This window comes from Halomonas cerina (assembly GCF_014192215.1).
GTDB classification, from domain to species: Bacteria; Pseudomonadota; Gammaproteobacteria; order Pseudomonadales; family Halomonadaceae; genus Halomonas; species Halomonas cerina.
The window spans coordinates 1-57,671 of the sequence record NZ_JACHXP010000002.1; the positions used below are offsets into that span (position 1 = coordinate 1).

The 57,671-nt window shown below is 61.6% G+C and carries 39 protein-coding genes and 4 pseudogenes (1 of these 43 running past the window's edge); 22 read left to right on the top strand and 21 right to left on the bottom strand.

Going from position 1 to position 57,671, the window contains the following annotated elements:
* Positions 1-91 precede the first annotated feature (91 nt).
* The 3 genes and pseudogenes from tnpC to FHR94_RS02085 form a co-directional block, all read right to left on the bottom strand.
* Positions 92-1,468, bottom strand: a pseudogene (tnpC, locus tag FHR94_RS02075) (IS66 family transposase); the annotation flags it as partial.
* A 44-nt stretch (positions 1,469-1,512) separates the two neighbouring features.
* Entirely contained in the window at positions 1,513-1,869 is a 357-nt protein-coding gene (tnpB, locus tag FHR94_RS02080) for an IS66 family insertion sequence element accessory protein TnpB (protein ID WP_183323964.1), read from the bottom strand.
* Positions 1,866-2,081 carry a hypothetical protein gene (locus FHR94_RS02085; RefSeq protein WP_183323965.1) on the bottom strand — a complete coding sequence of 72 codons (216 nt, stop codon included), beginning with the start codon at positions 2,079-2,081 and terminating at the stop codon, positions 1,866-1,868. The genes tnpB and FHR94_RS02085 overlap by 4 nt, the downstream gene beginning before the upstream one ends.
* Positions 2,082-2,301: 220 nt before the next feature.
* On the opposite strand from FHR94_RS02085, the pseudogene FHR94_RS02090 reads away from it, so the two are divergent.
* The 3 genes and pseudogenes from FHR94_RS02090 to FHR94_RS02100 all read left to right on the top strand — a co-directional run.
* Positions 2,302-2,979: pseudogene (locus tag FHR94_RS02090) on the top strand (IS3 family transposase); the annotation flags it as partial.
* A gap of 51 nt (positions 2,980-3,030) precedes the next feature.
* Complete coding sequence (locus FHR94_RS02095; RefSeq protein ID WP_183323967.1) at positions 3,031-7,605, top strand: ankyrin repeat domain-containing protein; 4,575 nt, start codon at positions 3,031-3,033, stop codon at positions 7,603-7,605.
* Positions 7,606-7,942: 337 nt separating this feature from the next.
* Positions 7,943-9,856: a hypothetical protein gene (locus tag FHR94_RS02100; RefSeq protein WP_183323968.1), complete on the top strand. Its 1,914-nt coding sequence runs from the start codon at positions 7,943-7,945 to the stop codon at positions 9,854-9,856.
* A 276-nt stretch (positions 9,857-10,132) separates the two neighbouring features.
* On the opposite strand, the gene radC is transcribed toward FHR94_RS02100, so the two are convergent.
* The 6 genes from radC to FHR94_RS02130 form a co-directional block, all read right to left on the bottom strand.
* Complete coding sequence (gene radC / locus FHR94_RS02105) at positions 10,133-10,630, bottom strand: RadC family protein (RefSeq protein ID WP_183323969.1); 498 nt, start codon at positions 10,628-10,630, stop codon at positions 10,133-10,135.
* Between the two features lie 11 nt (positions 10,631-10,641).
* Entirely contained in the window at positions 10,642-11,253 is a 612-nt protein-coding gene (locus tag FHR94_RS02110; RefSeq protein WP_183323970.1) for a lambda exonuclease family protein, read from the bottom strand.
* Positions 11,254-11,313: 60 nt separating this feature from the next.
* Positions 11,314-12,051 (bottom strand): ERF family protein, encoded by a 738-nt coding sequence (locus tag FHR94_RS02115; RefSeq protein WP_183323971.1) that lies wholly within the window; start codon positions 12,049-12,051, stop codon positions 11,314-11,316.
* A gap of 10 nt (positions 12,052-12,061) precedes the next feature.
* Positions 12,062-12,247: a hypothetical protein gene (locus FHR94_RS02120; protein WP_183323972.1), complete on the bottom strand. Its 186-nt coding sequence runs from the start codon at positions 12,245-12,247 to the stop codon at positions 12,062-12,064.
* A gap of 118 nt (positions 12,248-12,365) precedes the next feature.
* A complete protein-coding gene (locus FHR94_RS02125) occupies positions 12,366-13,334 on the bottom strand; it encodes a DUF932 domain-containing protein (RefSeq protein WP_183323973.1) in 969 nt (322 codons plus the stop codon).
* A gap of 109 nt (positions 13,335-13,443) precedes the next feature.
* Positions 13,444-13,776: a hypothetical protein gene (locus tag FHR94_RS02130; RefSeq protein WP_183323974.1), complete on the bottom strand. Its 333-nt coding sequence runs from the start codon at positions 13,774-13,776 to the stop codon at positions 13,444-13,446.
* Positions 13,777-14,423: 647 nt separating this feature from the next.
* Between FHR94_RS02130 and FHR94_RS02135 the strand changes: the two genes are divergently transcribed.
* Both FHR94_RS02135 and FHR94_RS02140 read left to right on the top strand, forming a co-directional pair.
* Entirely contained in the window at positions 14,424-15,116 is a 693-nt protein-coding gene (locus tag FHR94_RS02135) for a YagK/YfjJ domain-containing protein (RefSeq protein ID WP_183323975.1), read from the top strand.
* Between the two features lie 165 nt (positions 15,117-15,281).
* Positions 15,282-15,626 carry a helix-turn-helix transcriptional regulator gene (locus tag FHR94_RS02140; protein WP_183323976.1) on the top strand — a complete coding sequence of 115 codons (345 nt, stop codon included), beginning with the start codon at positions 15,282-15,284 and terminating at the stop codon, positions 15,624-15,626.
* Positions 15,627-16,116: 490 nt separating this feature from the next.
* Here FHR94_RS02140 and FHR94_RS02145 read toward each other — a convergent pair whose 3' ends face one another.
* From FHR94_RS02145 to FHR94_RS02175, 6 genes and pseudogenes are all read right to left on the bottom strand, one after another.
* On the bottom strand, positions 16,117-20,628 hold the full coding sequence (locus tag FHR94_RS02145) for a LamG domain-containing protein (protein WP_183323977.1): 4,512 nt from the start codon (positions 20,626-20,628) through the stop codon (positions 16,117-16,119).
* A gap of 2,696 nt (positions 20,629-23,324) precedes the next feature.
* Positions 23,325-24,944 carry a phospholipase D family protein gene (locus FHR94_RS02150; protein ID WP_183323978.1) on the bottom strand — a complete coding sequence of 540 codons (1,620 nt, stop codon included), beginning with the start codon at positions 24,942-24,944 and terminating at the stop codon, positions 23,325-23,327.
* Positions 24,945-24,953: 9 nt separating this feature from the next.
* Entirely contained in the window at positions 24,954-29,747 is a 4,794-nt protein-coding gene (locus tag FHR94_RS02155; protein WP_183323979.1) for a fibronectin type III domain-containing protein, read from the bottom strand.
* 272 nt (positions 29,748-30,019) lie between these two features.
* Positions 30,020-31,070, bottom strand: a pseudogene (locus tag FHR94_RS20025) (IS630 family transposase).
* Between the two features lie 136 nt (positions 31,071-31,206).
* Positions 31,207-32,484 (bottom strand): Y-family DNA polymerase, encoded by a 1,278-nt coding sequence (locus FHR94_RS02170; protein ID WP_183323981.1) that lies wholly within the window; start codon positions 32,482-32,484, stop codon positions 31,207-31,209.
* Positions 32,481-32,921, bottom strand: a complete 441-nt coding sequence (locus FHR94_RS02175; protein WP_183323982.1) for a LexA family protein — start codon at positions 32,919-32,921, stop codon at positions 32,481-32,483. Before FHR94_RS02175 ends, FHR94_RS02170 begins: the two co-directional genes overlap by 4 nt.
* 152 nt (positions 32,922-33,073) lie before the next feature.
* On the opposite strand from FHR94_RS02175, the gene FHR94_RS02180 reads away from it, so the two are divergent.
* Genes FHR94_RS02180 through FHR94_RS19825 form a run of 4 tightly spaced genes read left to right on the top strand, consistent with a single transcriptional unit; the run spans position 33,074 to position 34,111 of the window.
* Positions 33,074-33,427, top strand: coding sequence for a LexA family protein (locus FHR94_RS02180; RefSeq protein ID WP_183323983.1), 354 nt, complete (start codon positions 33,074-33,076; stop codon positions 33,425-33,427).
* A gap of 26 nt (positions 33,428-33,453) precedes the next feature.
* On the top strand, positions 33,454-33,750 hold the full coding sequence (locus FHR94_RS02185; RefSeq protein ID WP_183323984.1) for a hypothetical protein: 297 nt from the start codon (positions 33,454-33,456) through the stop codon (positions 33,748-33,750).
* Entirely contained in the window at positions 33,743-33,979 is a 237-nt protein-coding gene (locus FHR94_RS02190; protein ID WP_183323985.1) for a hypothetical protein, read from the top strand. The genes FHR94_RS02185 and FHR94_RS02190 overlap by 8 nt, the downstream gene beginning before the upstream one ends.
* A 9-nt stretch (positions 33,980-33,988) precedes the next feature.
* Positions 33,989-34,111, top strand: a complete 123-nt coding sequence (locus FHR94_RS19825) for a hypothetical protein (protein WP_281375900.1) — start codon at positions 33,989-33,991, stop codon at positions 34,109-34,111.
* Positions 34,112-34,184: 73 nt separating this feature from the next.
* Here the strand turns inward: FHR94_RS19825 and FHR94_RS02195 are convergent, their stop codons facing one another.
* Both FHR94_RS02195 and FHR94_RS02200 read right to left on the bottom strand, forming a co-directional pair.
* Positions 34,185-35,195, bottom strand: a complete 1,011-nt coding sequence (locus FHR94_RS02195) for a phage late control D family protein (RefSeq protein WP_183323986.1) — start codon at positions 35,193-35,195, stop codon at positions 34,185-34,187.
* On the bottom strand, positions 35,192-35,635 hold the full coding sequence (locus FHR94_RS02200; protein ID WP_183323987.1) for a phage tail protein: 444 nt from the start codon (positions 35,633-35,635) through the stop codon (positions 35,192-35,194). Before FHR94_RS02200 ends, FHR94_RS02195 begins: the two co-directional genes overlap by 4 nt.
* Before the next feature lie 572 nt (positions 35,636-36,207).
* Here FHR94_RS02200 and FHR94_RS02205 point away from each other — a divergent pair.
* The 7 genes from FHR94_RS02205 (at position 36,208) to FHR94_RS02235 (ending at position 43,316) form a co-directional block, all read left to right on the top strand.
* Complete coding sequence (locus FHR94_RS02205) at positions 36,208-37,203, top strand: nuclease-related domain-containing protein (protein ID WP_183323988.1); 996 nt, start codon at positions 36,208-36,210, stop codon at positions 37,201-37,203.
* 84 nt (positions 37,204-37,287) lie between these two features.
* Positions 37,288-37,911: a hypothetical protein gene (locus tag FHR94_RS02210; protein WP_183323989.1), complete on the top strand. Its 624-nt coding sequence runs from the start codon at positions 37,288-37,290 to the stop codon at positions 37,909-37,911.
* Positions 37,912-38,181: 270 nt separating this feature from the next.
* Positions 38,182-38,787 carry a class I SAM-dependent methyltransferase gene (locus tag FHR94_RS02215; protein WP_183323990.1) on the top strand — a complete coding sequence of 202 codons (606 nt, stop codon included), beginning with the start codon at positions 38,182-38,184 and terminating at the stop codon, positions 38,785-38,787.
* A gap of 559 nt (positions 38,788-39,346) precedes the next feature.
* The gene (locus FHR94_RS02220; protein ID WP_183323991.1) at positions 39,347-40,891 is read left to right on the top strand and encodes an SNIPE associated domain-containing protein; all 1,545 of its coding nucleotides are present in this window, start codon (positions 39,347-39,349) and stop codon (positions 40,889-40,891) included.
* A 74-nt stretch (positions 40,892-40,965) separates the two neighbouring features.
* Positions 40,966-41,088: a DUF4113 domain-containing protein gene (locus FHR94_RS20030; RefSeq protein ID WP_425485347.1), complete on the top strand. Its 123-nt coding sequence runs from the start codon at positions 40,966-40,968 to the stop codon at positions 41,086-41,088.
* Between the two features lie 205 nt (positions 41,089-41,293).
* Positions 41,294-42,346, top strand: coding sequence for a pentapeptide repeat-containing protein (locus tag FHR94_RS02230; protein ID WP_183323993.1), 1,053 nt, complete (start codon positions 41,294-41,296; stop codon positions 42,344-42,346).
* Positions 42,285-43,316 carry a DUF2235 domain-containing protein gene (locus FHR94_RS02235; protein ID WP_183323994.1) on the top strand — a complete coding sequence of 344 codons (1,032 nt, stop codon included), beginning with the start codon at positions 42,285-42,287 and terminating at the stop codon, positions 43,314-43,316. The genes FHR94_RS02230 and FHR94_RS02235 overlap by 62 nt, the downstream gene beginning before the upstream one ends.
* On the opposite strand, the gene FHR94_RS02240 is transcribed toward FHR94_RS02235, so the two are convergent.
* Positions 43,280-45,361, bottom strand: coding sequence for a hypothetical protein (locus FHR94_RS02240; RefSeq protein WP_183323995.1), 2,082 nt, complete (start codon positions 45,359-45,361; stop codon positions 43,280-43,282). The two genes, FHR94_RS02235 and FHR94_RS02240, sit on opposite strands and share 37 nt — an antisense overlap.
* Positions 45,362-45,996: 635 nt before the next feature.
* Here FHR94_RS02240 and FHR94_RS20035 point away from each other — a divergent pair.
* Positions 45,997-46,170 (top strand): annotated as a pseudogene (locus FHR94_RS20035) (IS1595 family transposase); the annotation flags it as partial.
* A 141-nt stretch (positions 46,171-46,311) separates the two neighbouring features.
* On the opposite strand, the gene FHR94_RS02245 reads toward FHR94_RS20035, so the two are convergent.
* A complete protein-coding gene (locus FHR94_RS02245) occupies positions 46,312-47,739 on the bottom strand; it encodes a sigma-54 interaction domain-containing protein (protein WP_183323996.1) in 1,428 nt (475 codons plus the stop codon).
* A gap of 199 nt (positions 47,740-47,938) precedes the next feature.
* Here FHR94_RS02245 and speB point away from each other — a divergent pair, with 199 nt between their 5' ends.
* From speB to FHR94_RS02265, 4 genes are read left to right on the top strand one after another with little or no spacing between them, the layout of a single operon-like run.
* Positions 47,939-48,889, top strand: a complete 951-nt coding sequence (speB, locus tag FHR94_RS02250; RefSeq protein WP_183323997.1) for an agmatinase — start codon at positions 47,939-47,941, stop codon at positions 48,887-48,889.
* Between the two features lie 51 nt (positions 48,890-48,940).
* Positions 48,941-50,326: a YjiH family protein gene (locus FHR94_RS02255; protein ID WP_183323998.1), complete on the top strand. Its 1,386-nt coding sequence runs from the start codon at positions 48,941-48,943 to the stop codon at positions 50,324-50,326.
* A gap of 11 nt (positions 50,327-50,337) precedes the next feature.
* Positions 50,338-51,957, top strand: a complete 1,620-nt coding sequence (locus FHR94_RS02260; RefSeq protein ID WP_183323999.1) for a 5-guanidino-2-oxopentanoate decarboxylase — start codon at positions 50,338-50,340, stop codon at positions 51,955-51,957.
* Between the two features lie 40 nt (positions 51,958-51,997).
* Complete coding sequence (locus FHR94_RS02265) at positions 51,998-53,458, top strand: aldehyde dehydrogenase family protein (RefSeq protein WP_183324000.1); 1,461 nt, start codon at positions 51,998-52,000, stop codon at positions 53,456-53,458.
* A gap of 363 nt (positions 53,459-53,821) precedes the next feature.
* Here FHR94_RS02265 and FHR94_RS02270 read toward each other — a convergent pair whose 3' ends face one another.
* Positions 53,822-54,562 (bottom strand): PRC-barrel domain-containing protein, encoded by a 741-nt coding sequence (locus FHR94_RS02270; protein ID WP_246389790.1) that lies wholly within the window; start codon positions 54,560-54,562, stop codon positions 53,822-53,824.
* 248 nt (positions 54,563-54,810) lie between these two features.
* Between FHR94_RS02270 and FHR94_RS02275 the strand changes: the two genes are divergently transcribed.
* A complete protein-coding gene (locus FHR94_RS02275; RefSeq protein WP_183324001.1) occupies positions 54,811-57,522 on the top strand; it encodes an EAL domain-containing protein in 2,712 nt (903 codons plus the stop codon).
* On the opposite strand, the gene FHR94_RS19945 is transcribed toward FHR94_RS02275, so the two are convergent.
* Positions 57,512-57,671, bottom strand: the 3' end of a protein-coding gene (locus FHR94_RS19945; protein WP_343064623.1) for an EAL domain-containing protein. Its footprint extends 3,335 nt past the window's final position; the window shows 160 of its 3,495 coding nt (coding positions 3,336-3,495); its start codon lies off the right edge, out of view; it ends in the stop codon at positions 57,512-57,514. The two genes, FHR94_RS02275 and FHR94_RS19945, sit on opposite strands and share 11 nt — an antisense overlap.

Consider the following 57,671-nt stretch of genomic DNA (forward strand, 5'->3'; position numbering starts at 1 on the left):
TCTTCGCTTGGGCAGTGACTTCCGTTGATAGTCAGTGCGTTGCAGAAACGGCGACTGATCAACTGCGCATAATCCCGAGCTGGGCATAATTGCGGCCCACCACGAAAGAGCGAATGGTGTTCTCGGCCGGGTTGTTGTCCAGCGGAATCAGCCCGTCATCGAGGAAGCGTGTCAGGCGTGCCCATTGGCCATCCAGGTAGTGCAGCGCCTTGCCCAGTGCGCTTTTCGGCAGCACCTGCGTCAGCGACTTGTCGAGCCAGGTGCGTAGCTGCGTGATCAGCAGACGGCTCTTCTGCTCGCGCAGCGTCTGGCGCGCCTCGGGCTCCAGGGCCTTGGCCTGTCGCTCAACGGCATAGAGCTTGCGGATCTGGTTGAGGGCCCAGTCGGCCTTGCCGGTCTTGCCCTTGGGCTGCACCTTCTGGGCCTCGACGAACTTGCGGCGTGCATGCGCCCAGCAGCCCGCATGGGTGATGCCGTTCTGTCGTACGACCTCGGCATAGCCCTCGTAGCCATCGGTGACCAGGCGGCCGGCATAGTCGCTCAGCAGGCGCACGGGCACTCGACCGGCGCGGCTGGCGTCATAGTCGAACAGCACCACCTGTTGGCCCGGTGGTCCCCCGCGTTGCAGCCACATGTAGGACGTGGAACTCGCCGGCCGGTCGGCCTCGGCGTTGACCTGCAGCGTGGTCTCGTCCATGTGAATCAGCGGGGCCTGCAGCAGGTGCTGTCGCAGGGCCTCGACCAGCGGGCTCAGCCGCTCACCGACCTGCACCATCCAGCGGGCCAGGGTGTTGCGCGGGATCTCGGCGCCGTGGCGGGCAAAGATCTGGCTCTGCCGGTAGAGCGGCAAGGCATCCTGGTACTTGGCGGTGGCCACGTAGGCGAGCAGTGTGGCGCTGGCATTGCTCCTGGGCAGCAGCTTGGCCGGTGCGGGGGCGACCTGGACGCCTTCTTCGCAGGCCGGGCAGGCATACTTGCGCCGTACATGACGAATCACCTCGACCCGTGCCGGCACCACATGCAGCTCTTCGCTGACCTCCTCGCCGATGACCTTGAGCGCGGTACCGTCCTCGGCGCAGTGACGGACCTCCTCGGGTAGTTCATGCACGACCTCGACGCGGGGCAGTTCGGGCGGCAAGGCGACGCGGCCGCCGCGAGTGCGGCGTTTGGCCGGCTGGCGAGACTCGGCAGCGGCTTCTTCAGCGGTCGATTCATCGGCAGCCGCGGCGTCTTCCTCATCCACGGCCACTTCGGCCTCGTTGATGAGGAGATCCCCCTGTTCGACGCGGTACTTCTCGGTGGAGGGGCCGAACTGACGTTCGATGGCCAGCCGGAACTGCTCGAACAGCGCCGCCTTGGCGGCTTCCCACTGCGCCTCCTTCTTGGCCATCAGGGCCAACAGGTGGTCATCCAGCTGGCGTTGCAGCTGGTCGACCGTCTCGGCGGTGTGGGACGTGGTGGAGGTCATGTCGACATGTTACCGAACTCCACCTCACAAGGGGAGGGGGAAGACTACCCAACCGACTGAAAATCCAAGGTCTTGTGCGGCTGCATGGCGCTGAGATCGTAACCATCGAGGAGCCAGTTCAGTTCCTGGCCCGAGAGCGTGACCGTATCGCCCTCCAGCCGGTCCGGCCACTTGAATCGCTCGCGCTCCAGACGCTTGTACCAGACCACGAAGCCGTTGCGCTCCCAGAACAGCAGCTTCACCTTGTCGCGCTGGCGGTTGCCGAACACGAAGACGGCCTTCTCGAAGGGGTTGAGTTCCATGGCCTCCTGGACCAGCAGGGCGAGCCCGTCGATCTGCTTGCGCATGTCGACCGGCTCGCGGCACAGGTAGACCCGCAGTCCGGTGTCTGGCCGGATCATCGGGCCACCTCCACGGCGACGGCGACGAAGCGCTTCGGTCGATGACGCGGCGGCACCGACACGCCCTGCACCACCAGGCGTTGCTCCCAGGCCAGCAGCGCCGCTAGCTCCAGCCCCTGCTCCTCGGCGTATTCACTCAGCGGCAGCTGCCGAGACGAGGCATGGAAAAGATGGCCCAGCCAGTAGGCCTGTGTCGAGGTCAGCTCAGTCATGGTGCCCTCCTGCATGATGGGAGGCACCAGTCTGGCCGACGCCGATCAGCTCAAGAAGATGGGGTTGCTGGAGCGCTTACCAGAAATCGATCCATCGGCAATGTGAAATTTCCGCTACGTTTACCTTGATAGCCGGAGATCTTGTGGTGAAGCGTAATCAACACACTGAAGAGCAGGTCATCACCATCCTCAAGGCCCATGAGCGCGGCGCGACAGTCCCGAACTGGCTCGGCTGAATGCCTTGGCGACCTGCTATCCCCTCTACGGCTACTTGCTACTGCGTGCCCTGTTGTGTTCGGAGGGCCTAGTTTTGAATCGCAAGCGAACTTACCGGCTGTATCGTGAGGCTGGGCTTCAGGTCCGCTCCCAAAGACGCATACGACTGGTGCGACCAAGAACGCCGATGCCACTACTGCACAGGCCCAACCAGCGCTGGTCGATGGGTTTCGTTTCGGATCAGCTAGCCTCGGGACGCCGAGTCCACGTGCTGAACATCGTGGATGACTTCAGTCGGGAGTGCGTCGGCCAATTGGTTGACACGTCCATTTCCGGGCGGCACCTGACCGGGCTCCTGGACGAAATCGCGCAGCAGCGCTCCCTGTCCGCCTCGATTTTCTACGATAACGGCCTTAAGCTGAACAGTAAGTCGATATTCTTTTGGGCGCGAGAGCGACAAGTTACGCTGGCCTTCATTCAGCCGGGCAAGCCAACGCAGAATATCTTCATCGAAAGTTTCAACGGCAAGTTTCGAGATGGTTGTCTCAATCAGCACTGGTTTATGACTCTTGACGATGCAGGGCATGAAATCGACTACTGCAGAGCCCACTACAACAATGTCACACCGATCAGCTCGCTAGGCTATATGACACCCGTCGCCTATGCTAAGCGGTGTGCCTAAAAAAGCGGTTTCTTACATTAATGGCGGTCCTAGAACAGGGGGAAGGTTACATTGTTTAAGTCGATTTTCATCTCTTCTTCTGGTGACCTAAAGTCTCTGCGCGAGGGCTTGCATGACGACCTCCAGCGCTGGCTCGATCATCATGGCTTTGGTCACTTACTGAAGCCCTTTCTCTGGGACAAGGACAAGGAGGACGGTCGACTATTGTCGGATCGCCTGCAGATCCAGTCCCAGCTGCCGGATCCCGCCGCTCAGGATGTGCCGCTGACGATCTGCCTCTTTGGTGAACGCTGTGGCTCACCACTGGAGGACAATCTTGCTCCGCATGTGGTGCAACGTTTCGACCGTTGGCGCGCTCAAGGTGAGGATCCGGGGTTGCTGCACCCCTGGCCGCGTGATGCCGAAAAGCAGCGTCGTGCGCTCGCCTGCGGCCAATATCCGCTGACGGGCACGGTCTTCGAACTGCTCTCCGCCCATGCGCAACCGGAAGAGGCGGACAATCTGATTGTCGCCTGCGTTGTCGACCGACCCATCATGCCGGAGACCTCAGTCAAGAGCGTCGTATTAAACGGTCGGAATCTTCATGCCCGGCTGGTCGCGGGTAAATCGGAGTCGGAAGCAAATTGCATCGAAGCCGAGATCTACAATCCTCAGGCCACCGCGCTGTTGAACTTTCTGAAGGACTATTCCCGCAAGGTGCGCTTCGTCAAGACCTATCCCAGCGAAGACGACATGCGATGCGAGGTGTTCGCAGTTGCGCAGAAGAAGCTGCGCCAGAAACTCGGCATCGCCTCGTTGAGAAACCCGTTCAAGCAGACCCTTGATCATTGGACGGTGGACGATAGCAAGCCGCTGCCGGGCCGCTCGGGCGCCATTGAAGACATCATGAAGGTCATGGACAATCGCGACGCTCTCATTCTGCTGAAGGGGCGTAGCGGCTGCGGAAAGTCGTCACTGATGCAGAGCGGCGTGATGCGCAGTCTCCGCGAGATCGACGGCTCCGTCCCTGTTCCCTTCCGGCCCACCGAACTGATGGCCGGTGCGGGTGAGGGCGATGCGCTCGACCGGCTGGCCCGCCTGATCGCGGAAACTGCAGCAGTGCCGTTCCCCGCCGGGGGACCGAAGGCGATGCGTCCTGACAATTACGCAAAACGGCTCCGCACCGCATTGGACGACAACCATATCAACCTCGTCGTCGGCCTCGACCAGTTCGAGGAGATCATCGACGAGTTGAAACTCGAAAGAGAGCGAAGCACCGGCATGCCGCAAAGCGGCTGGTGGCTGGTCATCCGCTTTCTGAAGGCACTCTGCGGCTCGCCGCGGGTCCGCCTCATCGCCACGCTGGAAAGCGCACGGGAGACAAGTTTCTGGGATCTGCGCATCGGTGAAGAAATCGGCCTTCTAGCGACGACGATCAACGTTGACGCCACCGAGGATACGGTCGCCGAAATCGCGCGGAGCGGTTTCGCTCGTGGTGGCCTGCCGCTCGCCCCCCCGGTCATCGCGGCGATCAAGCGCCAGTGGACGGTATTCGAGCAGGGGACGCCGAACGAAAACGCTTCGCCCCTGCCGCTTGCCTGTCTTTTCTTCCATCGGCTCTACGAACGCTTCGCCGACCGCGCCGGGGCGACCGCGGATGAGCGGCTGGAGGATGAGCGGCTGGAGAGCGCGTTCCAGCAAGCCGACTCCCGGAAAGACGATCGGGTGCTGACTCTAGAGGAAATTGGTGGTGAGGGCTCGATCGCCTTTGCGGACATCATTCAGAAGCTCGCCGACGAGGCTTGGCGCGCCGGCGACGGCAACCCGGCCTTTGCCGACCCGATCGAGACAGACGCCGATTTTAATGGGCTCAACAATTTTCTCAAGCCACTGGTGACGGTCGATCATGACACCCAGATACAGTTGCGCGCCGCGGTCGAAATCGATGCCGACTTAAACACGCGCAAGCAACGCCGGGCATTCCGTGAAAGCCGGCTTCTAGTACCGGTTCCGGGGGAGGGGCCGCGGCGACTGCGGCCGGTACATCAGGCGCTTATCGACCGCTGGTACCCCGCCCGCCGTTGGCTCGCTTATCGCAAGCACCAACTGCGGAAAGTTCAGAGCTTTCGCGACCACGTCGCCTACTACCACCGGCGCGGCGAGCCCGTGCCGATGGAAGAGGATGGTTCGACTCTGCGTGATGCGGCAATGACCTTATCCGAACATGCTTTGGACTGGCGACTGTGTCGGGGTAGGACGTTGGGGTCCGAAGATGCCGCTCTGCTGGACCAGGCTCTGGCCGTCTTCGATACAGTGGAGGATCCGTTCACGGTCCTCGAGGGCTCGCCGTTCGGCAAAACCTACGGCCATCTCGCCGCTGAATATCACCGCGTCGATCTGCTCTGCCGGTTCATTGCAGTCCAACCCGCCTGCTTGCAGATCGAGGACCAGCGAGGCTTTAACCTTCTTCACAGTGCCGCTTTTTCCAACGGGCCAGCGGTGCCTTTTCTCATCGCCCACGGCGTGCCACTGAAGACGGAAAAAAACCAATGGAACGCGATCAGCATTCCGATCTTCGAGAAACAGAACGCCAACTTCAATGTGATGATCGGCCATCTCGGTATCGACGATTTGATCGAGATCTCTACGGAGCTAAGGTTGATCCATCTTGCCGCCACGAGTGGCAACATGTACGTGATCGAGCATCTGATCGAACACGGCGCCACCCTCGATGTGCAAAACAAGTACAAGCGAACGGCACTGCATCACGCAGCCATCGCTGACCAGGTCGATGCCTTCCGTTATTTGCTACCGCACATCGACATTCAGAAGCAGGATAACTGGAAAGGCACAGCGGTCTCCTCGGCGGCTCTATTCGGAGGCGCCAAAGTCTTGTCGGCCTACCTGAGCGAAGAAGGCGATGCTGACCGCTTGTCGTCCATGCTGTATCACCGGAACGATACGGGCTACACACCGCTCATGATCTCCGTCCGTCATCGGCAGCCGGAGGCGCTGTTGGTTCTCCTGCAGCGCGATCTCGGCGATTTAGGCGATCCCGCCGCGGCAGCGCATCGGGGCAAAAATGGCGATACGCTGTTCCACTGCCTCTTCCGTGGTCTTCCTAACGAAAAGCTGACTGAAACGGATCGTTTTCGCGCCCGAACGGTGGTCGAGATACTCCTGCAGGATAGCCGCCTCCACCCGAACCTTCAGAACGACAACGGCGAGACGCCGTTCGACCTCGGCGGGGCGTTCCCCGAAGCCCGGCGCGTGCTGCGGCAGGACGAGCGTGTGCCGAGGGACTATGCCACGATGACGCCCGCCATGCGGATCGAGGATCTGTCGAGCCGCCGGCCGGCCACTGTGCTGCGCCTGCTCAGGGAGGCGCAGCAGGCGTTGACGGACGTGCATGAACCCGCGCCAGGGGACCGCGCCGATGTCTCTGCAAAGTCGAAGCGCAAACCACGCGCTGCTGCAGGAGTATCCCGGGCGGAGACCGGCCTTGATATCCTTGTCCGGCTGAAGAACCACGTCGTGCTGGCCACCCTTGCCGACGATCCGGTCCATTGGCCGACACTGCGGGCAGAATTTCAGAAGCTGCTCACCGTGGCGGCGGTCCCCTCCGCAGGCCCGCTACGTGAAGCGCTCCTACGGAGGTTTGCAGAGGGCGAGCTTGAGCCGAACGAAGCTGGCCAGTTGCTGGGCGCCAGCGTGGATGCGGCGGATGCACAAATCGCCCGCGTCCTTGTTGACCAGGACGCTCCCCTAACGCTGCGTCGGGATGGCCAGGGGTACACGGTTCTTCATCGCGCCGCGATCACCGGCGACGTAGAACTATTCCGGTCCGTCCTCGCCATTGGTCCATTCGCCCTTCCGCTCGATCGCTGGGGACGCCGACCCTCCGATATGGCCCCCGAGACGCTGGCCGAAACCGTTCGCGCGCTGGAAGCAGACATGGGCGAACCGGCCCATGACAAGGCGTCGTCTGCAGTTTCGTCGACGATCACGGGAAAACCACCTTTCCTCAGCCTCGAAAGAGACTCAGAGGCGCGCTGGGCCGATGACAAGGAAATGACGGTCCTGAAACGAGGGTGGAACGAGGAATGGGGCGACATCGGCACCCTTGATATTCGTGTCTTCGACCTGCCCTTTCATCCCGACGTACCACTGATCGAGTTGCGGCCGCATTCGAATTCGGCTGGGACCGGCCGGCTCTGTTTCCTTCTTCAGGGTGATACACTCCATCGGCTGAATGGGACCTCTCCACCTATCCACGAGGTGAATGGTAAGGAGAAGCCATTTATCCACGAAGCGACGGTCCTTCACTACCTCACTTTCTTCTGTTTCTTTGTCCGGGGCGAAGACGGGCCGTTCCTAATTGTGGACAGGCCGGAAAATAGCTTCCTGGCGGATCTGGGCGAGCGAAGCAGCGTTATCGGGAATATTTTTCGGCCGCCGCGGGTATGGGGAAAGGACAATAGGGGCAACTGGCGCGTCTCCAGCCTTGTCTACTACGCCGATGCTGTATTCCTCGCCAATTTCCGCGTGCAGCCCGTAGGCAAGGTCGAAATGATCGACGACACGCCTATCCTCACCGATTTGCCCGACGGCATCGACGCGCCTCTGGAGATTCGGCCACTGCATTGACGCTTCAGGGCGAGCAATTCAGTTCGCGTTTCCCGACCTCGATCATTTCGCAAACATCGTCATTGAGGTTTCATGATCCGTGTTTCCGGAGGTAGTCTGAAATTATGCACAAGACGAGCAGACGATTACTTGCTGGGTGCTTTGTAAGACGGCAAGCTTTCCCTCTGTCGAAAGCGGAGGCGGGGCGGGCTGCGCTGTGCGATGCACCGGAAGCGCGGTACAGCTTTTTCTGGGATGGCCGGCTGGCCAATCATGACTGTGGCGGCGAACGGCGTGACGAACTCGCTACGCTGCGGGCCGAATTTCGTCGCGATCCACCGGCTGGAGGTGGGGCATCATGATGGGCGGCCGCGACACGCTCACCATCGGCTTTTCAGGCCATCTTACTTTGCGCGATACGCCCGAACAAAAACTACGGGCGGCGCTGGAACACGCCTTCGCTCTGACCACAGAAGCGGTGGGGACCGCTCTCCAACCGCCCCCGAAGAGTACCGAGAAAGCTGATGGCGAAGGGGCCGCCCTGCGCCTTCTAACCGGTTTTGGACCGGGTGCCGACCGGTTTGCCGTCAATGTCTGGTGGCAGGGTGGCCAGGGACCGGTCCACGTCTTATTCCCCTATCTCGACCCTGACGAAGAGACGGTGGCCTGGACAGATGATCCCGCTACCGCCGCTACGCAGGCGCGTGTCTCTGACATTGACACATCCTTCGATGCCTTTACGGCGCTGGACGGCGCAGCGGGGCAGGCGGAAGCCCCGCCACGCCATGCCCATCTGGAGGTTACGCGCTGGTTGACCGGCTGGTCACAAGTACTCATTGCCTTCTGGGATGGAAAGGCCGGAGGCGTCGGCGGTACGGGTGACAGCGTGTTGCTCGCGCTTCAACGCGGCATTCCGGTGCTCTGGATCCGCGCTGATGCGGCGGTCGAACTCAACATTATCGATCCTTCGCAACTCGGAAAGGATTCGAATACTCGTGGGTTGGCAGCGATGCTCGCAAAACCGAATCACGGCGGTCTGACACGCCCGCCTGAGCCGGAAGGGCTTGCCGAGCTTCTTGGCCGACATCTTGCGCTACCGCCTTTAAAAGACTGGCATCGCGGTCACCCGATACCCGATCCGGTTGAGGCGTTCGAAAAACATAGTAGATCCATCATGTTCGATGCTGACGGCATGGTCATCCCGGAAGCATGGTGGCAGCGTATTCGGTTCGGCGTTTATAGCACCTTCGTCAACACGCTTTCATCTGGCGCCGTGCCGAAAAAGAAGTTGCCGAGATCTAGGCGCTCTCAGCTTCGTTGTTTCTTTTGGCGTAACAGGCCCGCTGCTGATGCAGCTGAACGCCTGGAACCCATTCCTAGCCTGTTTCTGCGGGCTGACGCCGTTGCCGACCGCTTGAGCAACCGACATCGGTCGACCCAGATCGTGATCTCCGGGCTTGCTATTCTGGCGGTCGCGGTCGCGATAACACCGGCTCTCGTTCCTGACTGGAAGGCGGCATGCGTAGCGATCGAATTCACAATCCTCGTTATCGGCGGTCTGACATATAGGCATGGCAAGAAAGCTGGAAATGAATTGGTCTGGAGCGATGCTCGCCGTCTGGGAGAGAGGCTACGCGGCCTTCTCGTGCTGTGGCCGCTCGGCCAGGATGCCAACGGCATTCGTCCCGGACCTCCCGCTTCATGGAGCGAGTGGCGTGTCCAAGCACTTCGCCGACAGATCGGCCCCCCTACGGGGCGGCTATATCACGAGGAGATGTTGAAGCGCTTTGAAGCTGCACGCATTTCGCTCGTCGAAGGACAGGCTACCTATCACAGGAATGTGGCAGAGCGGCACAAATGCGTTCACAAAAGAATGGAGAAAATCGAAAACTTTTTTTTCTTCGGACTTTTGGTTCTGCTGCTGATCTACCTCGGGGCCTATGGGGGCTACATTGTGGGCTACTGTCACAAACCGGTAGCGCTCTTCGGGAATATCGTTTTGTTCGCCTCGGCTGTTGTGCCAGCAATTGGGGCCTCGTTCATTGCAATGGAATCTCGGTTCGATTTTCGCCCTTCGGCGTACCGGAGCGCGGAGATGGCAAAGCGCTTTGAAAACCTAAATCGGGACTTGCGGAAGGAGATCGAGAAAAGGGATGGGGCGAGTCTGACAAAGCTTCATGACATGCTAGGAAAGGCTTCAGCTCTTGCACTTACAGAAGTCGACAGCTGGCGCGACGATCTCGACCGAAGAAGTTTGATCATGCAAGGATGAGGCTCGGTCTACGGTCCACCAGATGATTACCGGCCGGCTGCCGTAATTCCTGAAAACATCATCGCGCATCCGCAACTTTTCGATTGCGGACCAGCGGCGTTCTTACTTGCAGCTCAAGATTCATTGAAACACTTTGGAAAGGAGATACCTGAGTCAGGTCTTGAATCTTTCATCAACGGCAACCGGCTGACTCACACCCCAAAAAAAGATAGCTGAATATGCCGGTGCTACCCCTGAGGGCAGCACCGGGTTGTATGCCGTGAATCTGGATAACGCCTATATGTACCCGAGCTCCGCAAAGGACGTGCATCCCTCGCTCCCGACCACGATGTGATCGATGACGCGGATCTCCATCAGGCCCAGCGCTTCTTTCAGTCGCTCCGTTATGCGCCGGTCGGCGTCGCTGGGCTCAGGATCACCCGAGGGGTGGTTGTGAACAAAGATCACCGCGGCGGCGTTGTGCGCCAGGGCATGCTTGACCACTTCGCGAGGATAGACGCTGGCCGAGTCGATGGTGCCGCGAAACAGCTCCTCGAAGCGGATCACGCGGTGTTGGCTGTCGAGGAACACCGCACTGAACACTTCATGCTCATACTCCTGCATCAGCATCTGCAGGTACTCGAAGGCCAGTGCCGGCTGGGTGAGCTTGCGTCCCCTGGCCAGTCGGCGCCTGGCAAGCCGCTGGGCGATCTGCAGCAGTTCGCTTTCGGTCACCGCATCAATGACGTGGTAGGTGCCGGCGACTTCGCCGGCTACCAGCTTGCGATGGGTCATGATTGTTCTCCTCAGGCCGCCATCACCAGGGCCATGCGGCGCTCCAGTTCTTCGTAGAAGGCCTCGACCCGCTCGGCGATAGTGCGGATCAGGAGGTCATTCCGGTAGGTCCGCTTGGTGAATAGGGGCAGGCCTGGCCAGTAGCTGACAAAGTCGATCCACTCCCGCTCGCTGACCCATAGGCCGCCCTGGCACTGCGCGACGTGCTCCTGGGGCAGCTCGTCGGCCAGCAGCAGCTCGATCTGGTACTTGGGCAGCTTGGTCTTGATCTCCACCAGGCCGTTGCTGTCCACCAAACAGTCGGGGGAATAGCCGACGCCGTGGTTGAGGATGATGCCGACCTGTTCCAGGCGGGGCAGGCCGGTGGCCTCCTGGTAGAGCTCGCGGGCCATCGGTTCCAATTCATGCCCCCGCTGAGTGTGAGCATTGCCCGGGAAGGTATCGGAGGGCTCACCGGTGATGCGCTCGCCGATCAGCTGGTGCATGTAGCTCAGCGCACCGGTGCCGAAGCCGCCTACCCCCTTGCCCTTGACCAGCAGGGCCTTCAGCTCGGACATGGTGACGATGCCGAGGCGGGCGGCATGCCACTCGGGCGTGCCCTGTTCCAGTGTCAGGATCTGCATGACGATCTCCTTTTCGATGACACGGCATACACGGCGAGGGGTTGCCCCCTCGCTGGCTGCTCAGTGACGTTGACGGATGGGTTGCGCCCGCTTGTGCAGGGAGGCACGCAACTTGTCGAAGTCGCTGCGCGGTACTTGTTCGGCGTCGCCGTACTTGCCGACGAACCACTCCTGGGTCGCGGGAGGACAGGCGTCGATCAGCTGCCTGAGCTGCCCCGCCTGGAAGGGGGTGACCAGCTTGACCGAGGCGGCGGCGTGCCCGTTGTCGTCCTGGCCGCGGGTGGTGATGTTGAGCAGGGCGCACAGCACGTAGCGCTTGCCGTAGCTGGTCGAGGAGCCGAAGGCCTGCACGGCGTTCTTGTTGCCACTGACATCGGCCGGCAGCAGCATGCTGGTCTCCTCGCGGTGGCCGTCCTTGTGCATCAGCACACCGGTCACCTGGATGGCGCGCTCCTGCGTCTGAATGCGAAAGCTCACCGCGAATCCGTGCTTCTTCATGATCGGGCGCACGGTATCCACGATGTCCTCCAGGGTGGCGTAGGCGCCGTTGTTGCCCTGGCCGCGCTCGGCAATGCTCGGCAGCTCGGTCTGCATGGCCGCCATGGCGGTGCTGTAGGCCATCAGCGCCTGGCGGTCGAGCACACGCTCCTGCATCTGCAGCAGGCGCTCCATCTTGTCGATATCGACTTCGGGATTGAGGGCGGCGCGCTCGATCACCTGGATGATCGCGGTGCTCTCCTGAAGGGGTTGGGTGACGGCTATCTTGCCGTTGGTATCCGGATGGATGGGAGTGGCCATGGTGATCTCCTTACTGGTAGCGGTTGATGACATCCCGGAGATGGTCGACAGGGACCGGCTCCAGCGACACGGCCACGCGATAGACGCAGCCCTCGGCCAGCACGTGGGTCTGGGCTTCACGTTCACCGGCGCCAAGCAGCTGACGAATCAGCTGCGTCAGGGTGCGGCAGATCTCGAATGACATTCGCGATGACATAGGGTCCTCCAGAAACAGAAACGCCCGGTCGTGGTGTGGACCGGGCGCTATGCCGTGTTGGGAGTGGGATGGATGAGGTGGAATGGATGACCGCTGCTGTCGCAGCCCATGCTGCCGATCAGACGACCAGCGCCATGGCCGACGCCAGGGCCTTGTCCTTGAGACTCGCCCCCTGGCCGAACCAGGCGGAGTCCATGCGGTAGTCGTTGCTCCGGGCGCGTTTTTCATGGTCCACGTACTCGGTGACGGCGTTGAGCAGGCCCCAGGCGGTGCCTTGCGCCGTACACAGCCGAGAACCACGCCCTTCGCCCTGATAGAGCTTCTGGACGCGGTTGAGGGCGCGCACATTGGGCAGCTTGGAAGGATCGTCCAGCGGTGCCTCGGCGTTGCAGATCACTGACTGGAAGTAGGTCCTCGCTTCCGCCTGGCTGACCTTGCGCTCGGCCAGGGTCTTCAGGCGATACATGAAGTCGTCCCACTGCGATACCGAGATCCCCAACTGCTGCTTGACCAGCTGCGGGCGAAACTCGGTGCTGTGCGGCACTTTTACCCCTTGCGACATGCCGTCTACGGCGATAGTCAGAGTGTTGTTGCAGACCACGCGCACGGAGGTCGGGGACGCCACCGTGGCCAGGGACCCGTCGCAGGAGGTCGCCAGCAGCAGGTAGTCGTTGACCTGGTCCTGGCCCTTCAGAGCGCCACCCAGGCCGCTACGTGCCAGCGCCCAGAACTTGCGACCGCCTTTGAGCACTCCCGCGGTTTCCAATTCGTACCCCGCGTATTCCGTGAGGTCCCGGTAGAACTCCAGCACTTCCTCCGGCTGGACCACCTTGTAACGCTGGGAGACCACCGACAGCGGGGCCATGGTGTCAGAGCGATAGAGCACCTTCTGCTCCGGGAAGGAATGAATGCTACCTAGGTGGCCTGCGCCATCGGTGATGAAGCGTACCGGCGATTCATCGATGTGCCAGTCCATACCGGCCTGTTGCCGCCAGACCTCCAGCGGTTGATGACGCGACAGCTGCTGCCCCAGGCCATGCCAGGGGGTATCACCAACGTAGGCCATGTTCTCGATTTGATGTGCCATGAGTTTATCTCCTTGATTAGTAGAAAACGGCATAGCGGCCCGCCACCCCATGGCAGCGGGCCGATGTATGTCAGGAAGGTTGGAAATCCAACAGTGATGTGGAGGGGGATCAGTCCCCCAAGGGACGGAAGGCGTGGCCGCAATCGTGGCATTGATGATTGTCGAGAATCTTGTCGTCGAGCTGTGCGCCAAGGCGCGCGCCGGTGACCCCGCCTGCGGCGCAGCCAATCATGCCACCCATAACGGCGCCGGTGAGGCTACCGAGGCTGATACCGACCGGGCCAGCAAACGCGCCTACGATGGCACCGGCCCTTGCACCACTCAGTGCCCTTGCCAACCCCGAGGCGGTGCCGACAGCAGCCCCTGCGACGCCGAAGACTTTGCGGCCATGGTGCCGAATGATGATGTTGGTAGAGCCACAGCTTGGGCAGCTTGTAGGCATGGCATGACCTCCATGATGACAGTTAAGAATGATCAGTCGTTTGGGACTTCATGGAGGTAGTAAGGGGCTGAGATTTTTTTGAATCGATTGGGCGGGGGATGTTCACCAGAGGGGACGCGTGTAATTTTTGACGTCACCGGGTCATGGGATGCAGCGGTCGGTGCCAGGCTCATCGGCGCACCGTCTTGTTTCATCTCGATCCCGGAACATTTTGATAATGCTCAGGGTAACGCCACCCCCGTTGATCACCGGGCAATTATTCTTTCAGGGGAGTCTTTCACTGTCGCCTTGCTGCCTCCTTCAGACGGGTAAGTAGTATGGTGCTCAATAACCCCAGAGTAGAACACGACAGTAGAGACAACAGGACGATGGAATACGACGATTTAGACGTCGTAGGAAGCACACTATGGGGAGAGTGAAGACGACGCCAAAACGTCGTTACTCACAGTCGCCCAACACAGAGCAGGCGACTTGTGGAGCCTGCTTAAAGTGCGCTGTCATTCTCTTTTCAAAGAGAGAACCCTTCCTGAGAGAGAACCCTGATCACGCCACCAGGGGGTGACAACGTTAACGCCCCTGCGGATAACGAGACAAGGCGAACACCACCGCTGCTGATGATCCCAATATCCATCAGCGAGGTACTCCTCATGTTCGCAACACCTACCTTACGGCATCCTGAAAACGATAAGCTCTGCCTGTACTTCAATGAGTTTTTCCAAGGCTATTCCGTCATGCAAGTTGACGATGGCCCCTTGATTGAAAACTATCTGGCATCCGCCCTGAGCACCTTGCAGTATTGCGTCGAGCAACAGCACCTGACTTTCGTTGTACGCTTTGATCTTCGCTTTCCCGCTGCCATGCCCCGTTTATCGATGCACGACAACAACGAAGTGCTGACCCGCTTCTTTCGCCATCTCCGGTATGAACTTGACAGGGCCGGAACGAAGTACACGACCAAGCTCCGCTATATCTGGGCAAGAGAGCAGGAGACGAGCGACAAGCCGCACTACCACGTCATGCTGCTACTGAACAAGAACGCGGTCGACCGCATCGGAAACAAGCAGCCCGACGAATTTGGTTGCTATACGCGAGAGAACCTGTATCACCGGGCGTCTCGCTCCTGGTTAAAGGCGATGGGCTTTGACGGCGATGATCCACGCTTTGGGCAGCTGGTGAACGTTAGCCGTCATCCTGATACCGGCAATTATTGGTCGGCCGTCATTCATCGTGACGATTACTTTACCATGGATGATGCCATGTACATGGCCAGCTATCTCTGCAAGGCCTACACAAAACCGTTCGGCCAAGGAGTGCGCGTGTTTGATACCAGTCGAAACTGACCGCTGCTTGCCTATGGTATGAATCGTTACGGCGTCCCCGTAAAAAAATGGGGAATTGCGCCCGCCGACGCCCATTGCCGGGCTTAGATCTTTCCCACGACACACGACATAACGGCCTGCCCTTCAAGGACCAGGCCTTTTTCATTGAGCGATCAGGAGTACGCCATGTTCCCGTTCCAGCAAAACATCTCACCAGAATCATCAGATGCGTCCCCAGAGTCGTCCTCGTCAACACCCGGCCAGTTGCCCTGGCAGACAGTTAGCGAAGCGCAGGAGGACGCACAGCGCCGTCTCGATGCCATGGAGCAGGCCGAGCCCAAGCGACGGCTGATCCGTGATGCCAAGGCCCTGGCGAAGCTCCGCCAGATCACCCAGGTCCAGATGGCCGAGGAGGTGGGGATGCCGCACCGCACACTCGAGGAGTGGCTGCAGTTCAGGCGTATGCCCAAGGCCCCCGGAACGACGCTGATTAGGCGGTGGGTGGAGACGTGTCACAGCGAGGGCTTATAAAAATACCCACCTCGATTCCCCTCCCAGGAGGGCATCACCACGGCGATCATCGTAGTGCCGGTAGCGCAGTGAGCTCACTCTGCTGCTGGTTCACAAATCACAGGAGATGATCACTATGGCAAAAGGTAAGACACCCATGACCCAGGCAGCTGCCTCACGTATCCAGAGCAGCATTGCGAAATCGAGCGGCGGTAAGGTGTCAAAGGATAGCTTTGCTGCTCGAGCTACCAGAGCGGCCGCTCACAATACTGGTGGAAATCGCGGTAAGAAGTAGCCTTCCAGTGCTATGGCCCAGGCTCACCGCTGGTGGCCTGGGCTTTGACATGTGTCCAGTACTCCGGGTATCGCGAGAACTTGTGCAAGAAACTCACCGGCTAGCGCAACGGCGACGACACCTCATGGCTCAAGGACGCGCCGGTCCATCCGCTTCAGCAGCCACTAAAAGATCTAGAACGCGCCTACCCTAAGTAAATGGTTTACATATCCAGTTTTACCATGGAATGTCAATGTGTACTGGCTCTTCCTGCTGACTATCATCTTCCTGATCATCAAACATAAAGGTTATCCGATACTGGGCTTCCTTAAAGCCATTCTGGGGTACAAGCATTACTCCAGTTCCGTCACGGCTCCGAAGAACAGCAAAGTTTTGGTTGACTGATAAGTACTCGCTCGGTTGCCGGAACTGTCGCATATGCTGTGGCTCCCCGGATGCCATCCGGACTCGAAGATGTACTTGTTCGGGCGGCAGGTCGCCCGGCATCGTGCCACGACGCTGTCGGCGCAGGTGCCGTGGGTCGGCTTGTGAACCGGCGGATTGAGTCGCCTCCACGATGTCGATGCGCGTTCCCGCCGGCAGCGCGTTCTCGTCGCCGAAGGTGTGATAGGGAACCCAGCCATCGGCCGGCGCCACTACCCATAGCTTGTAGAACCGGGCGTCCCGGTTGGCGCGGCAATACAGCCCCACGGCACCGGCGTCGATGCGAGTGTCCTTGAGGTCAAAGATCCGCTCACCATCCACGTAGCCGGTCAGACCATCGTCCACACAGTCCATGGTCAGCTGATACTCACGCCCCACGGTGAAACCGGTGTCGTCCTGCCACAGCAGTCGTACCTGGCCGTCAACCTTGCGGATGAGCCGGCGATAAGTGCCGCGGCTATCCATGGAAAATCGATAGAAGTTATTGTCGTCCTGGTAACGGAACATAACGCCGATGGCGCCGTCGCTACCCGACGACAGATGCACCATCAGACGATAATCCCGCCAGGCCCTGTCGCCGGTGACCGCGTAGGTACCCGGTTGATCGTAGGGACCATCGCCGGTGCCGTGGATCTCTCTAGTCTGTTTGAGAAGCTGCTCTGTCTCGTCATGTTGCCAGTCGGACCGGGAACCGGACGATGGCTCATCCACAAACTGCCATTGATCCGGATGGAATTCCCGGAACGGATTGACGGCAAGGAGACTATGGTGTGCGTCGGCATGAACGGCCAGGGAGGTGAACATCACCTCCCTGCCCCAGGCGGACAGCCCTATCCTGCCTTTCTTCCCGGCATCCGGATCGTTCACCGTGAAGAGCGGGACGGTGTCCAGATAACCCCGTAAGGTGTCCTGTCCGACCTCAATGCGTAAGCCATGAGTCTGCCCCGGAACCAGGTTGGCATCGTCCCGCCACATGATCTGTGCGCCGCCCCGGCCGGTGAGCCTGATCAGTTGCCTGCCGTCGCCGGTGCCCAGCACCAGGCGATAATGATTGTCGGGATCACCGTAGCGGAATACCAGCGCGGCTTTGGAGTCGGATGCCAGTCGTAGGCGGGTGGAAAACACGGCTTCCCCCACCTCCCGGTCATCCTCAATCACCGTGCTCCACCGCTGCCCCAGGTCACGGGCGGTCAGCCCAGTAGCCTCAACCTGCCATGCACCCGTGTCCTGGGTATCGACAATCGTCAGCGACTCCAATGTAGCCTCCCGGGTCAGGTCGTGATGGAACCGCCCGCCGACCAAGGACGGTGCAAAACCCGAAGTGTCGGATCGTCGGTATTCGATGACCGTACCGGAGATATCGGCGGTTTCCCGAAGGAGCACAATGACGCGGGGGTCCTGGTCGAAACCGACATCGATCAGCTTGAGAATCCCAGGCGGGTTCGGGGAAACGTCGTATTTCGGCGCCCGGGAAACCGTCAGTGCCGTCGTCTTCCAGTCTATGGGCTCCGGACTACGAATCAGCAAGGCTTTCGGTGTACCGCCATGGTCGAGGCGACTGACTTCCAGACGTCCGGGCAGTTGCAGGGCGCCCTGGATGGCACTGGCCACTGTCTGATAGCCACGATGTTCCTCGGGGTCGGGGGGATCACCGAGGAAGGGCAGTGCGCCGATGGCATTGATGGCATCCGAGGGATAGGTAGCCTGCCAGGTTTCATCGTTGTAGCTGTGAATCTGATGGCGGGCATCGGTGTATTGCGATGTCGTAAACCGGAACCGATAGGCCACCGGGGCTTTTTCGCGGAAGTCGTCCACGCGGATGTCCTTGAACAGCGCCTTGTCGGTGGCCCGGGTGTAGAGGCCGATGGTGCCTTGCCTGGGGCCGTCGGGGTCGCTGACGCTGACCACGGGCTCGTCATTGACCAGCACCTGAATCTCGGGACCGATGGCCTCCACCGTGACCTCATAGTCGGCACCGGCGTGATAGCCGTCCCGGGTCTCCCATACCTGGGCTACCGCCGCGTCCTGGAACCGGACCAGCCGGCGGTAGCCGTCGATATTGCTCAGGGTAAAGCGGTAATGGTTGTTGTCGTCCCGGTATCGAAATACGCAGCCGATGATGCCCGATGCGACGGTGAGGGTTCCTAGTGTGAAGCTGGCGCGGAAATCGCTCCAATGCGCCGGCTGATCGGGATCCGAATCCTCAAGATCATGGTTCTTGTTCAATAGCCATAGGGTTCCTGCGGAAGCCTGTAACGCGTCACCTATCGCTATGGATTGTGCGGGATCCCCCACCGCAGCGCTTTGCCGGACATGGTGCCGGGAGGGAATGCGCCAGTCTGCCCGACTGTAACGTTCCTGCGGTTCGCGATCCAGGATGATGTTGTTGTTTTGCGTATCGACGCCGGTGATGGCGAAGGATTCCCTGCTGTCTCGACCGGTGATCTCGATGGAATCTCTACCAGGTACCACATGGTTGATGGCATCGGCCGGACTCAGACTGAGTTTCCTGCCGCTCAACCAGGTGGCATTGGAACCCTGGAACCCGTCATGGCCCTGAATGCGCCAGTCCGGCTCGGGACCACCGCCATCGGCACGCTGGTCCACCGTCCGCCATTCGTCGATGCCGCCGGCGAAGCCGATATTCAACAGCAACGGGACCAGTCGGGCTTCATGGACCCGATCCGGCTTGAGTATCTGGCGGGTTTGCAGGCGCTTGGTCATCTCGATGTCGAGACCATCCAGGTCTAAACAGGCACTGGCCGCCGCCTGTGCAAACCAGCGGCGGCCGGCCCGGTCCAGCAGTAGGTCCGGCGTCTCTCCCAGGGGGTTCTCCGCCACCACCAGCCGTCCCCGGGCGTCCCGGACCGGATGATTGTTGTCGTCGAACAGATAGATGCGCAGATCCCGCCGGGCCAGGGCGTAGAGTAGATGAACGTAATCCTCGTTGAAATCCACCGCCACCGGATCGGCTCGGTATACCGGGCGCGGCAGCGGGGGCTGCTCGCCTTCCGCCGGCACCGTTTTCGGCATGGTCTGGTGGATGTAGCGGGCCAGGGTCGCCAGTCCGGTGGATTGTTTCGGGTTTCCGCCGGCGGCGTTTGCCGGTGAGGCGGGCTTGTCGGGTGTGGACAGGCCCGGCGGACCGGCGGTCTGGAACTCGGCGTATCGAGCCTGATAGGTCTGGTGCTCCCAGTCGAATCCCTGGCGTCCCCGGCCGTGAACCCGGGTGACGACCTCCAGACAGTAGGACGAATAGGGTGCCAGTACCTTGCCGGTGTCGGCCCAGTGCGCCAGTTGCTCGCGCTTGTGCCTGATCTGTGCCTGGATTTTCTCCCGAACGGACGGGACATTGGCATCGTCGGGGTCGTGCTCCCACTGCCCCAGGCTGCCGTTCCATTTGAGTGTCAGATCCATCTCGCAGGCGCAGACCTCCAAGATGTGCAGGTAACCCACGAACCGTAGTTCGAGCAGGGAAATGGCCGCTTCGCCGCCGCTGGTAAAGACGAAGCGACGTTCCTCCTCCTGCCGGTGATCGTCGAACCCGTCGGGGATGAACCAGGACGCCTCCTGTTGCCGTCCCTCCCGATCATGGGCCGTTACCGTGCCCTGGGAGGCGTATTTGCCGGAGCCGATACGAAGCCCTACAGAGCGCAGCGTTTCGGGAATCCATAGCTCGATATGGTGGGTATAGCTGGGGTCATCGGTGGGACTGGTGGCCCGGAGTTGCTTTCCCTGAAACCGCAAGGCATCCTGTCCGAAGGCCACGGAGGGTCCGATATTTAGGGGTACATCGGCGGCGGAATGCCATCCCGCTTCCTGTTTGACGGATATCGTCAGCCACGGCGAGCGCTGGTGATGGGTTCGCTCGAAGATATAGAACGATGAATCGATGACGGAATAGGTTCTGAAATCGTCTGGTAGCTTCAGCCCCTGGAAGTCGTAACACACCAGTTCCGGCGGACAGGGATACTGCGGGAACAGGTCGGAGATGGCGTCTTCCCAGGCGCCATCGGCGTGGCGGCCATAGGCGAAGGGGGTACGCGCCCACAGTAGCAGTTTGGTCTGGGTCAGGCTCGGGTCCTTGCCGGTGTGGGTGTCCCGTTCGCCCTGCTTGGGCTGGCGCGGCAGGGGTGCCCAGGTGGCGTAGAGGTCCGGAACATCGGTCCAGTCCTGGGCCGTCTCGTCCCATCGCCGCAGGCGCACGTCCATCAGTTCGTAGCGGGCCTGTGCCGGCCCCTGGTTCTTTGCCGGATCGCCGATGGGCTCCCAGGGCGGGCTGGGGGGATTGGCGTTGTCGGCCACGGCGCTGTCGTTGTGTAGCGGCCGCTGGAAGGTGATTTCCGGGCGGACATCCAGGGGTACCGTGGGCGCGCCGCGGTCCGGCTGCGAGGGGGGGGTCCAGGGCATTGCGGTTGGCCTGCTCCTTGAGCCGGTCCGGTTTCGGCTGCCAGGTGGAGGCCAGTTTCTTATGGCCGATGCCGATCTGGCCGATGACATCGGGCAGTTGCGGGGGATCGGGTTGCGGGCCCCACTCCAGGGTGACCTTGGCGGAGGGATCGGGCAGTGGCCAGGGGGTGGACAGGGAGACGGAGAGCTTTGCCAAGAGGTGAAATGGGTCGAAGACATCGGCGGCGATCTTGGTGTCGGCAGTCAGGCCCATGCCCACGCCAAAGGCCTTGAGGGCCACCTTGCCGTGCAGCCGAATCTCGCCGTGGAAGTGGGCCGGCTCGAAGTTGACCAGCACATCACTGGCGATCCAGGCTTCCAGTATTACTTTCAGGGGGCCGTACTTCCATTCCTTGTCGTATCCCCGCCAGATGCCCATGGCCAGGCGGTTGGGATCCAGCATGAAGTAGGCTTCGGTGACGAACACCGACAGGGCTTCGGCCCGGATGCGCTGGTCACGGGGTTTCTTCTTGCCGATGTTCAGATACCAGCTATCGGGATCGTTCAGGCTGTAGAAGGCCTCGGCGCTGGCGCTGATGTCCATCACGCGTCCCTTCTCGCCCTCTTTGTAACGTGCGTCCATGCCCAGAGTGAACGAGCCGGCACGCCCATCCAGTACCGCCAGGGTCTGGAAGGCGGCGTCCTCGCCCACCTGTGTGCCTTTCTTCAGCAGGTCGGAACGTCCCTGGAGCATGAGGATGGGGCCGGGGAAGACGATGACCAGCAACAGGTCATTGGCCAGGGACAGGCCGTTGTCCGCCGCAGTGGCCACCGTGACGCCGGCGCCGAAGCCCAGGGCGCCGGCTCGGGGCCGCCATTTGTCGAAGTCGGTGACCCCTTTGTCCTTCCAGTGATACCAGCTCTGGGTACCACCGGTGATGGCGTACCATTTTTGTTCGCCGCTCTTGTCGGGTTCGTACTGGCTGGCGAACAGGCCGGAAAAGCCGTACAGGGACAGGCCGGTGGCCCACAGGGGGATGCCGGCCGGCAGATCGGCGTCCAGATAGATGGCCATGTACTGAAAAGCGTTGCCATTACGATTGTGGGTGCCGAAAACCAGTTCGGCATCCACGCTCAAGCCCAGGGCCATCAGTTCCAGATCGATATCACCCCGGAATTCCTTGCCTTTCAGCGCTACCTCACCCTTGAAGGCGAGGGTTTCCGGAACCGTGAATTCCACGCCGATGCCGTTCAGCGTCACCGCCGGCTCATTGCCGTCCGGGAAGATACGCAGGCCCTCCACCGAGGCGCCGGCGGGCAGGCCCTCGGGCAGTTCGATCCCGCCGTTGAGACCGATCCATTTGCGGCCAGCTGCGGTATAGCCCATACCGAACTTGGTAATCTCGAAGCCCAGCCCGGCGATCTCGGCCCGGTACTGGTCCGGCAGATCGATCCAGCCGCCTTGGATATCTACATTGCCTTCGGCATCGATGCGCAACTCGTCGATGCGCACGCCGGGGGCGTCGGACAGTAGTTCCAGCGTCGGTGTCAGGGTGCCGCCCAGGGACACGGCAGGCACCCCCTCCTCGACGGAAAAGCCCAGGCTGTCGATTTCGAACTTGAACAGGTTATCCTTGCTGACCGTGGCCAGGCCGTCCTCGCCGGTGAGTTCAGCGGTGAGGTTGCCGTCCAGGTCGATACCCAGTTCCACTTCCACGTCCTGATCGAAAAACGGAAGACGAAGCTTGCCGGTGATGTCAGCTTTACTAAAAGTATTTTGAACAAACTGGACATCCAACTCGGTCAGCAGAAACGGTATGCCGAACAGCGTTTGACTGGACGTGGTGACCGATTGATCCGTATCGTAATTTTCAGTATTGAGACCTATGGTTCCGGAAATTCCGCCGGTTCCAATATGAAAATTGTGAAATTCCAGTTCATCGATAGGTAGCCCTTTGAGTGAATCGGGAAAGTGAAGACTCAACTCCTTGAAAACAATGCCCTGCCAGCCTGGAGATATACTTCGGACGTCCGGCAGTTCCAAGTTATCGGAGGCCGGAATCGTTTGATGTTCCGACAGGTCCAACGCAACTTTGGCCTCGACGACAAATCCAGTATCAGCAATCATAGCCGGTTGGAGGACGAACTCATTAGGTCCACCGAAGCTGACGTTCCAATCTTGGTTGATGGTGATTTTGGCACCGACTTCAATTTCGCTGAACTGCCGACTGCCATCCTCAGTCCATTTCCCCTTTTTCTTGATGACAGGTTTCAGCCATTCCTCAGGAAAGCGGATACGAAACTTGCCTGTTAGAGTCACGTCCAATTTTCTTTGGGGAAAAGCAGCTTTTAATTTAACCCCGAGGACAGAAGAGTGTTTCCCGCCGACTACCAATTGAACACCACCGAGACCCGCTAACTCAAATATTTCCTCAGACGAAAAATCCAATTCCATCTTGAATCCTTCCTGAGGATCCATGTAATCTGAGCCGGAATAATCCGTGATCCTTAACTTTTGTAAAAATTGTTGCAAATTGCCTGCCGGTGCCAACCTGTCTACCGGGAAGAGATCGGCGGGAATTGCGGAAATTAGTGCAGGCATTGCCTTTTCCTCAACGTTCTCTTATGTAAGGCGCATCGGCTTTCGAAGGTCCGTGAAACGGATCTACAATGAAACCTTCCCATAAATCGTGAAAGTACCACGTATCCGGAGGTTCTTTATCAGGATACCTACGAACCCGCCATATTTCTTCCGAATTGATCGCAAACTTGAAATGCCTGATATCCTCTTCAAGCGAATAGTTACTATGGTAGTTATGATCCTGATCGTGTTCTTTCCATAAACTTTTTCGAAAGTCTTTAGCGAACTCGCCTCTTTTATCTAAAATCCCAAGGTGAATCTCACCGTCTGTGGTCATTGACCTTTGGTTGACATTGCCGGTACCGACCAATACGAATTCATCATCGAAAATTGCAAGTTTTGAGTGAACGTAAATCGTAACTTCACTGCCGTTTACCACATCTCCGTTATGTAAGTATGCTATTGAGAAATCTCCTCGGCTTTGGCTTTCTTTCGCAACTTTTCGTAGGTATGCTATCCCTTTATTACGTTCGTCCAATATTGCTTGAAGATCCGGATTCCTCGCGACCACAACGATTACTTCCACGCCTCTTCTTATAGCCTGCGCAAGTTGATAATATGGATTATACTCGCGCAAACGATTTAGCCATACATTCTCACCTGAGGATACTCCAGTAGTTGAAAACTGAGTGAAAAACTGACCTTCAATATAAATATATTTTGTGGAATTTTTAATGGCGTTAAGAAAAGAAGCCCAAAAAGTAAATTCTCCCGTATGTTCCCAAGAATCTCCGTTTTCCATATTGGCCCATGAGTAACTCCCCCATTCTCCTTCAGCAATCCCAAAGGTTCGCAATACCTGTATCTGTTGGGGTCCATCTCCTTCGGCCGCCGATGGCGGCGTTTCGCTAATTTGGGGGGGGGATGAGCGGGGATTAGCAAGGTCGGGGAATCGTAGACCAGGATCAGGTGAAAGACCTACACCTCTATCAGCGGGGGCCGTGCGTGTCTCATCATTCCAGCGCGAAATATAATCCCATTTAAGGTCATTGATGACATTGCCTTTAAGGAGCACACCAACCTCATGTGTGGGATAGCCTGGCCGCTCCGAATCCTCTGTTTTATGCTGCTTCCTTCCCCAACGCTTCGTATCAATATCTATTGAACCCAGTAGTGCCATTGAGTCCATATTTTTGAAATCAAAAATCGTATACTTTTGATGATTGCTTCCGGTGCCGGGGAATCTATAGTCGATTCCAATCGTTTTCAACCCGGTGTTTTTCAGTTCCATAAGGCTGGTGATATTGGTAGGGTGATTTGTTGCGTGTCCGCTAAGAGAAATATAGACATTGACCCCTCTATTGAACGCGGCTTTTATAACGGATAATACTTTGGTATTGGGCTTCGATTTGCCCAGAAGAGGAACATCTTCCAAGCGCCAGCCGGCGTGGTAAACCGTTGTGTTTTGGTCGGCGTCTTGCATAAAGCGGTACCATTTTTCCATATACTCCTTTCCCTCTATTACAGGAACCACATGCCCACTCGTCCAATCCGAAATCTTACAGCCCGAGTGTCTCGATTGAAGCGGTTTCCATTCATTGCCTGAGAAATCAAGAAACCACTTTTTTCGTAGTTGTTGCATGTTTGGCATTTTATTTTCCTAATTCATTGGTTGAAGTATTTTGGTTTCGTACTCACTGTTTGTCTTGCCGATGTTGTTGCGAACTTTAAGCCGGTATTCCAGCACAAAGTCTATGTTGTCCGTGAAGTGTATGAATTTATATAATCCGCTTTCCAACCAACCGGAAGCATTTTGAAATCGCCCCCCCGATCCCACTCTGACTTGAACCAAGCTGCGAAGATTTGCATTCGAGGATGACCACGAGACTTGCACCGCAGATCGCCAGGTCTTGTTGTCAGGGACGGAAGCATCATGTGGATGAAGATTTCCGTCTGAATCGACAAGAACCCATTTCAGCACATCGATCGTTGGCGGTTCAGGCGGCTTGAGATCGAAAGCCTGAGCCGCCATGCTGCGGGAAGCCCGGGAGTGTTTGTCGGATTGGTCCACAGCGACCAGCCGATAATACTGTCTGGCACCGGCGGGCCGGCTTTCATCGGCCCATTCTAGCTGCCGCGTATGGGCCGGCTGGGGAACAGTCGCCACCGGCTTGCCCATCAAGCGCACATCCCGGGTCAAAGCCTTGTCCTGAGTCCGGTAGACTAGATACATTGCGATATCCGGCTCCGGATTAGCCGTCCAGCGGAGGGTAATTGCCCCGTCGTCCGGTTGGTCATTATCGTAGTGACCCGCCACAGCCTTGGTCACCACCGGCGCCTTCGGCGCCACCGTATCGATAGCCTGCACCGGCGGCGTGGGATAGCTCAGCGTCCCGCTGCGGTTGTGGGCCTTGTCCACGTTGCCCGTGCGATAGAAATAGCGCCGACGGGAGCGACCGTCGAAGGCATGTATCCAGGCGCACCACTGGCTGCCGGTGGGATCGCCTTCCTGATAATCCGGCCCCTTTTGATTGGGATGCTCCTCCGGATCGAGAGGGTCTATGGTGATTTGTGAGTAAACACCCTGATTGTGCGGCAGGGCCGCAATCACCTGAAGGGTATCCGGCTCCAGCCCCTGATAGTGTTCGAAGGCCACTTCAAAGGTGGCCGCCTGCTTCACTTCACCATGCAGGATATTGAGAACGGATACGATCTCTTCGCGCTGGGGTTCGGTGTCACTTCCTTGCCGGTCGGCCGGGAATTTATCCGTGTCTTCGGCGCTCACATCCTGAGTCATTCCATTTTGCCGCTGCTGCCAATCGCGCCGAAACAGGGTCTTGTCCATCACCCGGTAGACGTGGGTCTTGAGGTGCTCGCCCGGACGCCGCCAGCGCACGGTGTAGTGGGCCTTGCCGTGATAATCCGGCGGCGTGGCCCAATCGATGGCGCTGCTGAAGGTCGGCGCCTCGGGGGCGGGAGGCGCGGTTTGCTTAGCCCGAGCCACCCGTACCGGTGCGCTGACCGCCCCCTGATTGTCGTTGTGGTCCAGGGCGCTCACCCCGAAGTGGGCATAGACCACCGGCCGGGCCGCATCGGGGGCGAAGGGATCGGACTGTGGATCGCCCGTACCGGGCACCGGCAGGGTCACTTCATAGCGCCGGTACTGGACCTCGTTGTTTTCGGATACCGTCTCGTAGTGGTTCGTATCGTCACAGCCGACGGTGGCATGATCGGTGGACCAGTCGGCGGGGGAGGTCGGCGTCGGCCAGGCCGCCGGTCGGCTGTAGTCGATGCGAATCGGATGGGCGATGGTGTAGGCGTAACCAAAGCGGGTGGGGCGGCGCGCCGGGTCGGGGATCTGGTAAGGCCGGTCCAGTCGCAGGAGGCCATCGTCCACTACCTGGTCCACGGTGTAATCACCACCATCCGGGGTGGTGAAGGCTTGCCCCTCAAGATGCTCCGTCCAATGGGTGTCCCGGCCGTTCACCTCCCGCCGGCCATGGGTGAGGTTCACTCGGCCACGCTTGTAGACCGGTGGGATGGCCACGGTGCAGGCGACGCCGGGCTCCGGCCCGCCGGCGATGGCCACCGGCCTGGCCGCCACATTCGGCCGGGAATCCGTGGCCGTGATTCTCACCTCATTGCCGTCAGCCCTTTGTAGCGTGTTCTTCTCGGGTGGTCGATGATCGACGATTTCCAGTTGGAGCCGGCCGCCGTCGTCCCGGCTGGCAATGATCCGGTAGGGAGTGTCGCCGGCATAGAAAGTGGCTCCGGCGTAGCCGTCCGCCGGACTGGCGGGGGCGATGTCGGTGTCGATCGTATAGCGGCCATGGCCCTGGTCCGTGACGTTGTCGATGACACCCAACTGGTGGTTGAGAGGCCCGGGCCGGAAATGAATCCGGAATTCCCGGACATCCGGCGCCTGCTCCATAAAGCGTTGGGGCCAGATCCAACTTACCCGGGCCTGACCGTCGCCCACCAGGGTGGCCTCCACCCCACGGGGCGAAGGCGGTGGCCGTCGGTCCTTAAGGTAAACGGCCGCCGAATGCTGACGGCGGGCCGGTGTCTCCCAATAATCCTCCGCTGGCGTATCCGCTTGGCGCCAGTAACCGGCCCCGGGCTCGCTGCGCTCGCTGACACGCCCGAACAGATCCACGCCGCTGACCCGATAGCTGTACCAGCCGTCCAGCAGACCGGCATCGAAGCCATAAAGCGCCCTGTCCGGCCAGCCCGGCGGCGCTTCGTCGCTTCCGGCCACCGGGTCCACCACGAGAACCGGTCCGTCACCTCCGTCCTCCAGCCAGGGGGGGACGGTGAGCAGGCGGTCATATCCTTCGGGTGGAGGCGGCGACTGCTCCGAGGGTTCGCTTTCCACCGGGCCATGACGCCAGAGGTGGTACAGCAGGGGTTCGCGGGGCAACAAACGGCCGCCGGGGGAGGTGTTCCGCCGCCAACGAACCCCCGCTGCGTTCTGCCCGTAGCGGGTCTCACCATTGGGCAGCGTGTGGCGGGTGTAGCGGGTGCCCGGCAACTCGTAGACTTGAATATCCTGCGGCGGCCCCAGGGGTTCGGGAGCACGATTCCCTTTGACATCGAAGACGATATAGCCGTCCACATCCCGATCCGTCTCTTCGTGGGGCGAAAACAGCTCACCGGGGGCAAAGTTGTCCAGGCCACCGAAGTATTCGATGCTGCCATCGTGGTCGGCAACGATCAGATAATCGTAGGTCTGGTCCGGGCGGGCCTCCCGATCGATGGCGTAGAGTCCCAGTAACTGAGCCACGGCCGGCTCCAGGCTGGCCAGCAGCACCATGTCCAGGGCATAGTGCAGGGATTGCCGGGGCGGTATGTCATCCGAGTTGGTGGGACTGGCAAACTCGCCGGTGATCAGATAGGGCCGGGTGCCCAACACCGAAATGCTGCCCTCCGTCCAGCGATAGGGGTCGGCCAGGGTCAGTTCGTCATTGTCTGAATCGACCCGTTCTATCCGGTAGCTTCTTCCCTCATACACGGTAAAGCCGGCCTGGGGGATGTCGGGACCCGCATAAGGCCGGTCCAGCCATAGCCGGGTGGTGTCCTGCGGATCGATAGCGGCGATGGTGTAGAGGGCATGCTGATCCTCGAAGCGGATCGGCAGGCCGACCAGCGTTTCATTCCAGGTCTCGGAGGTGCTTCGCCGCACGGTGAACTCACCGTCCCTGATGTCCACCGTACCCCCCGAAACCCTGCCTACACGGAAATGCAACCCCACTAGATCCACCGACCAGGCGACATTCACACCGGAAACCGATGGCTGACCGTCCGTTACCCGAACAGAGCCGTCGGAAACCACGGGGCGTGGCACGACCCGCCCGGCCATGCCGCCGGCCTGCTGGTCGTCATCCACCAGTTGAGCCAGATAATCGTGTAGCTGGGCAAAATGATCGTCCCGGATGCTATAGGACCGGCCGGAACCGCCTTGACCTTCATAGGGCCGGCTGAGCAGGATTCGGTCCGGACCCTGCTCGTCCAGGAGCGCCTCCACGATGAGATAAGCGGTGTCATCGCCGTCCATCTGAATGAGCTGACCGGCCAGATCCCGCGTCCAGCGGGTACCCGTGCCGACGACAATGGGCCAATTACGTGTCACCGACGCCTGGCCGTCGCTCACACTCCCGCCGGATTCCTGGGTGAAATAGGCCGAGTCGCCATATGCGATCCGATCAGCGGCGGTGTGGCGGGCCTGCTGGAGAGAGTTCAGTCCTACCGGATAGCTTGCCCCCCGGGGCGGGAAGACCGGCAGGCCGATGGGTTGCCTCAGTCCGGGTACGGGTTGCCAGTTCTCGCTGAACTTGTCGGCAACCGGGTAAAGCAGGATATCCACCAGTGTGGCACCATCGCCTTGAATCGTGATGCCGTCGATGGCATTGAAGCTCAGCGTGGCATGACCAGGCTCTCCAATGGTTGTGGTGTCGACCTCCACCTCATCCGTGGTCAAGAAGCCGAACAACGGACGGCGCGCGCTGGTCGTCTGCCATGCCGTTGCCGTGGCCTCTGCACGACCCGGGGCCATCAGAAGCACGACCTTGAACATGGGCTCCGGAAAGCGGATACGCAGGGGCTGATCGGTTAACTGGATTTCCAGCCGGTTATCCGTACCGGTGTCAAATGACCGCTCGCCCTGGAGGCGATAGTCATCGCTGAGTCTGACGGCGTCGGGACCGGAGAGTTCGATGGGATGCACCCGGTCTTCCGGTGCCGTGATCGTCAGCGGCAGAGCTTTCCGGCCGGCAAGTCCATCAATGGCCTCACTTAACCGAAACGGCGATATTTTTTCAGCGATGTGGAGTCGTCGGAACAGAGAGTAGCCATGACGGGGAAAGCCCCGGTGGGGGCTGAAAGCCCATCGAAGATGGTTGCCGTCCTCTAGTTTTGGGAACTGGTCATCGGGCTGAGAAAGGTTCTCGACGCCCATGCCAATCATAGTTAGATTCTGTGACTGCAAAGGCATGTTAATTTAACCATAAAAAATTGAATTTTTCCTTTATTAACTTTAAGTTAGATTGGCCGAATGATAAAACGCCTTCTTTGTCTGCTGCATTGTTTTTAGCTTATGCTTGATAAAGCACCTTGGCAGCTCTTACCATCGTCTCGTGTGCCGCAATGATCTCTTATAATAACGTAGCTACCATTCACTGCCTTGGCTAGTGTGGTGTTTTCTAAGTTATTAACCCGGCAGCCAAATAGCTATGCTCCGGCGTAGTTGATTGACTTGGCTTCGAAGTATTTTGCAATCCGGCTTGGGAGCTTCTGCAGCTTGCGAAGGTGGGACATTGCCTTTCGCTTCAGCTGCTCCGTGTTGCGTGCCGGCGTCCCGCTATGCACGCCGGCCTTCAGGTCGCAGTTCAGATACTCATCCGGATTCAACTCGGGTGAATAGGGCGGCAGATAGAACACCTCTATCTGGTCCTGATGATCCTCCAGCCAGGCCTTGACCACCTTGGCGTGGTGAACCTTGAGGTTATCCAGAATTAGGAAGACTTTCCGCTGAGTATCACGAACTAGGCGCTTCATAAAGTCGATCAGAATTTGCGCATTCATGGTGCCCTCGAAAAACCGGAACCGAGCCTTTCCCTGGTTGGTGACAGCGGAAATAAGGTTGACCGCCGCTCGCTTGGCATTGAGACAGAGCACTGGCGTGACGCCTTGAGGTGAGTAGCCTCTGACGTGCTGGCTATCACTTCTGAGACCTGTCTCGTCACCCCAGTAAATCTCGGCATTCTCGGCCTTGGCCCTGGCATGGATCACAGGATACTCATGCTCCAGCCAGCGCTTCACCTCTGCCGGACGTTGCTCATAAGCCCGCCTCTTGGGCTTTTGAACGGTGAAGCCCCAGCGCTTGAGGTATTCCGCCCACGGTACGAATCAGTACTGGCTTGCCCGTTTCCTGCTTGATCAACTGCTGGACAGCCTGGCGAGTCCAGAGGGCGTACGGGAGCTTCAGCTGATCGGGGGTCTTGTCGACCAATAGCATCTGTAGGCGGTCTTCCTCGTCGGGAGTCAACTGGCGGCCGGCGCCCTCCCTCCGACCACGGGTCTGGGCCAGCAGCGCCTTCATGCCGCCTTCCCGGTACTTGGCCAGCCAGCGTCCCACGGTCAAGGGATGGACATCGAGCTCTTCGGCGATCTGCTTCTGTGTCATCCGACGCTTGACGATCCTTTTCAAGGTGAACCTGTTGGCTCGACTTTCTGCTCTCTTGCTGGAAATGTGAGAAAACACAGCCAAAATGACCGCCATTAATGCAGGAGTTGCTATCCCTATGTAATCAACGGGTAGGGAGATGACTTTTATAACGAGAGGCTCCATTTCCTTGAATCTCTTATGAAGTTGTAGAATGCTGTTGCGTCAATGCTGCATATTGTGTTTGTTTTATTCAAGCAAGTGCTGTGGGAATTTCTCCCCACTGCGTGGTATAGCGTGGCGTGCGGTGGGCACAACGCAGGTGCCAGACGGCATTCTTCCGTGGCATGCCGAGCCGCACCGTGCCGCGCCCCATCTTGTGGTTGAGCTCGTCCAGGGTGGCCATCAGCTGGTGATCCCGTTCGCGCTGGGCGGCGTGCTCGGGCGTGTCGAGCAATGAGAGCTGCTGGCGGTTAGTGTCCAGCAGGTCGAGCAGCATCACGCCTCCCTTCATGAACCGGTACCCGGGCCGGTACATCTCGATCAGGCCGCGCTGGGCGGCGGCGAGGATCGGCCGGCTGTCGTCGGTGGGCTCGGGCAGTTCGACGATGATGCCGGGGGAGTACTGGGCCAGGTCCGGCCGGTGGGGATTGGTCTTGAGAAAGACGTAGACGGCTCGGGCCTGGCTGTCTTGGCGACGCAGCTTCTCGGCGCCGCGCTGGGCATGCTGGCGAATGGCAGCCTGCAGTTCGCCCAGGTCGCCGGTGAGGCGGCCGAAGGAGCGCGAGGTCATGATGCGCTGGCGAGGCTCGTCGATATCATTCATCTCGATGCAGGGCGTGCCTTGGAGCTCTCGCACGGTTCGCTCGAGGGTGACGGAGTAGCGCCGGCGGATGGCCTTGGGATCGGCGTTGCGCAGTTCCCAGGCCGTCTCGATGCCCTGGATAGCCAGCCGCTCGACCAGGCGTCGGCCTACTCCCCAGACATCGCCCAGGGCGGTGCGCTCGAGCAGGTGGCGTGTCTCGTCGCCCTCGGCGGGGATCACGCAGACGCCGTGATAGCCGGGCAGCTTCTTGGCGGCCCTGTTCGCGAGCTTGGCCAGGGTGCGGGTATGAGCCACGCCCACGCAGACGGGAATGCCGGTGAACTGACGCACGTTGCGATACAGGGTACGGGCCAGTGCTTGGGTGGTGGCCGCGTCGAAGCCGTCGAAGCGCACGAACATCTCGTCGATGGAGTAGGGCTCGACGCCGGCGGAAAACTCCTCGAGGACCTCACGCACCCGGGCGGACATGTCGCCGTAGAGCTCGTAGTTGGAGGAGAGCAGGCGGATGCGGCCTTGGTTGACCCACTGCTGCAGCTCGAAGGCCGGCATGCCCATTTCCACGCCCAGGGCCTTGAGCTCGTTGGAGCGTGCGATCACGCAGCCATCGTTGTTGGACATCACGCCCACGGGCACGCCCTCGAGGTGTGGTTGGAAGACCCGCTCGCAGCTGACGTAGAAGTTGTTGCAGTCCACCAGGCCGATCATACCGGGTACTCGTGGATGACCGAGCGCACCACGCCCCATACCTGGCAGTCGAGATCGGCGATCGGGATCGGCGCGTATCGGTCATTGCCGGAGCACAGGTAGGGCCGCCGGCCAATCAGCTCGTAGCGTTTGACGATCACCTCGCCGTCAACCAGGGCGACGACGATATGGCCGGGGCGGGCGTCGATGGAGCGGTCTACCACCAGGGTGTCGCCATCGTGGATGCCGAAGCCTTCCATGCTGTCGCCGGCGACGCTCATGAAGAAGGTTGCCGAGGGACGCTTCACCAGCCGCTCGTTGAGGTCCAGCGTGCGCCCGACGTAGTCCTCGGCGGGTGAGGGGAAGCCGGAGATCCCCGCACGGATGGTGGCCAGTGGGTAGGGCAGGGCGCGGTATGGCGGTGCCGGGTGCGGATGGAAGATCTCGGGAGCGCGCATGGCGTGGCCTCTTGTCAAAAGCTGGTTGTTTATACAGTATTCGACAGCAGCGCACGCTTAGGCAAATGCTAATGTTTTGACACGGCAGTGCGTGGGCGGCCGAAGCCCGATGTGGTGCGGCTGGTGGAGGAATACGATCTGGCAGGGACGACATGCGAGTGAACTACCTGGGCCCAGTGTGCATGGGCATCGACCATCCGGCGCTGAGGGGCTACGACCTGACGGCCTTCAAGGCGAGCTGCTATGTGGTGGAAGTCAGCGAGGACGCCGGCGTGGGCGGCCCGCTGATCGAGGGCGACCTGCTGGTGGTGGACGAGCAGAAGCCCGCCCAGCACGCTGACCTGGTGGTGGTGGAAGTGGAAGGCGAACAGCGGCTGTTCAACAGCCATCGGATCGGCGGGCGCGTCAGGCTGATGCCCACCGCCGGGCCGAGGGAGTCGATCTGGGCCCGGCAGTCGGACCTGCGGGGCGTGGTGGTGAGCCAGGCGCGGGTGGTGGTAGCGTAAGGCAAGGGGACAGATAGAGAGGCGAGATGACGATTCAACTGGATGAACGGGTGACAGGGGCCGCCTTGATGCGCTTCTTGCGTGAGCGTGGCGTGGCGGATTCCTGCCCGATGTGCGGCACCCATATGAGCACATCGGTGCATGACCCGGCGGGTGTGCTGGAAGATGAGGCCCCCGCGGTGCGCGTGATCCATGTGATGGACGACGGCTCGCGCCGCGGCTACGGCGAGTTCCTTCGGGTGTGCCCGAGCTGCGGTTTCATCCACTACATTCGCGACATCGAGGTGTTGGCGTACCTGGACGAAGAGGGTGACAATGGCTGACAAGAACGTTCGCCACTTGAGGCCGCTGGATGGCGGCGGGGAGCCACCGGATATGGAACAGCGCTTGAGAAGCCTGGAGCAGGAGGTCCATGTGATTCGCGAGACCATGGCGACCCGTGAAGATCTCCACAAGGAGCTCAACGCTCAGACCTGGAAGATGGTCACGGCGCTGATCGCCTCGATGGCGGTGATGACTGCACTGTTCACCGCGATCGTAAAGTGGGTGTAGGTGTCTGCCATGGGTCAGCCGCATGACGCCCTCGGCCGCAAGCTTCGCCGTCTGGCCATCCTGAACGGCGTGCTTCCGCCCGCCCTGACGGGGCTTCTGACCTTCTTGCTTGTGCGCTTCGCCGGCGGCTGACCGCCTGTCCTGTTCGGTACCACGCGCCCCGGTCTTGTGCCGGGGCGCTTGCGTTGGGGCGGTATGAACCGGCCTAGCTCCCCCGTATCTCAAGCGTGACGGCGCTGGTATAGGCGCTGTCACTGAGCTCGTGGGTGACCTCGGTGACGAGCCAGGCCACGGCGTCGATGGTGGCCTTGAAGCCGACCAGGCGCACCGGGGTCTCGGGGTAGAGGTCGGGGCGGCCTTCGGCCAGGGTCAGCGAGGCTTCGGCGCCGCCGCGCTGGATGCGCTGCCATTCGCTCCTGGCGGCGCTGACGGCATCGTCGCGGGTGGCGAAGGTGTGGCGCAGGCGCTTCACGTTCTCGTCGCTGCCGGCGATGACCTCGGCGCGCTCGGCGGCGTCCGGGTCGTGCCAGTAGGCGAGCACGCCGGTGAAGGCGTCGCGGTCGGCTTCCACGTAGCGGTGGCTGTCGCCGTGGTGGCGGCGCAGGGTGACCGGGGCGATGGCCTGGCCGCTGGCGGTGCTGGCCTGGCCGGCGGCCATGAACAGCAGCCGCCCGGCCTTGATGGTGGCGATGGCGTCGTATTGCTCGGCCAGGCGAGTGAGGAAGTGCAGGTCCGACTCGTCGGTCTGGTCGATGTGTTCCAGGGCGATGCCCTGCAGGGTGGCGCCGATCGCCGGGGTGAGGTCGTGGCGGGCGGCGATGGTGGTGACGATGTCGCCGAGGGTGACCTCGTGCCAGCCCTGGGAGCGCTTGCCGGGCAGCTGGCGACGCATGTCGGCGCTGCGCGCGCGGATGACCACCACGTCGGGGGCGCCGGAGTGCTCGACCTCGTCGACGATGAAGGTGCCGCGCTCGACCAGGCCGGCGTCCTGCCAGCCGAGTGCCAGGGTCAGCTCGGCGCCGTGGGGCGGCAGCGCAAGGCGGCCGTCGTGGTCGGAGAGGGTGATGTCGAGCTGGTCGGCCTCGAGGCCGCGGCGATCGGTGAGGCGCAGGCGCATCAGGCGGGCGTCGAGCTCGGGGCTGATCACCTGGCCGGCGAGCGTCAGGCGGTAGCCGGGGGCACGGGGTGGGCGTGCCTGCTGTTGTGAAGGGCTCATGCCAGGATTCCGGTGGCGGCGCGGGCCAGGGCCCCGGTGAGGCTGCCCAGCAGGTCGGCGCGGTCGTCGTCGACGCGCTGCAGGGTGAGCGAGAAGCCGATGCGCTGGGCGCTGCCGTCGCGCATCTGGTGGCTCTTGCTCTCGCTAAGCGATTCGATGACGTAGAGCCCGTAGAAGGTGCCGTTGCCTTCGATCAGCGGCCAGGCGGCGCCCTCGGCAGCCATCTGGCGCAGCTGGTCGAGGTTCTGCTGGCCGCCGGTGAAGTGGGGCAGCAGGGTGCCGGTGAGGGTGATGGTGTCATCCCCCGGACCGAGGAACTGGCGGGCCGGGCGCTTGCCGACGCGGCCCTGGCCGGCGTGGCGCCAGGCGCTCTGGCGCTGCAGCTCCTGGTAGGGCGCGGAGTTGAGGGCGAAGACGAACATGCCGTAGGCCATCATCATGGGCTATACCCCGATTTCGAAGCGCATGAAGCCGAGCAGCAGCAGGGCCCAGACAGGCGTGGCGCTGCCCGTCCACCACACGGAATGATCTTGCCCAGCAGCAGTGGACACCATTGGCCACGCGGCTTCGCCGCCAGGCCAACCTTGGGCCCGCACGGCTGACGCCATGCTGAAGTCGTGCCGTCCTTCTCCGCTCGCGCCTCCGTGCCTTCGCCACGCCAACCCCGCCTGGCTTGATCCGGCCGTCACGTCACTGGTGTGGTGCATGCTGCGACCTGGGCCCCGTGGCCCGCTCGCGGCCTGGCCTGCGCTTGCTCGCCAGACCCCCGGCCAGCAAGGCGCAGCCCGGCCACGTCGCTGCTTTAGTGGAAACGGCCGCGCTACGCGCCACCCTCGCCGCGTGACCGTGCTTTCCGGCGTTGGTTAGCCATTCCGCACCCGGCTCCGACGGCGGCTGCCTCCATGCTGCCAAGCGCGTAGAGAATCCGCGAATCCGGCGTGGTAGTGTCGAGAAACCTGCGATACTGCACGGGCCGCGAAGTGGAGACTGACAGGGAAGAAGCGAGGGAAGCATGATTCTCAAGGATAAGGACGCCTTCACCGGCAATGACAGGCGAGGCTACTACGGGCACAAGCAGGAGCAGGACGTCGCGTTCTACCTGCGGCGAGAGTTTGCCAATGACCAACAGGTTTCCATTTTCAACGACCTGACGCTCTCCCATGGCGGAGAGAACGCGCAGATCGACCATCTGGTGATTCATCCGTTCGGCTTCATCGTGATCGAGTCGAAAAGCATTCATGGCACAGTCAGCGTCAACGCCCAGGGCGAGTGGTCCCGCAGCTACCGCGGCGAGTGGGCGGGGATGCCTTCACCGATCCGCCAGGCAGAGCTGCAGCAATCGCTGCTCAAGAGCCTGCTTAGCAACAATGTCGAGCGGTTCATCGGCAAGTTGCTGGGGATTCAAGGCCAGGTCGGGGGGCGGACATGGGATGTCCTTTGCGCCGTCTCCAGCAGTGCCATCCTGACCCGGGAGACGATGCCGAGGCCGGTCGGCAAGGTGGTCGTGAAATCGGAGTTCATCGCCGATCACGTGCGAAAGATCATCGGTCCCACAGGCGCGCTCTCCGTGCTCAGCACAAAGCCCCGGTTTTCGGCGGCTGAAATGAGTGCCATGGGGCGCTTCCTGCTGGATCATGATGCCGCGAACCGGAGGGCACCGACAGCCGCTGATGCCCCGGCTGCAACGGCGACACAGGCAGCGGATCCAGGCTTGGCAAGAGAGTCGGCGCGGCCGAAGCGGCAGCCCGCCACCGACGTTCAGCAGGCAGGCAACGCGAATGAGTCGAGGTTGCGCTGCAAAGGCTGCAACGAATCAGCGACCCTGGAAGGAAGATACGGAAAGTTCGGCTATTACGTGAAATGTGGTGCCTGCGGGACCAACACGTCCATGAAATCCGCTTGTTCGGCTTGCGGCAGCAGAGATGTCAGGGTCAGCAAGCGCGGCGGCACCTATACGGCGACCTGCGGCGACTGTCGCCACCAGTCGATCGTGTTCCAGGCATCATGATTCGGCACGCGTCATGCTTCGCCATTGCCGACTGCCGTGGCTGATGTACCCTGACGCCATCCCTCCCACCACCACGAGCCGCGCATGCCCCAGGCCACCTATCGCCACTATCCCAGCTTCACCCGCCGCTATGTCCGCTCGGTCATGAAGATGATGGACCTGCCCAAGAAGCCCAAAGTCGAGGCCGAGGTCTTCGGCCAAATGATCCACGATGAAGGGGTGGTGCACTCCATCAACGGCGAGCTCCTGATGCTGGAGTGGCACCACGGACGCGAGGGCAGGGTGGTGGTGCCGGAGCCGTCGCTGTCGCAGTGGCTGCAGACGGTGAAGCTGAGCCAGGTGCAGGGCGATGCCTGGTCATGGCCCTGGGAATTCAGCACCTTGTCGTTCCCCACGGGCCAGGCCTTCCATGGCCATCCGGTCGATGGCGCCTTGGTGGCCTGGGTGGACTCCACCACGTTGCCCGGCCGCTACGAGGCCTTCCTCAGCGCCGACGGCAACTCTCACGGCGTGGACATGGAAGGGCTGGGCGAGCCCTGGCTGATCGTCGCCATCCACGACCCGCTGGACGCCCGGCCCGGCCCGGCCTCGACCCGACCATGCTGCGCGGCGCCTTCAAGCCATCGCAGATCAGCGACTTCATCAACCGCGAGGCCATCGCGCACGCCGGAGGGCGTGCCCAGCCGCTGGCCGACGAGGAGGGCATGATCCTGCGCGCCGTGGTGCGCTACGTGCTGGTGAGCGGCTACGAGGTGGGGGCTGACAGGACAGTGGGCGTGGCGTCGGTCGAGTCTTGAGCGATGGAATCCAGACGTGGTGTTCACCTCTCGGACCCTGGAGAACGCACCACCATGAAAGCGATCAGCAACATCGAGCTGGATCTGTGCCGGGGACGTAAGGGAGGCATAAGCCTGAGCCCCCTGTACGCTGAGCTCGGCCGGAGGGAGTATCAGCGAGGATGAACAGGAATCCCCAACCATGACTCATGAGCAGTTGTTTCCCGCCTCGGCCATGCCAGATAGGGACTGGTGGCATACTCTTTGGCCGGACCCTGACCGAGTCGTCAGCGCTTTGCGCATCGAGCAGGGGATGACGGTCGTCGATCTAGGCTGTGGAGATGGTTATTTCACTGCAGCCATCGCCCGGCAAGTTGGCGCGGGGCGTGTCATCGGTTTCGATCTCGACCCAGTCATGCTTGAACAGGCGCAAGATGCGTGCAAGGGGATGTCGAATTGCAGCTGGCTGCTTGGGGATGCCATGACGCTTAGCCGTTTGCTGGCTGTGCCGGCAGACTATGTGCTGATCGCCAACACCTTCCACGGCGTACCGGACAAGACGGCCTTGGCAAGCGAAGTCGCTGCGATCCTGAAGCCCAATGGCCGCTTGGCCATCGTCAATTGGTACCCCCTGCAACGGGAACAGACGACCGTCCTCGGACGGCCACGAGGCCCCAAGACGGAAATGCGCATGTCACCGGAACAAACCCGCACGATGGTCGAGCCGGCGGGCTTCAAGCTGGAGACACGGGTCGAGCTGCCTCCCTACCACTACGGGGCAATTTTCATGCGCATCACTAATTCATAAGTCAGACATGGTCGGCCTATCAGTCGAATAGCTCATCAGGAGATGCAACATGGCGCCCGAAGCTCAAGACGCCAATACAGGGGTGTTTCTGATAGTGACCAGCCCTCGCCGCCATCATCGAGAGCCCGCCTTCGTGCGGCTGTTTGCACCACATGAGATGACCTGTCGAGCAACGACATTCAATGGCCAAGTGATGGGGCAGGGGCAAGTGAGATCACAGGCGTAGAGTACAGTTCTCCCGGGTGCGGCGCAGCAACTCCTCCTCGCTGACACCGGGGCCGCGCTCGAGGTGCCGTTGACGATGTGGCTGTAGACGGCCATGCGCGGTGCGGTGGTGGTGAAGATCTCGCCGGCCTGCCGGGGGTTGGTGTGGTGGGCGTAGACCTGGGGCAGGGCGGTGGTGTTGGAGGTGGCTGGACTTTTCCCGCCACCTATTACGGTATTGCCCCCAACTCCCCATGACCTCTGGCTTGTTTCGGCGATTTCCTACAAGCCCTTGTGGCTCCCTATGTCAGACTGGCTCGATACATAGATAGCAGGCTATTGTTCGGGGGAAAGTATGTCTGAGGGGTCCATCGCTCTGCTGGTGTTGGCGGGGCTGATTCTGTCCGGGTGGATGACGGCAGTGGTATTCATGCGGAAGGCCAGGCGCCACCAGCAGGAAGTGGAGCGGATCCGCAGGTCGGTGGAGCACCTATGGCAGTATGAATCCGTCCATGACGCATCGGAGCACGCCAAGGCCCTGGTTCATCGGGCTGAGGAAGCAGCGGTTCAGGCCTCACGTGACTCAGAGCGTACCCTCGCGCTGGCCAAACAGGCTGCCGATGACATGGTGGCTGAGGCGGAAAAGGAGAAGCAGCGGATCCGCAGCGAGGGGCGTGCCCAGGGCAGGGAAGCTCGGGAGAAGGCTGAGGCGGTGATCGCCCGCGCGGATGAGCAGGCACGCCAAATCATCGATGATGCCCACCGGCAGGCGGAGGAGACTGCCGGCAATGCCCTCAAGGCCGTAGAGGATGCCAAGCTCTACGAGCAGACCGCCAAGGCCATGCAGAACATCATCGAGGGCTACCACGACGACTACATCGTACCGAACGCCAGCCTGCTCGATGACCTGGCGGAGGACTTCTCCCACAAGGATGCCGGCGAGAAGCTCAAGCAGGCACGCAAGCACAGCCGCGACATGGCCAAGAATGGTCGGGCCGGCGACTGTGACTATGTCGAGAGGGTGCGGCGCGAACACGCCATTCATTTCGCCGTCGATGCCTTCAACGGCAAGGTCGACTCCATGCTCTCCAAGGTCAAGCACGACAACTACGGCAAGCTGCGCCAGGCGATCCACGATGCCTTCGCCGTGGTGAACCATAACGGCAAGCCATTCAAGAACGCCCGCATCACGGATCTCTACCTGCAGGCCCGGCTGGACGAGCTGAAGTGGGCCGTGGCGGCCATGGAGTTGCGCAAGCAGGAGCAGGACGAGCAGCGAGAGATCCGCGAGCAGATGCGAGAGGAGGAGAAGGCGCGCCGCGAGATGGAGCGGGCCATCAAGCAGGCGGAGAAGGAGGAGAGGATGCTTGCCCAGGCCATGGAGCAGGCCCGCAAGCAGCTCGACACCGCCAACGAGGAGGAGCGTGCCCAGTACCAGGCTCGGTTCGCCGAGCTTGAGCGGCAACTGGACGAAGCGGAGTCGCGTGGCGAGCGAGCGCTATCCATGGCACAGCAGACCAAGCGCGGGCATGTCTACATCATCTCCAACGTCGGGTCGTTCGGTGAGAATGTCTTCAAGATTGGCATGACCCGCCGTCTTGAGCCGCTGGATCGCGTCAAAGAGCTGGGGGATGCCAGCGTGCCCTTCGCGTTCGACGTCCATGCGATGATCTACTCGGAGGACGCGCCGGCTCTCGAGCGTGAGCTGCATCGCCAGTTTGCCGAGCACCAGGTGAACCGCATCAATCCCCGGAAAGAGTTTTTCAAGGTGCCTCTGGCCGAAGTCCGTGAAGCGGTCCAGGAGGAATATCTCGAGGTCCACTGGACCATGGCGGCCGAGGCATGGGAGTACCGCGAATCCAAGTCGATAGCCGAACGTAAACTACAGGCTGTGTCCTGATCGGTGCCACGTGTCGAGGTGATCTGATCGAGAGCCCGCGGAGCGAGGCCGAGCGGCAGGGCATGCGGCGACTCATGGCCACGGTGGACAGGCTGAATCGGGAGCTGGGGAGGGGCACCGTGCGCTTTGGTCTACCGTGCAAGGGCAACGCCTGGGCGCTACGCTGTGAGAGAAGGACACCACCATACACGACGTGATGGGATGAGCCGGTCAGGGGGATTTCGTGAGGGACGATGACGGCAACCTGGCCAGTGAAGAAGCCCATGTGACATCCAGCCAAAGGAGTGCAAGGGGGCGATCAATGAATGCATCAGGCACGCTCATCGGTGTTATATAGCAGGCAAGATGATCGGGTAGGTTTGCTCGGATCAAACAGGAGTCCAGTTCTTCGGATTCAACTCTATGGCAAACCCAGAGCATCTAGCCATTCTTGCGCAGGGAGTCGAGGCCTGGAATGAGTGGCGAAAAGCCAATCCTGGCATCAAGCCTGACCTAAGCGGTGCGGAACTCTGTGGAATTGATTTCACCAGCGATTCGCATGCACAAATAGGCCGAGACTTTGAAGTGGACTTTCACTCGGCGAGCCTTCGCAAGACAGACTTTACCGGGGCAACCCTCTTAGGTTCGGATCTCAGTGAGGCGGATCTCAGTGGGGCGATTCTTATGCAGGCGAACGTAAGCTTTGCGAACGTCAGGAAGTCGTGCCTTATCGGGGCTAACCTTTATAAAGCAGATCTCCATTGTTCAAATCTCACATTGGCGAATCTCAGCCGGGCCCATCTCTATGGCTCATATCTAGAGCATGCAGACTTCAGGGGGGCAAATCTCAGGGAGGCAGACCTAAGAGCGGCGATCCTGATTGAAACGTCGTTTACAGATAATGCGAACCTGAAAGGTTGCTGGGTCCACGGAATTTCGGTATGGCAAATAGAGGTAGACGAGACAACAGCACAGTCTGATTTGATTATTACTAACATACACGAACCCAAGGTCACGGTGGATGATCTGGAGGTCGCCCAGTTCATCTACCTGCTGCTCAACCGAAAAAAGGTCAGAAACGTCCTCGATACTGTAACCTCCAAGGCCGTCTTGCTTCTGGGGCGATTTACTCCTGAGCGCAAAGCTATCCTCGATGCTCTAGCCGACGAGCTGCGTAAGCACAACCTACTGCCGATCATCTTCGATTTCGAGCGTTCCACGAACCGGGACTTCACCGAAACGATTAAGATACTGGCCGGCGCCGGGGCAGGCTACCCACACAAATCACGAAGGTGCCTGGACTTAGGCAGAGACTGCCTCATTCAAGGGTCAGTGCTGAAGCAAGGAAACGGCGAACTGGACGAAAGGCGGATTGCGGTCAACACTGAAAACGTTATGAGAGGCGGTGATCCCCATGAAACGTATAGCGATCTGCTTCGACGGCACCTGGAACCGCCCGGAAGAAACCATCGGTGAGGATTTTCCCACCAACGTGCTGCAGTTCGCCCGCGGCATCCGCCCAATCGACGGTCAAGGCGTCGAGCAGGTTGTATTCTACGATTGGGGTATTGGCTCTTACCACGACATGGTGCGTGCTGGCGCTACCGGCCATGGCTTAGAGAAGAACGTGATGGACGGCTATCGTTTTCTCGTCCACAACTACGAAGCTGGTGACGAGATTTTCCTCTTCGGCTTCAGCCGTGGCGCCTACACCGTCCGCAGCCTCTGCGGCATGATCAACAACTGTAGCATCCTGCGAAAAGAACACGCCAACCAGGTCGAAAATGGCTTCAGGCTTTACAAAACGAAAAAACACAAAGCCAACGGTGAGCATTCCATGGCCTGGAAGCGTCAGTACGCCGTGGCTGAACGCGTGCCCATCCGGTTCGTCGGCGTCTGGGACACTGTCGGCGCTCTTGGTCTGCCGTTCACCTTCTTTGGCTTGGTCAAGGACCGCGACCTGTTCTACGATCGAAAGATCGGCAGCAACATACAGGTTGCCCGTCACGCCCTCTCCTTGGATGAACAGCGCGAGGACTTTGAGCCTACCCTTTGGGAGCCTCGCCGGGATGTGGATCTCGAACAGGTCTGGTTCGCCGGCGTTCACTCCGACGTGGGCGGCGGCTACAAACCGGACAAGGAGGGTTACACCCTCGCGGATATTCCCCTGCGATGGCTAGCCAAAGAAGCGGATAAGCAGGGCCTGGTCTTCAACGATATCATCAGGAACAAACAGACCAGTCCGGCGACCCGGCAGCACAATGAATACAAGGGAAAGTACAAACTGCTTGGCAAACGCATCCGTAAAATTCCCGAGCCTGAGTCACACCGGACCTGGGTCCACGAGAGCGTTATCGCAAGGTACGAAACCGGTTACCGTAGTGAGCCGATTGAGCGTTTCGTGAAGGATCAAGGGAAATGGCCACCCACCTGGCGTGATGATTGAGTGAGATGCGCCCAACCCCCGTCCCGGCCGGCGCGGCCCGGCCGGCACTTCGCTGGTTCCGCGCTTGTCGCGACTTGGGCCATGTCGCCCGCTTGCGGCCTGGCCCGCGCCTGCTCCCCATGCCCCCGGCCAGCCTCGCGCCACGGCGCTGCGTCGATGTGCGGGGCGCGCTGCGCGCCACACTCGCCGCGCGACAGTGCTGTCCGCCGCCGCTCCCCAACCCGCCCCCGGCTTCGCCGGCGGCTGCTGAGGTGCCCACCACCACCGCGGCTGGTGTATCCTGACGCCATCGCTTCCGCCACGCCAAGTCGCCCATAACCCAGAACGCCTACCGCCACTACCCCAGCTTCACCCGCCGCTACGTGCGCTCGGTCATGAAGATGATGGGGCTGCCCAAGAAGCCCAAGGTCGAGGCCGAGGTGTTCGATCAGATGATGCACGACGAGCGTCAGAGCGATCAGCAACAGGGCATTGCGTGACCACCTGATGATCTTGATCGACCGACGCAGCCATGCCGGTCTCGCGGTATCGTCTTCTGTCACTTGACGAGCAGTGCCGTCGTTTGCTGCCGGCACCAATCGCCCGGCCGCGAGACTGGCCTTGAGCCATGTGGCGAGTCTGGCGCCGCTGTCGACGAGGGAGGACAGGTGACTGAGGGTGGCGGCCACGGCCGTTAGCAACAAGGCCGAATAGAAGAGGGCGCTGATGCCGAGCAGAGTGGCGTTGTTTGGCTCCCAGCCGCTGTCACCGAAGCCCAGGATCCCAAGGCGGATCGTCATAAAAACCGCGCCACTCGCCAGCCAGAAGTCCTTGAGGCTGGATAGCATGCCAAAGGCTAGCAGCACGCTGCCGAACAGGGCCAGCCAGCCGCGCGAGGCTGCCGCCTCCAGGTAGATGCCGGCGCGGTGCAATAGGCTGCGGACAAGCATCCCAACCAGGATGAGCGTGGCCACGCCGGCGGCGAGGACCGCCAGGTCGGTCGCTGCCGTTAATCTTAATTCCAGTAGTGGCGGCAGCCCGACCACCCCAAACAGGGCTAGCGTGATCCAGCGCCAGGGGGTCCATCGGGTGGGCTGGCCCGCCGCCCGGTCGCCCAGGTGCACCCCTAGCGCGGCGAAGGCGAAGGCCACCAGGGGTGTGCCGAGATTTGCGCCGTCGAGGCGAAGCAGCGGCCCCAGGACCTCGACCGCGGTGGCGATCAGTGTCACGGCGGCGACCCCGCGGAAGCGGTACCGCACCCCGGCGAACAGTGCGGCGATGGGCAACGCATGGTAGCTCCCTACCGGCGCCAGTTGCAGCACGAGGCGTCGATACTGGCCGGAGGCGTCGAGTGCGATAGCCACGAACAGATATCCGCCCCACAACAACAGCAGGCCCGTCAGGGTCGTCAGCGGCCAGCGCTGATAGCCACCGGTCGACTCCCGACCGTCGAACAGGTCGTGAACGTAGCCCCCGAGAGTGAAGCTGGCCAGACCGGTCAGGAAGTCCGCCGGCGTGTCGAGTGTGTAGCCAATGCGTCGAAGCTCGATGGTGAAATCCCAGGCGATACCGGCGATGGTTGCCACAACCAGCGCACCGATCACCAGCGGCTTATAGGCCCGGGCCCAGCCGGCGAGGAACAGCAGGAAATACAGCAGGGGCAGCAGCGATACTCTGACGTATGTCTCGACCTCGTTGTCAAGCCGTTCCCGCGCCACGACGACGTAGAGTGGCAGCAGCACGAAGGCGGCGACGAGGCCGACAGTGGGACGCCTGAGTGCGGTCAGTAACGGGACCGGCCAGCGGGACGCCAGCAGCGCGGCGAGGGAAAGAGAGAGCAGATAGATCCCCGACTCGGCGGGAAAGCCACCCACAGGTGTCAGGACCCCGAAGGGCAGCAGCAGGCCGCCGACCGCGACCATGCCGACACCGCGCCAGCCGAAGCGGTCGCCGGCCAGGGCGGCCAGCGGCACGCAGGCGAGGGCGGCCTCGACGCTCAGGAACCCGGCGCGCAGGCTGAAGGACAAGGCGAGGAACGCCGGCAGCAGCAGATAGGGGCTGGACATGGTGGCTCCCTGGTGCCATTGCGACACTCGCCATACGGTGATCCGGCCGCGATCCTTCGTTCAGTCTAGTCTGACGGTTATCTGAAGGCTGCCTGGGCGCATGGAGGGGAGGCGGCTCCGCCTGCCCAAGGTACCTTGCTCGTGGAACGGTGGGGAGCGGCACGGTCCAGTGATCCCAATCGATGGTACCTGAAGTGGACCCCGAAATTCGGACCAGGCGCTAAGCTCTGATCAGACCGACCAGGAGAGCTTGATCATGAGCAGGAAACGCAGGCAATACAGCGCCGACTTCAAGGCCAAGGTGGCACTCGCCGCCCTGAACCCATCTATTTCATCACGGCGGCCGTCGGGCGGGTTGCCGGCCTTCTCGGCGCTACTCAGCCGATAAGCGCCGACATCAGCCACTGAGTCGTGCGGCACTTATATCTTGAAATTTAATCTGAACGAGGTCTCCATCTAACCGGACTGACGGCTTAAACTGTCGCAATGGACTACCCTCGCCCCTGGCAAGCACTCCCCAAGATTGGTCGGCGAGTTTCAGGCCTGGTTTCGGACCGACGCCGACTGCCTGGAATGGCTGCGATGGCCGGCAGGTTTCGTGGGCCCAGCCTGCGGCAAGCATAAGGGCTGGCGACTGGCTGCTGGGCACCCACCAAGGCTCGGTCGATGATGCGCATCTGCTCAGCTATCTGAATGAGTTCGTGTTCCGCTTCCACCGACGCCACTCGAAGAGTCGTGGGATGGTGTTTTACCGGGTGCTCGAACTCGCGGTCGGCCACGCCCCGGTGCGCTACGGAGACATCATTTCTGGCCGACGGCCCCGGGCAGTGCCGCCTACGCCGCCGCTCACGCGCGGAAAGCCACCGAGCCTCGAGTGCCCTTCAGCCAACCGCCCATGGCGAAGTTGAGTTCGGTTAGATGGATACCCCATAGCCGGGCTAAACGTTCCATCATCGTGTGATGCTCAATCCGTGTTGCTTGAGCTTCCTCACGACGCTGGGCTGGCTGATGCCGAGCCGTTCGGCGATGGCATAGGTCGAGGAGAGCGTCATGCAGAGCTCTGCCAGGATGCCGTGCTCAGTGTGGTATAGGGCGTCCTTCAGGCCATCCCCCTCGCGCAAGGGAGATGACATAGCCGGTGCCGCGTGATCTTCAACGGGCTTGGCATCCTGCGGCTTTCCTGCAACGAGTCCGGGCGAGGCTGATTCCTTGGCATCGATGACATCATCGCTGGCCAGCCAGGCCCGCTCCAGCCAGTTCTCGAGTTCCCGCACGTTGCCGGGCCAGTCTTGGCTCATTAACGACTGCCAGCTGCTCCGAGCGAGAAGCTTCTCCTTGCCATAGCGGCGATTGAGCCGCTGCAGTTGGCGCTCCACCAGGCCGGGAATATCCTCGCGGCGCTCTCGCAGTGGCGGCAGGGTGATGGGAATCACGTTAATCCGGTAGTAGAGGTCGAGCCGGAAGGCACCCTCCTCAACGCGACGACTGAGGTCCTGATTGGTGGCGACTACCAGGCGGAAATCGACGCGGCGGGACTGGTTGTCACCCAGGCGAGAGATGCGTCCATCCTGAATGGCCTTCAACAGCTTCGTTTGAACTCCCAGGGGCAGCTCGCCGATCTCGTCGAGAAAGAGCGTGCCGCCCGCGGCCTGCTCGATGAGCCCGACGCGTCCACCAGGCGCGGCACCGCTGAAGGCCCCGGATCGATAGCCGAACATCTCTGCTTCGAACAGGCTTTCGGGTATGGCGGCGCAGTTGACGTCGACGAAGGGGCCATCGCGGCGCGAGCTCCAGCGGTGCAGCTGGCGGGCAAAGGCCGTCTTGCCGACGCCGGACTCGCCAAGCATCATCACGGTCGCGTCCGTGGGGGCCACCCGGCGTAGCAGAAGTGCCACCTCCCGCATTAGCGAGCTTTTCACCTCCAGCTCGTCGAGCTCTTCCTCCAGTGTTTTTTCTTCACTCTCCAGTGATTGGCTGCGCTTCAGGTGATCGCTGAAGCGCTTTTGGAGCAGGGCGTATTCCTGCTGCAGCAGCTGAAGGTCGGTCAGGTCCATGGAGCGGCTGACCACGGCCACCAGCTTCCCATCGTCGAAGACCGGATGGGCCTGGGCGATCACCCGGCGTCCGGTACCGGTGCGCTGAGCGAGTTGAGCGGGCAGGCCGGTGCGCATCACTTCCATGCTGATGGACGGGTTCAGCACCCCGTCGGCTTCGAGGCGCTGCACGGTGCTGGCTCGGAGCTCCTCGCAGGAGAGGCCGTAGACCGCGGCGGCACTGGGGCTCACATAGCGAACCTTCCCGTCGGCATCGACCACGAAGAAGTGGTCATGGGCGGTATCGACGATGGTCCTGAGGATGAGGCTATCGATGGTGTTCATGTGACCGGTCTTCGATTCATAAATGCATCAATGATTCATTATTGCATCATTGTCGTCCCGGTAGTGATCCACTTTTGAATCAATAACCCTCGCTAGGCCCTGAAACCGGGTTGGCATGGCTCCTGCAAGTGCTTTGACAGAACAGCAGGCAAAGCGCCTGGTGCGTTCATCACTGACCAGGAAACCAGAGGACGTTCACATGAGAGAGTTCAACCAGCCCTTGGGTGGCAACGACATGCCGCGATTCGGTGGGCCTGCTACCATGATGCGGCTGCCGACTCAGGAGAGCGCCGAGGGCCTGGATGTCGCCTTCATCGGCATTCCCATGGATATCGGTACCTCCAACCGTCCGGGGACCCGCCTGGGCCCTCGCCAGATTCGTGATGAGTCGCGGATGCTGCGTCCCTACAACATGGCGACTCGGGCGGCACCCTTCGATAGCCTTCAGGTGGCGGACATCGGCGATGTGCCGATCAACACCTTCAACCTGCCCAAGAATCTGGACATCATCTCCGGTTTCTATGACCGGGTGCTGGCCCACGACTGTGACCCTCTCACGCTGGGCGGCGATCACACCCTGACCTGGCCGGTGCTGCGCGCCATTGCCAAGAAGCACGGCCCGGTCGGCCTGATCCATGTCGATGCCCATGCCGACATCAACGAGCAGATGTTCGGCGAGGAAGTGGCCCATGGCTGCCCGTTCCGCCGTGCCCAGGAGGAGGGCCTGCTGGATAGCCAGCGTGTGATCCAGATTGGCCTGCGAGGTACCGGCTATGCCGCGGAAGACTTCGACTGGTGCCGTGAGCAGGGCTTTCGTGTCGTGCAGGCAGAGGAGTGCTGGTACAGGTCGCTCGCGCCGCTGATGGCCGAAGTGCGAGAGCAGATGGGCGACGGGCCGGTCTACATTTCCTTCGATATCGATGCCCTCGATCCCTCCGTCGCACCGGGTACCGGCACCGTCGAGATGGGCGGCCTGACCGCTCAGCAGGGGCTGGAGATCGTGCGTGGCGCGGCGGGGCTCAACGTGGTGGGTGGCGACCTGGTCGAGGTGGCACCGCCCTATGATCCGAGCGGCAACACCGCCCTGATGGGCGCCACCCTGCTCTACGAGATGCTCTGCGTGCTGCCGGGCGTCAAGCGCCGCGATTGAGACGCCCGGTCCCGACCGATACGACAACGACAACGTAGCGAGAGATTTCCCATGTCATCCTCCCTGGATTCCGCCGACAACATCGCACAAGAGGGCGGCCCGCTGTCGCAGAGTGGCCTGATCAAGTTCATCGTGCCATCGCTGATCGGCGTGCTGCTGTTCCTGGTGCCCTTCTCGGTGGGCGATACCATCAACATCGGCATGGGCCTGGCCGCCGATGGCCTCAAGGCCCTGCTGGGCGATGCCCTGCCCGCCATCGCCACGGGGGTGCTCTGCCTGTCGGTGGCGCTGACCCTGCTGGTCAAGTTCGCCCATCCCGACTGGGCGCGCCAGGGCATGCTCGCGGAGCTGTTCGACGTGGCACCGCTGTGGGTGGTCATGCGGGCCCTCGGGGCGCTCTTCGCCCTGATGACCTACTTCCAGGTCGGCCCCGACTTCGTCACCGCCTCCTTCACCGGCGGCGTGATGCTCAACGACCTGGCGCCGGTGCTGCTGACCTTCTTCTTCTTCGCCGCCATCCTGCTGCCGTTCCTGGTCGACTTCGGCTTCATGGAGTTCATCGGTAGCCTCTTGCGTACCCCCTTCCGCCTGATCTTCGGCCTGCCGGGCCGCAGCGCCATCGATGCCACGGCCTCCTGGATGGGGTCGGGCACCGTGGGCGTACTGATCACCACCCAGCAGTACGAGAAGGGCTTCTACAACTGCCGCGAGGCGGCGGCCATCGCCACCAACTTCTCCATCGTCTCCATCGCCTTCGCGATCCTGGTGACCAGCTTCATCGGCATCAACCACCTCTTCGTGCCCTTCTACCTGACGGTGGTGGTGGCCGGCCTGGTGGCCGCGGTGGTCGTACCGCGCCTGCCGCCGCTGTCGCGCAAGCCGAACACCTACTACGAGCCGGTGGGTTGCCGTATCCAGGAGGAGCGTACCGGCGATCAGAGCCTGCTGCGCTACAGCCTCGGCATGGCCGTGGCCCGGGCGGAGAAGGCCCCCGGCCCGCGGCAGTTGGTGCGCATCGCCCTATTCAACGTCGCCGATATCTTCTTCGGCCTGCTGCCGCTGGTCATCGCCATCGGCACTGTGGCGCTGATCCTGGTCGAGTTCACGCCGCTGTTCACCTGGCTGTCGATGCCCATGGTGCCGGTACTGGAGTGGATGGGCCTGCCCGAAGCCGAGGCCGCCGCCCCCGCCACCCTGGTGGGCTTCGCCGACATGTTCCTGCCGGCGGTATTGGGCAGCAACATCGAGAGCGAGCTGACGCGCTTCGTGATCGCCTGCCTGTCGCTGACCCAGCTGGTCTATATGTCGGAGATCGGCGCTCTTTTGCTGAAGTCCAAGATCCCGCTGAAGCTGTGGGAGCTGGTGGCGATCTTCCTGATTCGCACCGCCATCACCCTGCCGATCATCGTCGTCATGGCTCACTGGCTGGTGGGATGAGGGGCTTCCAGATGACCTGTGCAGAACTGCTGATTCGTCTGCTGCGCGACACCTATGGCGTGGATACCGTCTTCGGTATCCCCGGTGTCCATACCGTCGAGCTCTATCGCGGGCTGGATGGCGGCGCAGAAGCCAGCGGCATCCGTCACATCACCCCGCGCCACGAGCAGGGCGCCGGCTTCATGGCCGACGGCTATGCCCGGGCCACCGGCCAGCCGGGGGTGTGCTTCATCATCACCGGCCCCGGCATGACCAACATCGCCACGGCCATGGGTCAGGCGCTGGCCGACTCCGTCCCGATGCTGGTGATCTCCAGCGTCAGCCGCCGCGATACGCTGGGGCGCGGTCAGGGGCGCCTGCACGAGCTACCCAGTCAGCAGCAGATGGTGGCGGGCCTGTCCCGCTTCAGTCATACCCTGCTCGACCCCGACGGGTTGCCCGAGGCCCTGGCCAGGGCGTTTGCGGTGTTCGAGGGGGGACGGCCGGGGCCAGTGCATATCGAGATCCCCATCGACCTGTTCGATGCGCCGGTGGACGAGCCAGCACGCTGGCGACGCCCGTCACTGGCCAGTGCGGCGCCGGATCCCGATGCCCTGAAAAGGGCCGGTGACTGGCTGGCAGTGGCGAGGCGCCCGCTGGTGCTCTTGGGTGGCGGCTGTGTCCAGGAGCCGGAGGCGGCAAGGGCGCTGGTCGAGGTCCTGGACGCCCCGACGGTCACCACGATCAATGCCAAGGGGCTGCTCGGCATCGACCATCCCCTGGATCTGGGTGCCAATGCTTCCCTGCCGGCGGTGCGCGAGCTGGCCCGCGACGCCGACGTGGTGCTCGCGATCGGCACCGAACTGGGCGAGACCGATTACGATGTCGTCTTCGATGACGGGTTCTCCCTTTCCGGGCGGTTGATCCGCGTGGATATCGACCCCGAGCAGTTGGCCAGGAACCAGTCGGCCGACTTGGCCATGGTGGCGGATGCCGGGGCCACCCTTAAGGCCTTGGCCAGGCGTTTCGGCGAGACGCCCTGCCAGAGAGATGGCGTGGAACGGGCTCGGGCGGTTCGGGAGATGCTGGGGTTGGTGCAGGACCCAGCCTTCACGCCCTATGTGCCACTGTTCGACACCCTGCGTGACACCCTGCCGGAAGCCATTTTGGTCGGCGACTCCTGTGCCACCACCTACGCCGCCAACCACCTCGTCTCGCAGCCGGCGCCGCGGCGCTTCTTCAACGCCTCGACCGGCTACGGCACCCTGGGCTATGGCCTGCCCGCCGCCATGGGTGCCAGTCTCGGGCAGCCCGAGTTGCCGGTGGTGGCGCTGGTGGGTGACGGCGGCATCATGTTCACCCTGACCGAGCTCGCCTGTGCGGTGGAAGAGGGGCTGCCGGTGGTGGTGGTGCTGTGGCACAACCAGGGCTATGAAGAGATACGCCGCTACATGGACAGCGCGGATGTCCCGCGATTGGGGGTGGATATCCAGGCGCCGGATTTCCAGATGCTGGCCGCCGGATTCGGCTGCGCCGCTCGTCGCGTTGGCGATCCAGAGGCCCTGGCTGCGGCGATCCGCGGTCGACCCCCGCAAGGGCCGCTGCTGATCGAGATCGATGCGGGCGCCTGGAATGCGTCGGTGCAGGAATAGCGTCCCACCGACCTGGAACCCCACTGCGAGAGAGTCCCCCGTGCAACAGCTGACACGACAGTTTATCGACAATCACTGGGTCGAGAGTGCCGGCCAGCGCCGTCTGCCCGTCACAGACCCTTACCGCCAGGAGAAAATCGCCGAGGTCACCGCCGGTGATCCCGCCGATGTGGACGCCGCAGTGGCCGCTGCCCGCCGCGCCTTGCCGGCTTGGCAAGCACTGGGCGGTGAGCGGCGAGGCGCCTATCTGTCGGCCTTCGCCTACACCTTGGCGGCGCGTCGGGATGAACTGATGCGCCGTTCTTCCCGCAACAACGGCAAGGCGCTGGCCGAGGCCGCGATCGACCTGGACGATGCCATCGCCTGTTACCGCTACTATGCCGGTCAGGCTGCCGAACTGAAGGCACGGCAAGGGCGCATCGTCGAGCATGGTCTTGACGGCATCCGGGCGCAGACCTACGAAGACCCCATTGGCGTGGTGGGGCTGATCACCCCCTGGAACTTTCCGCTGGTGACCAGCGCCTGGAAGATCGCCCCGGCCCTGGCGGCGGGCTGCACGATCGTCTTCAAGCCCTCCGAGGTCACACCGCTGCCCGAGCAGGCGCTGGCCGAGATCGCCGAGGCCGTTGACCTGCCCGCCGGTGTTCTCAACCTGGTGCACGGCGATGGCGAAGGCATCGGGGCGCCTTTGACCACCCACCCCGGTGTCGACAAGTTCTCCTTCACCGGCAGCAATGCGGTGGGGGAGAAGGTGATGCGTGCGGCGGCCAAGGGCGTTCGCAACGTCTCGTTGGAGCTGGGGGGGAAGTCCCCCATCCTGGTGCTGGATGATGCCGAGATCGAGCAGGCCGCCGACTGGGTGGTGGCGGGTATCTACTTCAATTCCGGTCAGATCTGCTCCGCTACCTCGCGGCTGATCGTCCATGACGCCCTCACCGAGCCACTCTATGTGGCGCTGGGTAAGCGCATCGACGCCATTCGTCTGGGGGATCCCCTGGCCGACGATACCGACATGGGCCCCATGTCCAGCGCCCGCCAGCGGGAAGCCGTCGAGCGCTACCTGGCGATGGCGCGAGAGGAGGGACTGGTGGCGGTGCGTGATGGTCGGCATCGTCAGCTGCCGGCGCGTGGCGAGTTCGTCGCGCCGACGCTCTATCGTGATGTTCCGGTCGAGAGCCGCCTGTGGCAGGAGGAGATCTTCGGGCCGGTGCTCTGCGGTCGCAGCGTCGCCAGCGATGAAGAGGCCATCGAACTGGCCAACGCCAGCCCCTTCGGCCTGGCCGCCACGGTGATCGCCGGTGATGTCGAGCGAGCCAGGCAGGTTGGCCAGCGGCTGCGGGCGGGTAGCATCTGGTATAACAGCGAGCAGGTGGTGCTGCCAGAAACCAGCTGGGGCGGTTTTGGGATCAGCGGCATCGGACGCGAGCTGGGCTCCTGGGGGCTGGCGGAGTACCTCCAGGTCAAGCACCTGATCGGGCCCGAGGCAGGCAGGTCCGCCTGACCATGCCCTTCTGCTGACCACCGAGGGGCGCGCAGCGGCGCCCCCGGCGCCCCCACTGTCAAGGTAGTTGGAAGACGCGGTCATGCCCGACTACGAACAACGTAAGCAGTAGTGGCTCGCCCGACACGGCATCGAGGCGGAGGGAGTGTAGGGCGACTGCGAGTGACTTCATGCCATGTTAGGGTAGGGAAGCAGAGGACTATTGTGCAGACAGTGTCTGCACAATTGAGCTGGACACACCTCAAGACGCTGATGTTTATCGACGAACCGCTTAAGCCCTGGATTCATAGAATGAATCCAAGGCCCTGAATCCCCCAAGGGCTGCACGTGTTGCTTGAATCCAGGCTCACGATTTAAATATCATTAGTCCCAGAGGCTGTCGTATTTATCATAGTCGAATGACGGTAGGCTCGAGAGCTCTTCTCTTGAATAAGGGAGCTCATAGTGCATGGCACCCGGCTGCCAGACATCGGGGTGACCGTAGATGGGATACGCATAGGGACCCTCGCCGAACTCGGTGCCCGATGGCTCGACCACGATAGCTTGTAGCACCCCCTCCCGGGTCAAGAGCGCATCCGTAATATAGCCCACGCCCGTGTCCTTCCCTAGGCTGGCAAAATCATCGAGGATGTCGGTGATTTTCCAGATACGGGGCCCCGTCATGACATCGCTTTCCACTTGCGTGGTGTGCTGCAGACCGCCCTTGAAGATATAGGCATCATCGACATATTCATCGTCGAAAAGGTTGTAATCTTCGATGTTATCTTCGTGCACCGGCACTCGAACGCCTTCCTGACTCAGTTCAGCCTCTTCCCACGGGATGGAGACGTGCCGGTCACCACTGTCCCACATGCCTCCGACCTCGGCGATGAGGGTCACTACCTGATTCTCCTCATCGAGGATGGCATTCTTTATCGTGCCGATTGCGTCGCCTGCGCTGCCTATCGCCTTGGCATTCAACAACGACTCGGCCCGGATGCCGCCGTCCTGATAGAGTGCCTCGTAATCCCAGTCATTGATTTCTGCTTGAGCCTGAACCGAGAGCATGGCGAGGGAGACGACGCAGAACGGAAAGGCTAAGACAGCATTGCCATGCGGCTTCATGTGTAACTCCTTGTCATGTCTATTTTTTTCAAGGTAGTTGACGTCTATGAACAGCGTCAATCCGCGTTATTTGGGAATTCCCTGCATCATGAACATCATGCGCGTCACCGGCATGTCACGGCTATCCATAGGGCAGCGCATGGATAGGACGGCACGCGCCACGCTTTCTGCGAAGCGTTAACCCATAGGACTGACATGCCTGCTAGCATAAGGATCATAAAAACAGTTCAGGCAGGGGGTAAGCCGTCATGCAGGCACGGATCGAGGCGGAGGAGGCCTTCCGCCAGTTGGCCGAGGGCCTGGGACAGAGCGGTACCCCAGCTTTCTTCGAGACCCTCGTCCAGCAGCTGGCCGCCACGCTGGCGGTCGACCATGTGTTGATCGCCAGGGTCGGAGACGAGGGGCAGGCCCAGACCCTGGCCGTGTGGTCGAACGGTCGCCTCAGGGAGAACCTGCGCTACGCCCTGGCGGGGACGCCCTGCGAGACGGTGGTGGGGCAGGCGGCCTGTCACTACCCCCGTGACGTGCAGGCGCTCTTTCCTGACGACGCGCTCTTGAGCCAACTCGACGCCCAGAGCTATCTGGGGCTGCCGCTCTTCGCGGTGGACGGCTCGCCGATAGGCCTGCTGGCCGTGCTCAAGAACCGACCCATGACGATACCGCGGCTGGCCAACGAGGTCCTGGGAATCGCGGCGGCCCAGGCCGGTGCCGAGCTCGGCCGGCGGGAAGCGGAAGCGGCGCTGCAAGCCAGCGAGGCGCATGCGCGGGAAAGCGAGCGTCGCCTGAACACCCTGCTCAACCACCTGCCCGGCATGGCCTATCGCCGCCTGCACGACCCGACCTGGACCATGACACTCGTGAGTCGCGGCGCCAAGGCCTTGACCGGCCATGATGTCGCTGACCTGCTCGACAACCGGGTCATCAGCTACGGTGAACTCGTCCACCCCGCGGATCGGGCCCATGCTCTCGAGGAGGTGCAGGCGGCGATCGATAAGGGCGCTCCCTTTCGGGTGATCTACCGCCTGTTGCCTGCCGGCGGCGGTATCCGCTGGATGTGGGAGCAGGGCCAGGCGGTGCTCGATGAGAGGGGGCGCGTGGTCTGCCTGGAGGGGTTCATCAGCGACATCACCGAGCAGCATGAGGCCCAGCGCGTTCAGGAGGCGGTCATGCAGGTCGCCTCCACGGTCACCACCCGCCTCGGCGACGACTACTTCCACCAGCTGGTCGGCAACCTGGTGCAGATCCTCGAGGCGGATGCCGGCTTCATCGCCCTGCTCGAGGCCTCCCCGCCGGACCCCGAGACACCGGCATGCCATGGGACCGAGGCCATGAGCATGGTCAGTGCGGTCTGCGGGGAACAGCCGCTCGCGTCCTATGACTTTCCCGTGGCCGGCACGCCCTGCGAGCAGCTCCTCGAGGAGCATGAAGCCATGGTCCGCGACGGCGATATCGCGCTGCTGCCCGGCTCCTCCGACAGGGCCCGGGCCTGGATCGGTCGTCGCCTGGACAATGCCCGGGGCGAACCCATCGGCGCCATCATGGTGCTGTATCGCCGTGCCCTGGAGGCCAGCGCCTTCGCCACCTCGGTGCTGCGCATCCTCTCCACCGGCGCCGCGGCAGAGCTCGAGCGGCGTCGCGACCATCGTCGCATGCATCAGCTGGCCTTCACCGACGGCACGACCGGCCTGCCCAACCGGGTCCGTTTCATGGAGGAACTGTCGCGCCTGCGCCGTGAGGCGGAGCAGGCCCAGCACCCCCTGGCGCTGCTGATGCTCGACATCCGGCGCTTCAAGGAGGTCAACGACCTTCACGGCCACCAGGTCGGGGATCAGCTGCTGGCCCGGGTGGCCGACCGCCTGCGGCGATCCGTGACGCGAGACGAGATCCTGGCACGGCTCTCCGGGGACGAGTTCGCCGTGCTGGCCCCTCTCGTGGGCGGACACAGGCTGCAGGACTGCCTCGAGCGCCTGCGTGAGGCCTTCGGGCGCCCTTTCCGGCTCGGGCATCGCACCTTCCTGCTCGATGCCAGCATCGGGACGGCCCAGTACCCGCGGGATGCCTTGGTGGCCGGTGAACTCTTCAAGTTCGCCAGCATCGCGCTCTATCACGCCAAGCAGCAGGATAACGGCGTCTGTCCGTTCACCGAGTCGATGACCCGGACCCTGCAGCGCCGTCGACAGCTGACCGAGCGCCTCAACGCTGCCCTGCTTCACGGTCGTCTCGAGCTCCATTATCAGCCCCAGGTCGACCTTCGCCATGGTGAGCTGGTGGGGGCCGAGGCGCTGTGCCGGTGGTATGACGACGAGTGGGGCTGGGTCAGTCCAGGGGAGTTCATTCCCCTGGCGGAGGCGCGTGGTCTGATCCGTCCGCTGGGCGACTGGGTGCTTCGAGAAGCCGCGCGCCAGCTGGCCGTCTGGCGACAGGACGGGCTGATCCTGCCGGGTCGGCTGTCGATCAATGTCTCGGCACAGCAGTTCGCGGACCCGTGGCTGGCCCAGCATGTCGCCACGCTGATGCAGGGGGTGTCGGCCTCGACCATCGCCCTGGAGCTCACCGAAAGCGACTTCATGCGTGACCCCGAGCAGGCGGTCGGGATCACCCGAGCGCTGCGCGAGGCCGGCTATGCCCTGGCCATCGATGACTTCGGTACCGGCTACTCCTCGCTTGCCTACCTGAGGCGCTTCGCCGCCGATGCCCTCAAGATCGATATCTCCTTCGTACGGGAGATGCTCGACAGTCGCCATGACCAGGCCATCGTCCAGACCATCATCGCCATGGCCAGGGCGCTGGAAATGAAGACGGTGGCCGAAGGCGTCGAGACCCGGGAGCAAGCCGAGGTCCTGGCTCGCCTGGGTTGCGACCAGGCCCAGGGCTTCTATTTCGGGCGCCCCCTGCCGGCCGCTGCCTTCTGCGAGGCCTGGGGGAACGCCATGCAGGACACCGGGCCGGTCACGCCCTGACAGGATCTCCCATTCCGCCCGGTGGCAAGATCAGGTCCTGGGCGGCGGGTAGCCTGTCCGGCAGCGCTTCCAGCTCCGCAAGGCAGACAGGCCGCGAGAAGAAAAAACCCTGCAGCAGGTCGCAGTGGCGGCGCATCAACTCCTCCTGG

Excerpts from the sequence above, each read along its gene's own strand:
- FHR94_RS02135 (WP_183323975.1), top strand. The coding sequence starts at position 14,424 with ATGTTCGCAACACCTACCTTACGGCATCCTGAAAACGATAAGCTCTGC.
- FHR94_RS02100 (WP_183323968.1), top strand. The coding sequence starts at position 7,943 with ATGATGGGCGGCCGCGACACGCTCACCATCGGCTTTTCAGGCCATCTT.
- FHR94_RS02120 (WP_183323972.1), bottom strand. The coding sequence starts at position 12,247 with ATGTCATCGCGAATGTCATTCGAGATCTGCCGCACCCTGACGCAGCTG.
- FHR94_RS02195 (WP_183323986.1), bottom strand. The coding sequence starts at position 35,195 with ATGAGCCCTTCACAACAGCAGGCACGCCCACCCCGTGCCCCCGGCTAC.
- FHR94_RS02230 (WP_183323993.1), top strand. The coding sequence starts at position 41,294 with ATGGCAAACCCAGAGCATCTAGCCATTCTTGCGCAGGGAGTCGAGGCC.
- FHR94_RS02200 (WP_183323987.1), bottom strand. The coding sequence starts at position 35,635 with ATGATGATGGCCTACGGCATGTTCGTCTTCGCCCTCAACTCCGCGCCC.
- tnpB (WP_183323964.1), bottom strand. The coding sequence starts at position 1,869 with ATGATCCGGCCAGACACCGGACTGCGGGTCTACCTGTGCCGCGAGCCG.
- FHR94_RS02205 (WP_183323988.1), top strand. The coding sequence starts at position 36,208 with ATGATTCTCAAGGATAAGGACGCCTTCACCGGCAATGACAGGCGAGGC.
- FHR94_RS02125 (WP_183323973.1), bottom strand. The coding sequence starts at position 13,334 with ATGGCACATCAAATCGAGAACATGGCCTACGTTGGTGATACCCCCTGG.
- speB (WP_183323997.1), top strand. The coding sequence starts at position 47,939 with ATGAGAGAGTTCAACCAGCCCTTGGGTGGCAACGACATGCCGCGATTC.
- FHR94_RS02245 (WP_183323996.1), bottom strand. The coding sequence starts at position 47,739 with ATGAACACCATCGATAGCCTCATCCTCAGGACCATCGTCGATACCGCC.
- FHR94_RS02170 (WP_183323981.1), bottom strand. The coding sequence starts at position 32,484 with ATGATCGGCCTGGTGGACTGCAACAACTTCTACGTCAGCTGCGAGCGG.
- FHR94_RS02240 (WP_183323995.1), bottom strand. The coding sequence starts at position 45,361 with ATGTCCAGCCCCTATCTGCTGCTGCCGGCGTTCCTCGCCTTGTCCTTC.
- FHR94_RS02185 (WP_183323984.1), top strand. The coding sequence starts at position 33,454 with ATGACGATTCAACTGGATGAACGGGTGACAGGGGCCGCCTTGATGCGC.
- FHR94_RS02150 (WP_183323978.1), bottom strand. The coding sequence starts at position 24,944 with ATGCCAAACATGCAACAACTACGAAAAAAGTGGTTTCTTGATTTCTCA.
- FHR94_RS02140 (WP_183323976.1), top strand. The coding sequence starts at position 15,282 with ATGTTCCCGTTCCAGCAAAACATCTCACCAGAATCATCAGATGCGTCC.
- FHR94_RS02220 (WP_183323991.1), top strand. The coding sequence starts at position 39,347 with ATGTCTGAGGGGTCCATCGCTCTGCTGGTGTTGGCGGGGCTGATTCTG.
- FHR94_RS02275 (WP_183324001.1), top strand. The coding sequence starts at position 54,811 with ATGCAGGCACGGATCGAGGCGGAGGAGGCCTTCCGCCAGTTGGCCGAG.
- FHR94_RS02190 (WP_183323985.1), top strand. The coding sequence starts at position 33,743 with ATGGCTGACAAGAACGTTCGCCACTTGAGGCCGCTGGATGGCGGCGGG.
- FHR94_RS02085 (WP_183323965.1), bottom strand. The coding sequence starts at position 2,081 with ATGACTGAGCTGACCTCGACACAGGCCTACTGGCTGGGCCATCTTTTC.
- FHR94_RS02215 (WP_183323990.1), top strand. The coding sequence starts at position 38,182 with ATGACTCATGAGCAGTTGTTTCCCGCCTCGGCCATGCCAGATAGGGAC.
- FHR94_RS02270 (WP_246389790.1), bottom strand. The coding sequence starts at position 54,562 with ATGAAGCCGCATGGCAATGCTGTCTTAGCCTTTCCGTTCTGCGTCGTC.
- FHR94_RS02115 (WP_183323971.1), bottom strand. The coding sequence starts at position 12,051 with ATGGCCACTCCCATCCATCCGGATACCAACGGCAAGATAGCCGTCACC.
- FHR94_RS02130 (WP_183323974.1), bottom strand. The coding sequence starts at position 13,776 with ATGCCTACAAGCTGCCCAAGCTGTGGCTCTACCAACATCATCATTCGG.
- radC (WP_183323969.1), bottom strand. The coding sequence starts at position 10,630 with ATGACCCATCGCAAGCTGGTAGCCGGCGAAGTCGCCGGCACCTACCAC.
- FHR94_RS02210 (WP_183323989.1), top strand. The coding sequence starts at position 37,288 with ATGCCCCAGGCCACCTATCGCCACTATCCCAGCTTCACCCGCCGCTAT.
- FHR94_RS20030 (WP_425485347.1), top strand. The coding sequence starts at position 40,966 with ATGGCCACGGTGGACAGGCTGAATCGGGAGCTGGGGAGGGGCACCGTG.
- FHR94_RS02255 (WP_183323998.1), top strand. The coding sequence starts at position 48,941 with ATGTCATCCTCCCTGGATTCCGCCGACAACATCGCACAAGAGGGCGGC.
- FHR94_RS19825 (WP_281375900.1), top strand. The coding sequence starts at position 33,989 with ATGGGTCAGCCGCATGACGCCCTCGGCCGCAAGCTTCGCCGTCTGGCC.
- FHR94_RS02110 (WP_183323970.1), bottom strand. The coding sequence starts at position 11,253 with ATGCAGATCCTGACACTGGAACAGGGCACGCCCGAGTGGCATGCCGCC.
- FHR94_RS02155 (WP_183323979.1), bottom strand. The coding sequence starts at position 29,747 with ATGGGCGTCGAGAACCTTTCTCAGCCCGATGACCAGTTCCCAAAACTA.
- FHR94_RS02235 (WP_183323994.1), top strand. The coding sequence starts at position 42,285 with ATGAAACGTATAGCGATCTGCTTCGACGGCACCTGGAACCGCCCGGAA.
- FHR94_RS02175 (WP_183323982.1), bottom strand. The coding sequence starts at position 32,921 with ATGCGCGCTCCCGAGATCTTCCATCCGCACCCGGCACCGCCATACCGC.
- FHR94_RS02260 (WP_183323999.1), top strand. The coding sequence starts at position 50,338 with ATGACCTGTGCAGAACTGCTGATTCGTCTGCTGCGCGACACCTATGGC.
- FHR94_RS02180 (WP_183323983.1), top strand. The coding sequence starts at position 33,074 with ATGCGAGTGAACTACCTGGGCCCAGTGTGCATGGGCATCGACCATCCG.